55 protein-coding genes and 4 pseudogenes (2 of these 59 only partly in view) are annotated in these 56047 nt (G+C 69.9%); 43 read left to right on the top strand and 16 right to left on the bottom strand.

The window, feature by feature from the left end; all coding sequences use genetic code 11:
• Window positions 1–272, top strand: partial view of a hypothetical protein gene (locus tag ACEXOX_RS28265; protein ID WP_406523974.1) — the end only. 328 nt of this gene lie to the left of the window's left edge; the window shows 272 of its 600 coding nt (coding positions 329–600); its start codon lies off the left edge, out of view; the stop codon is at window positions 270–272.
• Window positions 273–1007: 735 nt separating this feature from the next.
• Here the strand turns inward: ACEXOX_RS28265 and ACEXOX_RS28260 are convergent.
• From ACEXOX_RS28260 to ACEXOX_RS28215, 10 genes are all read right to left on the bottom strand, one after another.
• Window positions 1008–1469 carry an alpha/beta fold hydrolase gene (locus tag ACEXOX_RS28260; protein WP_406523973.1) on the bottom strand — a complete coding sequence of 154 codons (462 nt, stop codon included), beginning with the start codon at window positions 1467–1469 and terminating at the stop codon, window positions 1008–1010.
• Complete coding sequence (locus ACEXOX_RS28255) at window positions 1454–2101, bottom strand: alpha/beta fold hydrolase (RefSeq protein ID WP_406523972.1); 648 nt, start codon at window positions 2099–2101, stop codon at window positions 1454–1456. Before ACEXOX_RS28255 ends, ACEXOX_RS28260 begins: the two co-directional genes overlap by 16 nt.
• A gap of 53 nt (window positions 2102–2154) precedes the next feature.
• The gene (locus ACEXOX_RS28250) at window positions 2155–2322 is read right to left on the bottom strand and encodes a WS/DGAT domain-containing protein (RefSeq protein WP_406523971.1); all 168 of its coding nucleotides are present in this window, start codon (window positions 2320–2322) and stop codon (window positions 2155–2157) included.
• A 553-nt stretch (window positions 2323–2875) separates the two neighbouring features.
• Window positions 2876–3328: a wax ester/triacylglycerol synthase domain-containing protein gene (locus tag ACEXOX_RS28245; RefSeq protein WP_406523970.1), complete on the bottom strand. Its 453-nt coding sequence runs from the start codon at window positions 3326–3328 to the stop codon at window positions 2876–2878.
• A 289-nt stretch (window positions 3329–3617) separates the two neighbouring features.
• Window positions 3618–5156, bottom strand: a complete 1539-nt coding sequence (locus ACEXOX_RS28240; RefSeq protein ID WP_406523969.1) for an ABC1 kinase family protein — start codon at window positions 5154–5156, stop codon at window positions 3618–3620.
• A gap of 35 nt (window positions 5157–5191) precedes the next feature.
• On the bottom strand, window positions 5192–5449 hold the full coding sequence (locus ACEXOX_RS28235; RefSeq protein WP_125045537.1) for a hypothetical protein: 258 nt from the start codon (window positions 5447–5449) through the stop codon (window positions 5192–5194).
• A 51-nt stretch (window positions 5450–5500) separates the two neighbouring features.
• Complete coding sequence (locus ACEXOX_RS28230) at window positions 5501–6379, bottom strand: SDR family NAD(P)-dependent oxidoreductase (protein WP_406523968.1); 879 nt, start codon at window positions 6377–6379, stop codon at window positions 5501–5503.
• Between the two features lie 57 nt (window positions 6380–6436).
• A complete protein-coding gene (locus tag ACEXOX_RS28225) occupies window positions 6437–6646 on the bottom strand; it encodes a DUF5988 family protein (RefSeq protein ID WP_244955176.1) in 210 nt (69 codons plus the stop codon).
• Window positions 6647–6651: 5 nt separating this feature from the next.
• On the bottom strand, window positions 6652–12078 hold the full coding sequence (locus ACEXOX_RS28220; protein ID WP_406523967.1) for an SDR family NAD(P)-dependent oxidoreductase: 5427 nt from the start codon (window positions 12076–12078) through the stop codon (window positions 6652–6654).
• The gene (locus tag ACEXOX_RS28215; protein ID WP_406523966.1) at window positions 11997–13007 is read right to left on the bottom strand and encodes a polyketide synthase; all 1011 of its coding nucleotides are present in this window, start codon (window positions 13005–13007) and stop codon (window positions 11997–11999) included. The genes ACEXOX_RS28220 and ACEXOX_RS28215 overlap by 82 nt, the downstream gene beginning before the upstream one ends.
• Window positions 13008–13370: 363 nt before the next feature.
• Between ACEXOX_RS28215 and ACEXOX_RS28210 the strand changes: the two genes are divergently transcribed.
• From ACEXOX_RS28210 to ACEXOX_RS28185, 6 genes are all read left to right on the top strand, one after another.
• Window positions 13371–14747 (top strand): hypothetical protein, encoded by a 1377-nt coding sequence (locus ACEXOX_RS28210; protein ID WP_406523965.1) that lies wholly within the window; start codon window positions 13371–13373, stop codon window positions 14745–14747.
• 28 nt (window positions 14748–14775) lie between these two features.
• Window positions 14776–14964 carry a hypothetical protein gene (locus tag ACEXOX_RS28205; protein WP_406523964.1) on the top strand — a complete coding sequence of 63 codons (189 nt, stop codon included), beginning with the start codon at window positions 14776–14778 and terminating at the stop codon, window positions 14962–14964.
• 686 nt (window positions 14965–15650) lie between these two features.
• On the top strand, window positions 15651–16448 hold the full coding sequence (locus ACEXOX_RS28200) for an ATP-binding cassette domain-containing protein (protein WP_406523963.1): 798 nt from the start codon (window positions 15651–15653) through the stop codon (window positions 16446–16448).
• Window positions 16449–17546: 1098 nt separating this feature from the next.
• Complete coding sequence (locus tag ACEXOX_RS28195; protein ID WP_406523962.1) at window positions 17547–17957, top strand: ATP-binding protein; 411 nt, start codon at window positions 17547–17549, stop codon at window positions 17955–17957.
• A gap of 395 nt (window positions 17958–18352) precedes the next feature.
• The gene (locus ACEXOX_RS28190) at window positions 18353–18814 is read left to right on the top strand and encodes a hypothetical protein (RefSeq protein ID WP_406523961.1); all 462 of its coding nucleotides are present in this window, start codon (window positions 18353–18355) and stop codon (window positions 18812–18814) included.
• On the top strand, window positions 18811–19068 hold the full coding sequence (locus tag ACEXOX_RS28185) for an ANTAR domain-containing protein (RefSeq protein ID WP_406523960.1): 258 nt from the start codon (window positions 18811–18813) through the stop codon (window positions 19066–19068). Before ACEXOX_RS28190 ends, ACEXOX_RS28185 begins: the two co-directional genes overlap by 4 nt.
• A 185-nt stretch (window positions 19069–19253) precedes the next feature.
• Here the strand turns inward: ACEXOX_RS28185 and ACEXOX_RS28180 are convergent, their stop codons facing one another.
• Complete coding sequence (locus tag ACEXOX_RS28180) at window positions 19254–19700, bottom strand: ANTAR domain-containing protein (RefSeq protein WP_406523959.1); 447 nt, start codon at window positions 19698–19700, stop codon at window positions 19254–19256.
• Between ACEXOX_RS28180 and ACEXOX_RS28175 the strand changes: the two genes are divergently transcribed.
• Complete coding sequence (locus tag ACEXOX_RS28175) at window positions 19605–20150, top strand: ANTAR domain-containing protein (protein WP_406526494.1); 546 nt, start codon at window positions 19605–19607, stop codon at window positions 20148–20150. The genes ACEXOX_RS28180 and ACEXOX_RS28175 overlap by 96 nt on opposite strands.
• Before the next feature lie 31 nt (window positions 20151–20181).
• Here the strand turns inward: ACEXOX_RS28175 and ACEXOX_RS28170 are convergent, their stop codons facing one another.
• Together ACEXOX_RS28170 and ACEXOX_RS28165 are read right to left on the bottom strand one after the other, a co-directional pair.
• Window positions 20182–20361 carry a hypothetical protein gene (locus ACEXOX_RS28170; RefSeq protein ID WP_406523958.1) on the bottom strand — a complete coding sequence of 60 codons (180 nt, stop codon included), beginning with the start codon at window positions 20359–20361 and terminating at the stop codon, window positions 20182–20184.
• A 557-nt stretch (window positions 20362–20918) separates the two neighbouring features.
• Window positions 20919–21714 (bottom strand): annotated as a pseudogene (locus ACEXOX_RS28165) (SigB/SigF/SigG family RNA polymerase sigma factor); the annotation flags it as partial.
• A 1256-nt stretch (window positions 21715–22970) separates the two neighbouring features.
• Here ACEXOX_RS28165 and ACEXOX_RS28160 point away from each other — a divergent pair.
• The 23 genes and pseudogenes from ACEXOX_RS28160 to ACEXOX_RS28050 all read left to right on the top strand — a co-directional run bounded on the left by ACEXOX_RS28160 (window position 22971) and on the right by ACEXOX_RS28050 (window position 42354).
• Entirely contained in the window at window positions 22971–23513 is a 543-nt protein-coding gene (locus ACEXOX_RS28160) for a hypothetical protein (protein ID WP_406523957.1), read from the top strand.
• Window positions 23483–23692 (top strand): annotated as a pseudogene (locus ACEXOX_RS28155) (calcium-binding protein); the annotation flags it as partial. The gene ACEXOX_RS28160 and the pseudogene ACEXOX_RS28155, both read left to right, overlap by 31 nt.
• A gap of 480 nt (window positions 23693–24172) precedes the next feature.
• Window positions 24173–24613: a hypothetical protein gene (locus ACEXOX_RS28150; protein ID WP_406523956.1), complete on the top strand. Its 441-nt coding sequence runs from the start codon at window positions 24173–24175 to the stop codon at window positions 24611–24613.
• Window positions 24613–24891 (top strand): hypothetical protein, encoded by a 279-nt coding sequence (locus tag ACEXOX_RS28145; RefSeq protein WP_406523955.1) that lies wholly within the window; start codon window positions 24613–24615, stop codon window positions 24889–24891. The genes ACEXOX_RS28150 and ACEXOX_RS28145 overlap by 1 nt, the downstream gene beginning before the upstream one ends.
• Before the next feature lie 10 nt (window positions 24892–24901).
• A complete protein-coding gene (locus tag ACEXOX_RS28140; protein ID WP_398173933.1) occupies window positions 24902–25270 on the top strand; it encodes a hypothetical protein in 369 nt (122 codons plus the stop codon).
• A complete protein-coding gene (locus tag ACEXOX_RS28135; RefSeq protein ID WP_406523954.1) occupies window positions 25263–25679 on the top strand; it encodes a DUF6093 family protein in 417 nt (138 codons plus the stop codon). Before ACEXOX_RS28140 ends, ACEXOX_RS28135 begins: the two co-directional genes overlap by 8 nt.
• The gene (locus tag ACEXOX_RS28130) at window positions 25676–26077 is read left to right on the top strand and encodes an HK97 gp10 family phage protein (protein WP_406523953.1); all 402 of its coding nucleotides are present in this window, start codon (window positions 25676–25678) and stop codon (window positions 26075–26077) included. The genes ACEXOX_RS28135 and ACEXOX_RS28130 overlap by 4 nt, the downstream gene beginning before the upstream one ends.
• Complete coding sequence (locus ACEXOX_RS28125) at window positions 26074–26310, top strand: hypothetical protein (protein WP_406523952.1); 237 nt, start codon at window positions 26074–26076, stop codon at window positions 26308–26310. The genes ACEXOX_RS28130 and ACEXOX_RS28125 overlap by 4 nt, the downstream gene beginning before the upstream one ends.
• Window positions 26307–26735 (top strand): hypothetical protein, encoded by a 429-nt coding sequence (locus tag ACEXOX_RS28120; protein WP_406523951.1) that lies wholly within the window; start codon window positions 26307–26309, stop codon window positions 26733–26735. Before ACEXOX_RS28125 ends, ACEXOX_RS28120 begins: the two co-directional genes overlap by 4 nt.
• Window positions 26736–27765: 1030 nt before the next feature.
• Window positions 27766–28272: a hypothetical protein gene (locus tag ACEXOX_RS28115; RefSeq protein ID WP_406523950.1), complete on the top strand. Its 507-nt coding sequence runs from the start codon at window positions 27766–27768 to the stop codon at window positions 28270–28272.
• Window positions 28273–28298: 26 nt separating this feature from the next.
• Complete coding sequence (locus ACEXOX_RS28110) at window positions 28299–28961, top strand: hypothetical protein (protein ID WP_406523949.1); 663 nt, start codon at window positions 28299–28301, stop codon at window positions 28959–28961.
• The gene (locus ACEXOX_RS28105; RefSeq protein WP_406523948.1) at window positions 28907–29305 is read left to right on the top strand and encodes a hypothetical protein; all 399 of its coding nucleotides are present in this window, start codon (window positions 28907–28909) and stop codon (window positions 29303–29305) included. The genes ACEXOX_RS28110 and ACEXOX_RS28105 overlap by 55 nt, the downstream gene beginning before the upstream one ends.
• 72 nt (window positions 29306–29377) lie before the next feature.
• Window positions 29378–30757 (top strand): phage tail tape measure protein, encoded by a 1380-nt coding sequence (locus ACEXOX_RS28100; RefSeq protein ID WP_406523947.1) that lies wholly within the window; start codon window positions 29378–29380, stop codon window positions 30755–30757.
• Window positions 30758–32828: 2071 nt separating this feature from the next.
• Window positions 32829–34325 carry a hypothetical protein gene (locus ACEXOX_RS28095; protein ID WP_406523946.1) on the top strand — a complete coding sequence of 499 codons (1497 nt, stop codon included), beginning with the start codon at window positions 32829–32831 and terminating at the stop codon, window positions 34323–34325.
• A complete protein-coding gene (locus ACEXOX_RS28090; protein WP_406523945.1) occupies window positions 34322–35212 on the top strand; it encodes a hypothetical protein in 891 nt (296 codons plus the stop codon). Before ACEXOX_RS28095 ends, ACEXOX_RS28090 begins: the two co-directional genes overlap by 4 nt.
• Window positions 35213–35231: 19 nt before the next feature.
• Window positions 35232–36170 (top strand): hypothetical protein, encoded by a 939-nt coding sequence (locus ACEXOX_RS28085; protein ID WP_406523944.1) that lies wholly within the window; start codon window positions 35232–35234, stop codon window positions 36168–36170.
• A complete protein-coding gene (locus tag ACEXOX_RS28080; RefSeq protein ID WP_406523943.1) occupies window positions 36170–37261 on the top strand; it encodes a hypothetical protein in 1092 nt (363 codons plus the stop codon). Before ACEXOX_RS28085 ends, ACEXOX_RS28080 begins: the two co-directional genes overlap by 1 nt.
• Window positions 37262–37287: 26 nt before the next feature.
• On the top strand, window positions 37288–38769 hold the full coding sequence (locus tag ACEXOX_RS28075) for a hypothetical protein (RefSeq protein WP_406523942.1): 1482 nt from the start codon (window positions 37288–37290) through the stop codon (window positions 38767–38769).
• 559 nt (window positions 38770–39328) lie between these two features.
• Complete coding sequence (locus ACEXOX_RS28070) at window positions 39329–39688, top strand: hypothetical protein (RefSeq protein ID WP_150249664.1); 360 nt, start codon at window positions 39329–39331, stop codon at window positions 39686–39688.
• 48 nt (window positions 39689–39736) lie between these two features.
• Window positions 39737–40414 (top strand): annotated as a pseudogene (locus ACEXOX_RS28065) (N-acetylmuramoyl-L-alanine amidase); the annotation flags it as partial.
• A 60-nt stretch (window positions 40415–40474) separates the two neighbouring features.
• A complete protein-coding gene (locus ACEXOX_RS28060; RefSeq protein WP_406526493.1) occupies window positions 40475–40798 on the top strand; it encodes a peptidoglycan-binding protein in 324 nt (107 codons plus the stop codon).
• A gap of 4 nt (window positions 40799–40802) precedes the next feature.
• Window positions 40803–41021, top strand: coding sequence for a hypothetical protein (locus ACEXOX_RS28055; protein WP_406523941.1), 219 nt, complete (start codon window positions 40803–40805; stop codon window positions 41019–41021).
• Between the two features lie 70 nt (window positions 41022–41091).
• Complete coding sequence (locus ACEXOX_RS28050) at window positions 41092–42354, top strand: IS30 family transposase (RefSeq protein ID WP_406522270.1); 1263 nt, start codon at window positions 41092–41094, stop codon at window positions 42352–42354.
• Window positions 42355–42986: 632 nt separating this feature from the next.
• On the opposite strand, the gene ACEXOX_RS28045 is transcribed toward ACEXOX_RS28050, so the two are convergent.
• Window positions 42987–43811, bottom strand: a complete 825-nt coding sequence (locus ACEXOX_RS28045) for a GNAT family N-acetyltransferase (protein ID WP_406526492.1) — start codon at window positions 43809–43811, stop codon at window positions 42987–42989.
• A gap of 344 nt (window positions 43812–44155) precedes the next feature.
• Here ACEXOX_RS28045 and ACEXOX_RS28040 point away from each other — a divergent pair, with 344 nt between their 5' ends.
• Entirely contained in the window at window positions 44156–45220 is a 1065-nt protein-coding gene (locus ACEXOX_RS28040) for an NAD-dependent epimerase/dehydratase family protein (RefSeq protein ID WP_406523940.1), read from the top strand.
• Here ACEXOX_RS28040 and ACEXOX_RS28035 read toward each other — a convergent pair.
• On the bottom strand, window positions 45194–46534 hold the full coding sequence (locus ACEXOX_RS28035) for a hypothetical protein (RefSeq protein WP_406523939.1): 1341 nt from the start codon (window positions 46532–46534) through the stop codon (window positions 45194–45196). The two genes, ACEXOX_RS28040 and ACEXOX_RS28035, sit on opposite strands and share 27 nt — an antisense overlap.
• A gap of 697 nt (window positions 46535–47231) precedes the next feature.
• Between ACEXOX_RS28035 and ACEXOX_RS28030 the strand changes: the two genes are divergently transcribed.
• From ACEXOX_RS28030 to ACEXOX_RS27995, 8 genes are all read left to right on the top strand, one after another.
• A complete protein-coding gene (locus ACEXOX_RS28030; protein WP_406523938.1) occupies window positions 47232–47660 on the top strand; it encodes a hypothetical protein in 429 nt (142 codons plus the stop codon).
• A 378-nt stretch (window positions 47661–48038) separates the two neighbouring features.
• Complete coding sequence (locus tag ACEXOX_RS28025; RefSeq protein ID WP_406523937.1) at window positions 48039–48902, top strand: hypothetical protein; 864 nt, start codon at window positions 48039–48041, stop codon at window positions 48900–48902.
• Between the two features lie 52 nt (window positions 48903–48954).
• The gene (locus ACEXOX_RS28020) at window positions 48955–49692 is read left to right on the top strand and encodes a hypothetical protein (RefSeq protein WP_406523936.1); all 738 of its coding nucleotides are present in this window, start codon (window positions 48955–48957) and stop codon (window positions 49690–49692) included.
• Entirely contained in the window at window positions 49689–50180 is a 492-nt protein-coding gene (locus tag ACEXOX_RS28015; RefSeq protein WP_406523935.1) for a LuxR C-terminal-related transcriptional regulator, read from the top strand. The genes ACEXOX_RS28020 and ACEXOX_RS28015 overlap by 4 nt, the downstream gene beginning before the upstream one ends.
• 86 nt (window positions 50181–50266) lie before the next feature.
• The gene (locus tag ACEXOX_RS28010; protein WP_406523934.1) at window positions 50267–50401 is read left to right on the top strand and encodes a hypothetical protein; all 135 of its coding nucleotides are present in this window, start codon (window positions 50267–50269) and stop codon (window positions 50399–50401) included.
• 31 nt (window positions 50402–50432) lie between these two features.
• Complete coding sequence (locus tag ACEXOX_RS28005) at window positions 50433–50639, top strand: DUF5999 family protein (RefSeq protein WP_398171834.1); 207 nt, start codon at window positions 50433–50435, stop codon at window positions 50637–50639.
• Between the two features lie 92 nt (window positions 50640–50731).
• Window positions 50732–51463, top strand: a complete 732-nt coding sequence (locus ACEXOX_RS28000; RefSeq protein ID WP_406523933.1) for a hypothetical protein — start codon at window positions 50732–50734, stop codon at window positions 51461–51463.
• Window positions 51464–52120: 657 nt separating this feature from the next.
• Window positions 52121–52510 carry a hypothetical protein gene (locus ACEXOX_RS27995; protein WP_125045572.1) on the top strand — a complete coding sequence of 130 codons (390 nt, stop codon included), beginning with the start codon at window positions 52121–52123 and terminating at the stop codon, window positions 52508–52510.
• A 107-nt stretch (window positions 52511–52617) separates the two neighbouring features.
• Here ACEXOX_RS27995 and ACEXOX_RS27990 read toward each other — a convergent pair.
• Window positions 52618–54299 (bottom strand): annotated as a pseudogene (locus ACEXOX_RS27990) (DUF2079 domain-containing protein).
• Window positions 54300–54592: 293 nt separating this feature from the next.
• Between ACEXOX_RS27990 and ACEXOX_RS27985 the strand changes: the two are divergent.
• The 3 genes from ACEXOX_RS27985 to ACEXOX_RS27975 form a co-directional block, all read left to right on the top strand.
• Complete coding sequence (locus ACEXOX_RS27985; RefSeq protein WP_406523932.1) at window positions 54593–55168, top strand: hypothetical protein; 576 nt, start codon at window positions 54593–54595, stop codon at window positions 55166–55168.
• A 160-nt stretch (window positions 55169–55328) separates the two neighbouring features.
• On the top strand, window positions 55329–55667 hold the full coding sequence (locus ACEXOX_RS27980; RefSeq protein WP_399626305.1) for a hypothetical protein: 339 nt from the start codon (window positions 55329–55331) through the stop codon (window positions 55665–55667).
• Window positions 55668–55711: 44 nt separating this feature from the next.
• On the top strand, window positions 55712–56047 hold the beginning of the coding sequence (locus ACEXOX_RS27975; RefSeq protein WP_406523931.1) for an AAA family ATPase. 777 nt of this gene lie beyond the right edge of the window; 336 of the gene's 1113 nt are visible here — the first part of the coding sequence; it begins with the start codon at window positions 55712–55714; its stop codon lies off the right edge, out of view.

The raw sequence follows: 56047 nt of genomic DNA, 5'->3' as shown, positions 1-56047 counted from the left end.
CGTACGCGGACATCGTGGAGGTGCTCGCCGATGCGGTGCATCCGCTGCGGGCCCATCAACTGTGTTCCGTACTGGGGCTGTCGACGGACAAGTCCAAGGTGGAGGGGTTCCGGTCGAAGCTGAAGCGGCTGCGTGAACGAGGCTGGGTCATGGAAGTGTCGCCGGGGCTGTTCGCGTCGCGGGACGCGGCAGGGCGAGAGCGTGTGCCGGAGCCGGGCAAAGACTCCGCCATGTCGCGTCGCACCGGCGAGGAGGAGGGCTCCCGGTCCTAGCGTCGAGGGTGACGAAACCATCCGACCGCCCCGGATCGAGAGCCCGATGAAAGCCTACGCATCAGTGGCGACACGGTCTACAAGACCTGCCGACGGCTCGGGCTGCCGCCCAGCGTCCTGCGCATCGACCGGATCTACGACGAAGCACGCCACAGCGCCGACCCCGTCCGGCTGATGCAACTCTTCGGCCTGTCCAATCTCTCCGCCACCCGCTACGTCCTGGCCGCACACCCGGACAAGAAGAATGGCCCCATCGCCCCCTAGGGCCGTGCATCTCGGATGCGGGTGGGGTGGCCCCGGCCGTACTCTGTCCCGTCACGGGGACCGGGGCCTATCCCGCACGCTCCGTGCTGGTGCGGGCCGGGGCGGAGCTTAGCGCGTCTCGACATGGGGTGTCGTGGTGGCTTGCGGGCCCGCCCCGGCGCGAGGCGCCGTGGCAGCGGGAACCACAGCTGCCACCTGCCGCTGCTTCTTGCTTGCCGCACGCCGTTGCCAGGCGGGGATGCTGCGCTTGGTGTCGGGTAAGAAGGCCGGGGCCCGGTGTGCGGCCGGTGCTGGCTTGCGGTCTGGTCTCTTCCTGCAGTTCGCGGGCGGCCGTGTGCTTCGCTGGCCGGCAGCGAGTCACCAGTCCGAAGTGCCACGTTTGAGCATGGCGTCGCCGTGCGCGCCTTGGTGTGCGCTACAACCGGAATATGAATGATCCATTTGTGGTAGCTGAGGTGAATGCACTTTTGCCTAAGCTGGAGGACAAGCAGCTGCCGGCGTCTTTCGGGGCAGGCGATCGCGGTACGGGGGCAGCGGTCGGGGCCGTGGTGGGGCCGAGGTTCCTCGGAGCAGCCACTGACCTGATCGGGGCATGCGGTACCTGTTCCCCTGATCGGTGAGCACCGGGGCACGGTGCATCGTTCGACAGCGGATGCGGTGGCCGTGTAACTGCACGGTGCTGGGCACGGCAGCGTCAGAGGGTTCATTGTGCTGCTGTGTGCAGCCCGTCGAGCAAGTGCGGCCACGCCTCGGGGGAAAGTGATGGCCCATGCCGGGGATGACCCGCAATCGTGCTCCGGGGATGGCGCGTGCTGTCGCCCGGGCGCAGGCGACGGGCACGAGGGGGTCGTGGGTGCCGTGCAGGACCGTGGCCGGCAGGCGCAGCTTCTTCAGTGCTTTGGTCCGGTCGGCCGCGGTCAGGACGGCTGCCATCTGGCGGTGGGTGCCGTCGGGGTCGATGCCTCGGGCGTGGCTGCGGCGCAGGAGGGTCCGCGTGCCGTTTTCGTCGAAGGGCAGGTGGGGGAGGACAGCTTGCGCAGCATGGCCATGCTGGTGCGGATGTAGCCGTCCAGGTCGGTGGGGTGGCGGCGCAGGAGGTAGGGCAGGAGGGTGGGGTCGGTGCGGCGGCCGATGGTCAGTGCGTGGGGTGTGGACATCATCGACGTCAGGGACAGTGCTCGGTGGGGGTGCCGGAGGGCGAGTTCTTGGGCGATCATGCCGCCCATGGACGCTCCGACGATGTGAGCTGCGGGGATGTGGAGGTGGTCGAGGAGCCCGAGGGCGTCTTCGGCCATGTCGGTGAGGGTGTAGGCGGGCCGGGTCAGGCGCAGCGCGGTGCGCAGGAGGTGTGGTGGGGTGGTCAGGTGCTGTGAGCGGCCGCTGTCGCGGTTGTCGAAGCGGGTGACGAAGAAGCCTTCGGATGCCAGTTGGCGGCACAGGGCGTCGTCCCACCAAATCAGTTGTCCGTACATGCCGAAGATCAGGAGAAGGGGGCGGTTCCCCGGGCTTCCGATCGTCTCGTAGCAGAGGCTGATCCCGTTGCCGGTGGCGAAATGTTCAGTCATACAGACTCCCGGGGCCTTTGGGGAATCGCCGCTGTCCGGGGGACGGGGAGCGGTCAGGTGCGGCCGGGGTGGTGTTCTGCGCTGGTGGCGAGGTCGCCGAGGCTGTCGTGGATGTGCTGGGCGAGCAGGTCGGGGTCGGCGATGACGTCGGGGTCGATGTTGACGGTGACGTGGCAGTGGTCGCGGTAGGACAGCAGGGTGACGGCCACGGCGAATCCCATGACCGGTGCGATGGCGTAGATCTCCTGGGCGCGGACGCCGCCGACGGACAGGGGGTGCGGGGCCCGGGCATGTTGCTGATGCCGAAGTCATGGGAGGCGCACAGGCGCAGGAAGCCGGTCTCGAACCAGCGCCGCGGCAGCAGGGGGCTGATGCGGGCGACGGCGCCCATCCAGTCGGCGGCGTCGCGGTGGTAGGCCCCCTGGACGGCGGTGCGTACTTCGCTGATGCGCCGGCGGGCGTCGGGCTGGTCGGCGCGCAGGGTGAAGCGGACGATGAACCAGTGGTTGCCCATCGGGGCGAAGGGGCGCCGGCCGGTGAGCGGTGGCCGGGCGTACGGGGAGAAGACGCGCAGGCGGGGGCGCTGGATGTCGCGGGCCTGGTGGTATCGGTGGCAGCCGTGGGCGACCGCGGCGACGAGCGCGTCGTGCACGGTGCCGCCGCCGGCGACGGCGACGCCCTTGAACGCGTCGGTGGGCACCTTGGTGGTGTAGTAGCGGCGGGCGAAGCGGGTCTTCTTCGGCGGCACGGGGTAGGGCCGGTCGCGGATGTCGGTCAGGGCTTGGGCGGCGAACTGGGCGGCCTTGCGCAGACGGCGTGCCATACCGACCGGTCGGGCGATACGGCGTTCGGAGGCGGTGGCCGGGCCGGTGGCGGCTGGCGGAGCGGGGGTGCAGCCGGCTGCTGGGCGGCGGCTTGGCGCAGGAACATCTCGCGCAGGCGGACGCCGTCGGCGATGCTGTGCGAGATCTTGAGCATGTAGGCGGAGCGTCCGTCGTCCAGGCCGTCGATCAGGTAGCCGTTCCAGGGGGACCTGTTTTGGCAGAAGGGGGTTTCGGCCAGCGTCGCGGCGGTGTCGAGGACGTCGCGGCGGGTGCCTTTACCGCCCACGGTGATGTGGTGCAGGTGGTGTTCGAGGCGGAAGTCGGGGTCCGGGGCCCAGCGGGGGCGGCGGAAGGCGGTGGGGGTTCGTGGACGCGGGCTTGCATGCGGGGCATGCCCGCGCACAGGTGCCCGTGCCAGGCAACGAACTGCTCCCAAGGCAGCCGGTCTTCCAGGAACATTACGGCCACGATGATCGGTTTTGCGCGGGTGCCGCTCTCCACGCGCCAGGTCAGGTGGTCTTTGCTGCTCATGATGTCCGTGCCGGACGCGGTGGCGCGGAGTCGGTGCGCGGTGGTCGTGGTCATGATGTCTCCTCGTGTCTCGGTGTGCGGTGAGGCGGCGGCGCGCAGGGAAGGCCCTGTGCCGGACGCTGTCTGCTCTTGCCGGTGCAGGCGGGGCGCGGCTACGGGGTTCAGGTTCTTCGGCGGATGCGGTTGCGGGTCAGGGCGGCGGCCGCTGCGGCCGTCAAGCCGGTGGTGAGCACCGAGCGGGGTGTGGGGTGCGGCAGCGGCTGTTTCCCTTTGGGGACACCGAGGTTGGTGCGGGACTGCACGGTGAATTGCCGTGCGGCCAGGTCACCGAGCAGTGCCTGCATCTGGGTGGGTGTCTTCGCGACGGCGGTGAGTCCCTCGATGACCGCCCGTGCGACCTGCTCGGTGCTGAGCACTTCGCTCAGCAGATCCCGCAGAATGTCGCGCAGTGCCTCATGCAGGGCCTGGGACAGCTTGATGTCGGGGCAGATGCAGCGCACCGAGCCTTCGATGTTGGCCACGGATTTGCCGACGACGGAGACGAGCGGGGTGACCTGGATACCCCGGCTGGTGGAGTAGCGCAGGACCGCGGTGAGGGCGACGCCGAAGTTGAGTTCGTCGAGGGAGGCGTCGGCCCAGTGCGGCACAGCAGCGGACACATCGCTGATGAAGCCTGCGACGTCGCTCCAGGCAGTCGCCGATCCGAGGTTGATCCACTGCCGGGCCATGCCCGCCCCGTCGTTGTGTGCGAGGGCGAGGAAGGCCCCCAGGAAGGCGGTGCTGGTGTTGCGGTCGATTTTGCCGACCATGCCCCAGTCGATCAGGTGGGCGGTGCCGGCCTCGCTGACGAGGATGTTGCCCGGGTGGGGGTCGGCGTGGAAGGTGCGCTGGACGAAGTAGGACCGCAGCATGAAGGTGATCAGGTCGTGCGCCAGTGCGGTGCGCTGTTTGCGAGTCAGGGTGTGGGGTTTGATCTTGTTGATGGGGACGCCGTCGGCGAAGGTCTGCACCAGGACGCGGGGCGTGGCTTCGAGGACTTTGGGCACCGATAGCCGTTTGAAGCGTTTGGCGGCTTTGCGGGCGGCTTTCATGTTCGTGGCTTCGCGGGTGAAGTCCAGCTCGGGCTGCATGACGGTGAACAGGGCTTCCAGCACGGCCTGGGGGTTGACGACTTCCTTGAGGCGGGGAGCGGCCGTGCCCAGGAGGCGGGCGGCCCGGCGCAGGACCTTCATGTCGGCTTCCACGGCGGCCCGGGCGCCGGGGCGCTGGATCTTGATGACGCACGGGGTGCCGTCGGTGGTGGTGGCCTTGTAGACCTGGGCGAGCGAGGCCGCGCCCAGGGGATGGCCGGTGCGGAGGCAGGGGTACCGGCGGCGCCAGTCGGGACCGAGCTCCTCGTCCAGGATCGGTTCGAAGGCGGCGAAGGGCTCTGCGGTGGCCTCGTCGTTGAGCTGGGCGAGCTCCTCGCGGACATGCTCCGGCACCAGGTCGGGCCGGGTGGCGAGGATCTGGCCCACCTTGACGTACAGCGGGCCCAGTTCCTCCAGGGTGGCCCGGATGGTGTGCGCCCGCTGTTGCTGTTGGGCGTGCGCCGGGATCCGGGAGCTGCTGCCGGAACGCGCCCGTACGGCCCGGACGGCTTCCCCGTACAGGGACCGGGTGAGGATTCGGGCCGTACGGCGCGTGCGTCCCGGCGGCATGCGGTCCTCCTTCACTTCGCTGCGGGGCGCTCGGGTCAGGTGCCGTCCGGTCGGCTGTCCGGCGCGGCGGCCCCGGGCTTCGGGCCCGTGCCAGGAGCCGAGATGTGCTGTGCCAGGTGGCGGATTTCCGCGGTCAGGGCGCTGAGGTCCTGGTGTTGCTGCTTGTCGGTCTTCTGGTTCGTCTGCCGCTTGCGGCTGCCGGTGACGGCGTCGAGGGCCGCTTTGGCGGCGTCCTTGCCGTAGTCGAGCACCTGGTCGACGACCATGCCTGCGGTGACTTTCTTCTTGGCCATCTGAATTCTCCTCAGTGACGGGTCTGCCATGGAGGGATGCGGCTGTGCTGGTCAGTGCGCGGCAGCCGGTGTGCGGGTCTCATCGGCCGGGCCGCGCTCGCGGGATGCGGGGATGTCCGGAGCGGTGAATCCGCTGCCGGGGACCGACATGCCGCCGTCGACCGCGAGGGCCTGTCCGGTGATGAAGCCGGCCGCCGGGCAGGTCAGGAACAGCACGGCCTGGGCGACGTCGTGCACGCTGGCCCACCGGCCCAGCGGGGTGCGGCTGAGCAGCCAGTGGGACAGTTCCTCGTCGCCTTCGAGCGTTTCGAAGGCGCCGGTGTCCACGATGCCGGGGCATACGGCGTTGACGCGGATGTGTTGTGGCCCCCAGGCCACGGCCAGGCTGCGCACGAGCGAGACTTGCGCGGCCTTGGTCATGGCGTACGCCTCGCCGGCCGGTGCGCCCATCAGGCCCACGGCGGAGGACATCAGCAGCACGGAAGGCTGTGGGGATCGGATCAGGTGGGGGTGGGCGCTTCGGCACAGCTGCAGGGCCGCGGTGAAGTTGACGGCCAGGGCTGCCGACCAGTCCTCGTCTCGGCTGTGCAGCAGGGGGGCCATCCGGAATTGACCGGCGGCGTCGGCCGTGTAGGCCCCGGCGATGTGGATCAGGGCGTCGAGCCCTCCGAGGCTCGTGGTGGCGGCCTCGACCAGCCGCGCAGGTGCGCCGGGATCGCGGAGGTCGCCCGGGAGCAGGTGGGCACCGTGGCCTTCGGCGGCGACCTGTGCGGCCACGTCCTGGAGTCCTTCGGCGTGGCGGCCGTTGAGGGCGAGGTCGGCTCCGGCTTTGGCGAGGGCCTGGGCGGTGGCCTGGCCGATGCCGCAGGAGGCGCCGGTGAGCAGGATCCTGGCGCCGGCCAGTGCCGGGGGCGGGGAGGACGAAGTCATGATGCTCCTGGTGACGAGGCCGGGCGGCGCCTGCCGGGCCGCCCGGCGCGGTGGCGGTTACTCGGCGATGAAGGTGTGGTGGGTCCAGCGGAAGACCGGCACGGTGGCGCCGTCGGTGTCCTGGCGGGTGCCGGCGAAGGCGTAGTGCTCGTAGCGGTTGAGGTGGGGGATCTTCAGGTCGGTGCCGTGGTCGTCCTGGGGCACCGCGCGGCGTCCGGCGAGGTGGTCCGGTCCGCCTTCCAGCAGGGCTTCGGTGGTGTGGGGCATGTGCTTCATCCCTTCTGCGGCAGCGCGAGACGGTCGAGCAGGTCCTCGGCCAGGGCGGTCAGGGTGGGTTTGGTCCACAGGGCCGTGCGCGGGATGTCGCAGCGCAGCGTGCGCTGGAGCCGGTTGCGCAGTTCGATGGTCAGCAGCGAGTCCAGGCCCAGGGAGACCAAGGAGGCGCCCGGGTCGATGCGTTCGGCGTCGCGGCTGAGCACGTCGGCGAGCTCGCCGATGATGTGGTCCTGCAGGCGTTCCAGGCGCTGGGTCTGTTCGGCGCGGGTGAGGTCTTCCAGCAGGTCGCCTGGTGACTCGGTGTCGTTGTGGGGCGTGATCAGCGGCTGGAAGAAGGGCGAGGAGGCGGTGGCCGGGTAGGCGGCCAGCCAGTCGTGCGGGTGCAAGGCGATGTAGGCCGTGCGCTGGCGGTCGTGGCGCAGCAGGTGCTCCAGGGCCGCGATGCCCTCCTCAGGGGTGATCATGTCGAAGCCGCGGGCCCGGGTCTGCGCGCCGCGCCCGACCTCGGCCCAGGGGCCCCAGTTGATCGCGGTGGCGGGCAGGTTCTGGGCCCGGCGCCAGGAGGCGAATTCGTCCAGCCAGGCGTTGGCGGCGGCGTAGGCGCCCTGGCCGGGCGAGCCGACGGTGGAGGTGAAGGAGGAGAAGAGCACCCACCAGTCCAGTTCGCGGGCACCGGTGGCCTCGTGCAGCCGCCATGCTCCGTAGGCCTTGGGGCGCCAGACCTGCTCCAGCAGCTGTGCGTCGATACCCGTCGCGGTGGCGTCCTTGAGGTCCATGGCGGCGTGCACCACTCCGCGCAGCGGCATCCCGCCGGCCTCGGCCGCGTGCACCAGGTTCTCGGCGGTGCCAGCAGCGGCGATGTCGCCGCGCACCACCTCGATGCGGGTGCCCGCGCAGCGCAGCTCGTCCAGGACCTCGGCGGTCTCGGCGGACGGGGCCGAGCGGCTGTTGACGACGACGGTGCCCGCGCCGTGCCCGGCCAGCCAGCGGCACACCAGCATCCCCAGGCCGCCCAGCCCGCCGGTGATCACATAGCTGGCGTCGGCGCGGACGACCGGCACCTCGGGCGGCGGGGTGACGGCGGTGACCGGTCCGGCGCCGGGCCAGGCCAGCGCCAGGGAGCCGGTGTGCCGGCCCTCGGGGGCGGCGCGCAGCGCCGTCGCGGCGTCGGTGACCGGGTAGACGGTGCACGGCCAGGCCGGCAGGTCGCCGCGGGCCAAAGCCGGTCCGACCTCGGCCAGAACGCCGGCGACGGTTTCGGGGGCGCCGGTCAGCAGCTGGCGGGAATCGAACGTGCTCACGGTGATGCCCTTGCCGAATGCCGTCCACGCCAGCCGCATCGCCTCCGCCCCGGCAGGGGTGACGGCGGCCACGAGGCGGCCGGCAGCGGCGAGCGCATCCAGACAGGCCCGCAGCGCCTGCGCGGTAAGGGCAGAGCCGGTGAAGATGACCTGGAACCCGGCCGTTCCCGCGGCGTGCCGGGCTGCGTCGGCGAAGCCGTGCGCACCCGGGGACGGAAGGCAGGAGACGCCGATGCCGTTCAGGTAGCGGCGCTGGGCCGCGGTGGCGGCGGTGGCCCAGACGTTGGCCTTGCGGGCACGGGCGATGTGCACGGCGGCCAGCCCGGCGCCGTGCCCGGCGTCATGGATCAGGACGTGTTCGTGGGGTTCGAGCCGGGCCAGGTGCCGCAGGCCGTACCAGGCGGTCAGGCAGGGCAGCGGCAGGCAGGCGGCCTCGGCGGGCCGCATCCCGTCGGGCAGGGGCAGCACCCAGTCGGCGCGGGCGAGCGCGTAGTTGCTCATCTCCGCGGGTTCCAGGACGGCGATCACCTGCTGTCCGGTGCGCACCGTGTGCACGTCGGGGCCCACGGCGCTGACCGTGCCCGCGCACTCCACAGCGTCCGGTCCGGGCTGTTCGCCCGCGGGTGCAGGGATCGCGGTGCCGGTGGCCTGTACGCGGATCTGCACCTGCCCGGGGCCGGGGCTGCGCCGGGCCCCGCGCACCAGCTCCGCGGTGCCCACGTCGTGGGCCTGGCGGCAGCGCACCGTCAAGGTGTGCGTCTCGAAGCGGCAGGCGGTGCGCCGCCGCTCGTGCGCCTCCAACGGAGCGTGGGTCAGGCGCGCGAGGTAGCGGGTGGCGCCGCGCCAGGCGACTTCGTCGGCGCGCTCTTCGGGCCCGGCCAGCACCTCGTCCGCCAGATGCGCCGCGGTGGTGGCACCGTCGGCGTCGATGAGGGTGGGCAGCAGTTCCGGGTGTTCGTAGGTCAGGACGCGCAGCAGGCCGCGCACGCCGGCCTGGTCCAGGTGCGGACGGTCGTCGGGCCGGACCCACTGGGCGGCACGCGTGATCACCGTCAGGCGGGGCCGGGCGTCTTCTGCGTGCTCGGCCAGTGCCTTCAGGCTCTGCACGACGTGCGCGACGTGCTGCAGGGCGTGCTCGGCGCCCAGCGCGTCGGGCACCGGCCGCGGCGACGGCAGCCACACGATGATGCCGTCGAGGCCGCCGTCCGCCTGGCTCAGGAACGTGCCGAAAAGGCGGTGCGACGCGGGCGCCGGCGGTGGGGCCGCCAGACGATGGACGGTGGCGCCGCGGGTTTCGAGGGCGTGGGCGAAGGCGGCGGCCGGCGGATCCTCGGCGTCGCTGCTGACCAGCAGCCAGCTGCCACCGGCTTTCGTGTCGGCGGCCAGCGGGACCGGCTCCCACCGCTGCTGCAGCAGCGGCGCGTTGAAACGCTCCTGCGCCGGCGGCGGGGCGCCGTGCGCGAACCGTACGTCCTCGGCTTCGGCGAGGACGGCCCCGCTCTCGTCCAGCAGCTGGAAGCTGCCGGTGGCCTCGCGTGGCCGGGCGGCATCGAGCCGGACGTGGCACCAGCGGGCCCGCGTGGTGTCTGCGTAGGTGCGCAGCCGGCCGATACCGCGGGGGAAGGTGTGTCCGTCGTCCACGTCGGTGGCGTGGTGCCACAGGGCGAGCATCGCCTGCAGGCCGGCGTCCAGCAGCACCGGATGCCATCGGTAGGAGGCCGCGCCGGGCCGGGCCGCATCGGGCACCGTCACTTCGGCCAGGGCGCCGGCCGTGCCCTGCTGCGGGAGGTTGAGGGCCGTCAGGCTCTGGCAGCCGGGGCCGTACTGCAGACCGTGAGCGGTGTGCCAGCGGTCCCTGAGCGGGGCGAGGTCCGCCGGCCGCCGGTACCGGGCGCGCAGCCCGGCCAGGTCCGCCGGCTCCGGGGGCGGCGTTGTGTCGCAGGTGAGGCGGGCGGTGCTGTGGCGCTGCCAGGGCTCGTCGGCCGGGCGAGAGCGCATCTGCCAGTCGGCGCGGTGTTCGTCGGCGGGCTCGCAGATCACGGTGACGGGAGTGTCGTGCTCCTCGACGGGCAGCATGAGCTGGAAGTCGATGTCGCAGACCTCGGCCCGTCCCGGCGAGCCGGGAAAGACGGTGCCGGCGGCGGCCAGGGCCATCTCGCAGTAGCAGGCGGCGGGCAGCACCGCGAGGCCCTCCAGCCGGTGGTCGGCCAGCCAGGGCATGCGGCCAATACCCACGGCGCCCTGCCACAGATGGCGCCCGTCGTCCTGCGGGTCTGCGACATGCTCTCCCAGCAGCGGGTGGGGCCGCTCGGGAGAGCCCTGCGTCAGCGTGGACGGCTCGACCCGATGGGGCCGGCGTTCGAAGGCGGTGGGTGGGACATCGGCCAGCTGCCCGGCTTCGAGCAGGCGCTGCCATGGCACCGGGAATCCGGCGCAGTGCGCGGCCGCGAGGCGGGTGGCGAAGGTCAGGCACTCGTCCTCGTCGCGCTGCAGGGCCGGCACAGTCCTGGCGTGGGTGTTGCCGGCGCCGGCCAGCGTCGCCTCGACCGCGCGGGTCAGCAGCGGGTGCGCGTTGACCTCCAGGAACAGGCCGTGGCCGTCGCCTGCGGCTGTGGTGATGGCGGAGGAGAACAGCACCGGGCGGCGCTGGTTGGCGCACCAGTAGGCGGCGTCGAACGCGGCGTCGGCGCGCGGGTCGTCGAGCACCGTGCTGTAGAAGTGCAGCTTGGGCGTACGGGGCGTCACCTCCCGCAGAGCCGTCCGCAGATCGTCGAGGACGGGGTCCATTTGCGCCGAGTGCGAGGCGACATCGACGCGCACGCGCGCAACGCCGACGCCGCGCTCCTCCCACATCCGCAGCAGATCGCCGACCTGTCCGGCGTCACCGGAGACGACCGTGTTGTGCGGGGCGGCCACCACCGCCACCGAAACCGCATCCGCCCCGGCACGCCGCAGCTCTGCTTCCACCTCGGCCGCGCCGAGCTGGACGGACGCCATGGCACCGCGCCCGGCGGTGCGCTTGAGCAGCCGGGCCCGGCGGCAGATCACGCGCACGCCGTCGGCCAGGCTCAGGCCCCCGGCGACGACCACGGCGGCCACCTCGCCCATGGAATGCCCGATCACCGCGGCCGGCTGCACCCCGTGGGCCTGCCACAGCGCGGTCAGCGCGATCTGATACGCGAAGATCACCGGCTGGACGCGGTCCACCCCGCTCACCACCTCCGGCGCGGCCAGCACCTTGCGCAGGGAGAAGCCGCCCTCCGCCTGCAGCAGCGGCTCCAGTTCGTCGATCGCCGCGGCGAAGGGCGCACTGTGCGCCAGCAGGCGCTGCCCCATACCCGCCCACTGGGAGCCGTGGCCGGAGTAGACGAACACCGCACCGGCGCCCACCTTCCCCACCTTGCCGTCCACCAGACCCGGCGCCGGCTGACCGGTGGCGTGCGCGCGCAGCCGCTCCACCAGAGCGTTGCGGCCACCGGCCACCACGCCGAGCCGCTGCTGGGCGTGCGAGCGGCGCACCGCCAGCGTGTGCGCGACATCACGCAGCGGCACCCGGGCCCCCTCGTCCTCCAGCCACTCCGCCAGCCGGCCGGACGCGGCCCGCAGCGCCGCCCCGGAGCCGCCACTGAGCAAAAACGTAGGCTGCGCCACCGCCGCGGACCCTTCTCCGTGCGCCCGCGCTGCCGCCTTCCGTGACAAGGCGGCCGGTCCCGTGACCGGTGAGGAAGCGAGGGCCGGGGCCTGCTCGACGATGACGTGCGCGTTGGTGCCGCCCACGCCGTAGGAGGTCACCGCCGCCAGCCGGGGCCCGGCCTCGACCGGCCAGGACTGGCACCGGGTGGGGACGAACAACCGGGAACCGTCGGCGTCGATCTGCGGGTTCCACCGCTGAAAGTGCAGCGTGGCCGGGACGCGGCCGTGCTGCAGGCACACGATGGTCTTCAGCAGACCGGCGATGCCCGATGCCGGCTCGGTGTGCCCGATATTGGACTTCAGCGACCCCAGCGCACACCGCCCCGGACCAGGGCCGTAGACCGCATTCAGGGCCGCGAACTCGATGGGATCACCCACCGCAGTGCCCGCGCCGTGGGCCTCCACCATGCCCACCTGCCCCGGATCCACCCCAGACCGGGCCAGCGCAGCTTCCCCACCCGCTGTTGCGCCTGCTGCGAGGGGGCCGTGAGCCTCACCGAGCGGCCGTCCTGGTTGACCGCCGAGCCACGCACGACCGCCAGGATGCGGTCGCCGTCGCGCACCGCGTCCTGGAGGCGTTTGAGCAGCACCACGCCGCAGCCCTCGGCACGCACGTAGCCGTCCGCCGCAGCATCGAAGGAGTGACAGTGGCCGGTGGGCGAGAACATGTCCCACCGGGCCTCGGAGATCATCGCTTCCGGACTGAGGACCACCGACGCCCCGGCGGCCAGCGCCGCATCACACTCCCGCGCCCGCAGACTCTGACACGCCAGATGCAGCGCCACCAGCGAGGACGAACAGGCCGTGTCCACCGCCAGGCTGGGACCGTGCAGATCCATCAAGAACGACAGCCGGCCCGCCCCGACCCCGTGCATCGCACCGGTCATCCAGTACGGGCCGGTCTCCTGCGGCGTGCGGTGCGAACGCACCAGGTGATCCGGCACGTACATACCGGTGAACACCCCGGTGGTCGTGCCCCGCAGCGCCTCCACGGGAATGCCGGCGTGCTCGCATGCCTCCCAGGCGACCTCCAGCAACAACCGGTGCTGCGGATCCAGCCAGCGTGCCTCCGGCCCGCTGATCCCGAAGAAGTCCGGGTCGAACGCGGTGATGTCCTCCGTCAGGAAACCGCCACGGCGGATACGCTCTACCGTGTTCGGCGGCAGCTCGGCGTGCAGTCGGCGGGTGTCCCAGCGGCCCGGCGGCACCTCGATGACGGCTTCCCGCTCCGCCTCCAGCAGCCGCCACAGACCGGCCAGACTCGCCACCCCGCCGGGCAGTCGGCAGCCCGCCCCGACCACCGCCACCGGCTCCGCCGGACCGGCCGCCTCATCGTGCCTGGGTATCACTGCGCTCACTGCCTCTCCTCGCTAGCCGTCGATGCCTTCGTTGCACCCGCCGCTGCCGCGCACCTGAGCTCCGGTCCGCAGAGCCGCAGACCTGCACCCGTACGGCTTCTGGCGCCACCACGTGCGTTCGACAAGGTCGTAAGCCCCCGCGCACGGCGGCACCCCACGGGGCCCGGCCCGTAGCCCGGCGCCCACGGTGTGCTGCACTGCCCCGCGGAAGGCTTCCGTTCCGGCCGCGCATCGGGACAGACGGCCGACGGCGGCGGGTATGGGCTTACGACTCACCCACCGCCGAAAGACCTAACGTGCGGACCCGCGTCACACGGACAACGCTTGTGGCCTTGTGAACAGCCCGGTCGGCAGGGAGGCGACGTGACGACTACCGGATCCAACCCCCGCCTGACCGCGCTGCTAACCGAAGCCGGCTGGTCCGACGCCGCCCTGGCCCGAGCCGTCAACGCCCTGGCCGCTGCACAAGGTCTGCAACTGAACTACTCCCGCGCGTCCGTCGCTCACTGGCGCCGCGGATCCCGGCCTCCTGCCCCCGTACCAGCCCTGGCAGCACAAGCCTTCACCCGACGCATCGGCCGCCCCGTCAGCTCCCACGACACCGGCCTCGCCCAGCTCACCGCCCACGAAGCCGCTCAGTCACCACCCCAGGCAGACCACCGCTCACCCGTGCAGCAGCTGCTCGCACTCGCTCGCAGTGACATCGACCCCGTGCACCGCACCGACTTGCAGCGCGCCGCCTATACCCTGAACCCCACAGCACACACCGCTCCCACCGCATTCGCGCGCCCGCTACCCCAGCACACCAAGCCCAGCAGCGCCGACGACACCGCCGCTCCACAGGCGCTCTTGCAAACGTTCACCGACCTGACCCAGCGCCACGGCGGACGCTGCGCCCGCACCGCCCTGGCCGCCTACCTCGCCGACGACATCTGCACCCTGCTCACCCAGCGCGCCGACCGCCCTGAGCAAACCCGGCTCCTCACCTGCACCGCCCAACTCACCCACCACCTCGCGGTCATGACCGACGACGCCGGCCACCACCACCTGGCTCACCGCTACTTCACCCTGACACTGAACCTCGCCCACCACGCGGGGTGCCGAAAGACCTACGCCATCACCCTGCGCACCATGAGCGCCCAGGCGCTCCGGCTCGGCCACCTCCACCACGCCCGGGTCCTGGCCGAGAACTCTGCCCGCACCGCCGAATCCACCAGCCCCACCGCGCTGACCTCATTCATCCTCATTCAACAAGCCTTGATAGCCGCACACGACCGACAACCCCCGCGCGCACGCGAACTCATGCAGGCGGCGGAAAACCAGCACGAACAGCCTGCTGCGTCAACCGGTTCCTTCAACACCTATCCTCTCGCCGCTCTGCATTACCAACGAGCTGCCGTCCTCCGAACACTGGGACAGCACGCCCAGGCCCTCGCAGCCCTGCAGTCCTCGACGCGTCATCGAGATCCCGGCGATCACCGATCCCTCGCCCTCTCCCATGCGCACACCGCCGATATTCATTTACGCCTAAAAAATTTAGACGCCGCCTGCACGCACTGGCACAGATTCCTCGCCTTCTACGCTTGTTTGCATTCCTGGCGCGCCGACCAGGCTCTGACCCGCCTGCGCCAGAGCCTGCTGCCTCACAGGAACTATCCGCCCGCAAAAGACGTATTGGACCGTGGCCAGCACACGTCCCGAAACGCCTCCTTCAGGAATTTCTCGGGCGGATGCCGCTGAAGTCCCGCCGGAACTGGTTCGGCACACAGTGCCGAGCACGTCACTCGCCGGCGCTGGCTCCGGGCGAGCCCGCGGCGAAGACCACACCCGCAGCGGCGGCTTCGACGCCGCACTCATCCTGCACCCCGCCAGCACCAGCCACCGCACCCGCGTCCACGTCCTCACCCTGCCCGGCCGCTTCCTCAACCACGGCACCCGGCCCGCGTTCGAGGACTGACCACCTACGCCTCCGGAACCGGCGCATCTCATGCCCGGGAGAGCCTATGTCCGAAGATTCACCAACTGGCACGGCCGCCTCCTGGATATCACCGTCCACGTCGGCGACGACCAGAAGGTCTTGCTGCAGGCAACACGCTAGACAACACAACGCTTGACCGAACAGCCCGCGCCGGCTGAGCGCCTGGTCCGCGATGGTGGCACCCCGGACCACTGCATCCGCCTCGGTTCCCCGAGGCCGGAGGCACACGGCTCTGGGCCACACCGATGCCAAGAGCACCTGCCGCCGGGCCGATGACACGGCGGCCCTTCGGGCAGAGAGAACTTGACCGGGCCAAAGCCGTACAGGTCTCGCTCACCCCCTCCCCAGGCCCCCTGTGCTCGCGGCGGGCTGCAATCGAACCCGAGGGCAACGCTGACCCCTGCGAGACAGCACCCCTCGGGTTCGTGAGTCACTGGCTTCGAGATTCCTGGAACCCGTCGGATTCCGGTGGGCGGCACCGCCATCATTGCGATTCGCACCGCCACCAGCTCCCTGACCAGCCTCGTCCGACAGATCAACTACCTCAACGAAGAGAGCCTGTTCGTCGGGGACCTGGAGCACATTCAGGACGAGGCCGACCGACGCGCCATCCCCACCACGGGCCGCCCGTACCCGAGCACGTCGACGGGGTCCGCTTCGAGAAGATGTCCTTCACCTATCCGGGCAAGGACAACAAACCCGCGCTCGACGGCGTGGACCTGCATATCCCGGCCGGTGCGACGGTGGCTTTGGTCGGGGAGAACGGTTCCGGCAAGTCCACCGCCGCCAAGCTCCTCGCCGGCCTCTACCTTCCCGATGAGGGCCAGGTCCTGGTCGGCGGCGTACCCACGAGCGAGATCGAGCGGCAAGCCTGGTTCTCCCGCATCGCCAACGTCTCCCAGGACTTCTACCACTGGCCGCTGACCGCCCGCATGAACGTCGCGATCGGCCGCACCGACGCGGACCCGGCCGAAGAACGGCTCACGGCCGGGGTGCGGCACGCGGACGCCGAGGACCTGATCGAGGACCTGCCACGCGGCTGGGACACCCTGCTGGCCCGCGGCTACCAGGACGGCCATAGCTTGTCAGGCGGGCAGTGGCAGAAGCTCGGGATCGCTCGCGCCCACTTCCGAGCCGGGCAGATCCTCGTGGTGGACGAGCCGACCGCCGCGCTCGACGCCAAAGCCGAGCAGCAGGCGTTCACCAGAATCCGGGCCCTGGCCGCCGGCGGGCAGACCGTCGTGCTCATCACCCACCGCCTGCACTCCGTACGCTCCGCCGACCTCATCTACCTCATGGAAGACGGCCGGGTAGCCGAGTCCGGCACGTTCGCTGAGCTGATGGACCCGGCTACGGTCCCGGACGGCAGGTTTCGGGACATGTACGAGATTCAGCGTGCCCAGTTCGCCTCAGACGATGATGAGCGCGCCGTGCCGCTCCAGAAGGGCCCAACGGTCACATGAGAAAATGGCCAATGCCCCTGGGCGCCCGGCTCCCAATACGCCGGAAAGTTCCTACCTCGCACGCCGTCCCAGTGTCGGAAGGCCGCCCGATACGGCGCGCACACTCCGTGAGGGAAAACGCTCCTCGTACCCATCTGACGACCGAGGCGTCGCGCAGGTCTCGCTGAGCCTACGGCGTCGCTTCAGGCTGGTCCGGGTCAGCGCGCGCTCGTATGCCGCCTCCCACCGCCGGTGCCAGCCCGGGTCCGCTGGGACTCGAACCGACACGAGGCGTCCCTGCTCTGCGTGGAAGGCCACTCGCCCTTCGGACACATAAAGCTGGATGGCCTGCCCTGCCTGAAGGACACGCGGGATCCGCCGTAGCTGCACGAAGTCCCTCGGGAAGACGAGTCTCTTCCGACTACCGCTTCCGCGCTCAAACGAGACGGTCGGGTTGGCGCCCGACCAGGTTAACCAGCACGGCACCATGGGCGGCCTCTCAGCCCTTTGGCTCATATTTCGACCCATGCGGGCAGTCTGCCCCGTCTGTACGTCACGGGCCAGGGCCAAGTTGATCACACGGCCACGTTGAACAGCTCCGCCCCGGAGTCGGGGCGGAGCTGGGTCCGAGAGCAGCCAGCAGCTCGGATGGATGGATACCGCTCACGCTACGGCAGCCAAGGAGGCGCCGATGCGCCGGACAGACTCGGGCTGATGGGCGTCCGCGTCGCGGACAGCGTCGCCGCCTGCCCCACCGGCCATGCCCACAAGGCGCTTCGGACGCACAGCGTCTAGCTGAACTTCAGCTTCAGTCGGCAAGGCGGCCTCACCCAGTTCAGCCGTGCCGACGACAGCCCAGTGTCCGCCGTCTTCACAGGCCGGGCCCCGGCCCGCTCCAAGGAAGACGTCATCAGGAGCACAGTGGTCGCCCTGCGCCGCTGACCGGGCCACGCGATCGGACTGCCCGTCAGCACCCGTCCCGGCCTCCGCACGCCGGTGCATACGCCCCGGCGTGCGGGTGGCCTTCGCCTTCGGCGCCGTTGGCGGGTGCGGGGTGGGCGGGTGTTCGTGGCGGGGTGGGGCACTCGTACGGCAGGACCACGACACCGGGAGCCGGTCATGCAGATGCTTTCCCCTCTTCAGCGCGTCCTGCGGGCCGAGTACCTGCTGCCGCCCGCTGCGCGCTCCGCGTCCTGGGCCCGGCGCCTGACCGGCTTATACCTGGACCGGCCCGGGTCCGCCTGCCGCCTGGTCGATACGGACGCCGCCCAGCTGGTGGTCACCGAGCTGGTCTCCAACGCCACCCGCCATGCTCGCAGCGACTGCCGTCTGCGCCTGTGCGGCGGGGGCGGGTTTCTGAGCATCGAAGTCCACGACGACGACCCGGCGCACCCCCGGGCCCGTCCGGCCACCGCGGACGAGGAGGGCGGCCGCGGCCTGTTTCTCGTCGACGCGCTGTCGACGGACCTGGCCGTCCTCGACGACCCCGGCGGCGGCAAGACCGTCCGCGCCACCCTCGGCGCAGCCTAGCCCGCAGCCTCGTGCGTGCACCGCCGCGCTGGCGGAAGCGCCGTCGAGGCGTGCCGGGGAAGGCAAGGGGCGCGAGAGCGGGCGGGGGTTCCGGTCTCGCGCCCGGTCACTGCCGGTCTTCGGCGGCGACCTTCGGCTCCTCCGCGGGGAGCTTTAAGGGCAGCTTGCCACGGCCTGTCAGCAAGGTCCGGCCCGATCCCAGCCAACTCGCCCGACACCCTGCGTCCCGGCGGCGCCCCGGCCTGCCGGGCACGGGCACCGCCAGAGGCCGAGGCCGGCACCGGCGGCCTCCAGGAGGTGCCCGGCGAGTGCCGGTTCGGCCCGGAGCACGCCCTGTCGTGCGCGCGCGGCACATGACTTACCCCGGTGTTCGCCGAGACAAGGACAACCAGCACATGAAGCCCGGCTTTGATGCGGTGCGCCTGGTGCACGCCGCCGCCCGCCCGCACGACCACGCGCAACTGCCCCGGCGGCTGTGCACGGCGCTGCGCCAAGGTCTGCCGGTGGACGAGGTGGCCCTGTGCCTGTTCACCAGCCGGGAGTGCCGCCAGCTGCTGGGCGCCTGCGGCCCGGCGGCGCTGCGCCTGGAAGAGGTTCAGTTCGAGACCGGCGAAGGCCCCGGGACCGAGGCGGCAGCCACCGGCCGGCCGGTTCTCTACCCGGACCTGCGCGCCCGGCCGATGCCCTACCCCTTCTTCGCGCCGCGCCTGCACGAGGAAGCCGCACACGTCGCCGCCGTCTACGCCTTCCCCTCACCCTCGGCTCCCACATCCTCGGCACCGCACAGTGCCTGCGCTACCGGCCGCACCGCCTGGACGCGACGGTCCTGGCCCACACCGCCGCAGCCCTGGAGGTGACCGCGGGCGCCATCGCCGACTTCTGCCTGCCCCGCCTCGCGGCCGGCGAGGCCCTGCCGTGGGAGCCTGCCGAAACCCTGGACGCGCACTGGGAGACCACCTACCGGGCCAGCGGTCTGCTGGCCGACCTTCTGGATACCTCGGTCACCGACGCCTTCGCCCGCCTGCGCGCCATCGCCTTCACCACCGGACGCCCGCTGCCCGTCCTCGCGCAGGACATCCTCAGCAGCCGGGACGCGCCCCGGCGAGAGTGAACCCGGGCAGTGGTTATGCAGGTGAACAGCAGAGGCGTCTGTCGCTGGGTGTGCTGCTCCCGTTGAGGGTCTGGATGCGCATATCGGTGCACAAGGTCAAGCTGTATGTGGCGATCCGTCGTGGCCGCCGTGCCCGGCCGGGCAGCCGGACTCGTGTGGCTCGGGCCCATGTTGGGGCTCAGGTTTCAGGGGGTGGGGGTCTTGTCGGTGTCCGGGGGCGGCAGGGTGGTGGTGCTGTTGACGATGTCGCGGGCGAGGTCGACCAGGCGCAGGTGGTGGTGGCGGGCGTGGGCGCGCAGGTGGTGGAAGGCGGTGTCGGGGTCGGTTTCGTGGCGGGCGGTCAGGAAGCCTTTGGCCTGTTCGATGATGGTGCGGGTGTCCAGGGCTTTTTCGAGCTGGGCGCGGACGGTGCGGTGTTCATCGAGGGCGCTTTGCAGCAGCAGGGAGATGGCGGTGGCGTCGGCCAGGGCCCGGGCGGTGTCCCGGTCCTCCGCCGGCAGCGGGCCGGGGGTGCGGCGGAAGAGGTTGAGCACGCCCTGGACAACCGCACCGTCATCGAACAGGCCAAAGGGTTCCTCACTGCCCGCCACCCCACCGACCCCGACACCGCCTTCCGCCGCATACGCGCCCACGCCCGCCACCATCACCTGCGCCTGACCGACCTCTGCCGCGACATCGTCGACGGCACCGTCACCCTCCCCCGCCCGCGGGCACCGCAACCGCGTGACGGCGTACGCGCCGCGACGCCCCGGGCCGTCATCCGGCAGAGCCCGCTGCCAGGAGCCGACACCGAGGCGGATACCAGCCGAATATGCGTGCCGACACCCGGCGCCAAGTGGGCGGCCTCGAAGGCGCGTAGCGTCGGGGGCAGCCGGGTGCCGAACCCCCGCAGTCGGTCAGGCTGCCCGGCATCCCAGACCCTGACTCCGGGTGGCCGCCCCCGTGCCAGGAACGGCCCGCATCCAGCGCCACGCCGGCCCCCAGAGTCCGCTTCCACACCGTCTGCCTCTGCTCACGTGTCTCGGCACGTCGTCGTGGGTGCCTCGCAACCGCCGGGCCCCTTGCACGCTCGGGCAGGATGAAGGGCCGGTGCCGGTGCCCGGGGCAGCCTCATCAGGAAGACGCGTCGCTGTTCTTCCGCCGGCCGGCGCGGGCCGCCGCGAGGGTGCGCTGGTTGTTGCCGCTCATGCGCTGTGCGTCCAGGCGGGAGACGGCCGCGGCGGCACTCAACGCCGAAGCCCGGACACCGGCTTCCCGGGCCGCCTGGTACATCCGTTCGGCCCTGCGCCGCATGAGAGCCTGCCTGACCAGCCTCGTATCCACATGCCTCACCATCCTTGACCTCTCCAGTGTGACCTGCGCCCAGCGGAACCCACAGGGGCAACCTGATGTGGCGGCCTGTACCCTGGTACTGGCGAGGCGGTAGGAGTCGGTGCCGGTCTCGACGACGTTGCCGCCGAAGGTGAACCTTAGATGAAGGTGCTGGCGCGGCCCCTACAGCTGCACACGGCAGGGTGAACAGCTGAACTCACCTCACATCACTGTCATCCCCCAGGTGCTTCACCGGATGGCGCTTCGGGTCCGGGCGAAGCCGCCCGGGCCCGAAGTCCGGCGTTAGCGGGAGAGCCGCAGGCAGCCGAGCCGAAGCGGGCTGCCTGTATCGCTGCCGCACGAGGTCTGAACGGTGGCGACCGCCCACCGGGGCCTGCCAGCCGGCCCCGGCGCACATGCCCCGACCGGGCCGCCGGGCATCTACCGATCAAGGTACAGAACGGGTAGCCGCACCCTCCGCGCCCAAACCGAAGAACCCAACCGATCACGCCGCGGCCCTGTCCCCACGCCCCGCGTCCTGCCCGGTTCTCGACCTCGGTCCGCACCCGGGCCAGGGCCCGGGTGAGCAGCCGCGAGACGTGCATCTGGGACACGCCCAGCTCGGCGGCGATGGCGCTCTGCGTCATGTCCTCGAAGAACCGCCAGTACAGGATGCGGCGTTCACGCTCCGGCAGCCGGGCCAGGGCGGGCTTGACCGCTTCCCGGTCCTCGATCAGGCCGAAGCGGCCGTCGGCCGAGCCAAGGGTGTCCAGGAGGGTGTAGTCGTCGTTGTCGCCGCCGCGGTCCAGGGCCACGTCCAGCGACAGCGACCGGTAGCTCTCCAGCGCCTCCAGCCCTCGCACCACGTCCTCCTCCGCAAGCCGGGCATGCCCGGCGATCTGCGCGACGGTGGGCGACCGGCCGTCCAGGGACGTGCTCAGCTCCCGTACGGCCTTGCGGACCTTGTTACGCAACTCCTGAGTACGCCGGGGCACATGCACATCCCACGTATAGTCACGGAAGTGTCGCTTGAGCTCGCCGGTGATGGTGGGGATGGCGAACTGCTCGAAGGCGTCGGCCCGCTCGGGGTCGAAGCGGTCCACCGCCTTGACCAGGCCGAGGGCCGCGACCTGCTGAAGATCGTCGAGCTGCTCCCCGCTCGCGCAGCCGAGCGGCTTGGCGGTGCGCCAGCGGCAGCCACGCGGTGATCACATGCTGGCGCAGCCGCTCCTTCCCGGGCCCGTCCGGCAGCGTGACCAGCGCCTGGAACTCTCCGGTGGTTTCCGGGTCGGAGTATGGGCGCTGCTGAGTGCACGCGGTCTTGGTGGTGGCCATCGCCGGCTCTCCTTAGACGCTGGTAGGCGGCTCGCAGGCAGGTAAGTGGCCACTGGCCGGAAACCGGCAGGCTGGCCCTTATGACGGGTGCCTGCGGTTCCGAAGCACTACAGGTCTCCTGACCCGAACGCCGCCCTCCACACGTGCAATCCGGGAATACTTGTGGCGGTGCAGTGCGCATCGGACAGCGAATCGGCTCGCTGCCCGGACCGCCACGCGCTGGGCACCATCAGGCTCTCGGCGAAAGCAGCACCGGGCACCGTTCTCGTCCCGACTGCAGCCGCCGGCCAGCACACCTCACCCGGACAGTGCGTAGAGGATGAACGTGCAGCGGGGCGGCGGCTGGGCACGCCGCCCCGCGGGCTGAACTCCCGGCACCGTACACTTCCCGAGCATGATGGCCATCGCCGACCGGTGCCCTTGACGGGGTCCCGCAGACCCCTCGGCCCGGCTGGGCCATCCGGTGCTTGTTCAGTCCCACTCGCCTCTGCCCGGCCCGGCCATGTTCTTCCACCAAGACGGCGTACCGCGGCGGTGCGGACGGTCGAGGCGCCAGGGCATCAGATGGGACCATGGGCGTATGCCCGAGATATCCACTTGTGTGACTGAGCGATTGGCTATAGCGGTTAGTTGGGGAGTCGTTTCGCGATGAGTGCGGGTGTCGCGTTCTGACCGGCATTGCGGTGTCGGCTTGCTTTGATGTCAGCCGGACTCTTGCGGAGGGACGGCGGGGTGTGCTTCTACGGCTGTGGGCGCAGGTCGAGCGGTGCACGTCGACCTCAAGTCCCACGTGTGCTGACCGACACCTGGAGGGATCCGCCTGCATCTGTCCATGGACCGGTCCGCTCGCGGGCCCCGGGCAAGGTCGGTACGGCGAGTGGCTGGGCCACGAGGGTACGGCGTCGTCGGCAGGGGCGTCGGCAGGCCGGACGTATGCGGGCACCGTGCGGTGCGGCGGTGGGCTGAGCCGCAGAAAGGGCCGTGTTTTGCCGCAGCTCCCGGGCGGCGCTTTGGGCAGACGGGTGTGGAAGGATCCGGAACGCACGCACCCGCTCGTGACGAAGACGTCCGCTCCGGCCCCGGCCAGACCTGTGTGGTCTCGGACCTGCCGTTGCTCTTGTGGGGCGGCAGGTGCGCCGGCGCCTGGGCTTGGCTCCCGGGTCACCTGGACCCTGTGCCGGTCGGCAAGCCGCCGCACTCTTCGCTTCAGACTGTCCCGGACATGCCGGGGCGTCCGTTTCCCACAGGAGTCTCCTGTGTCCGTCACCACCGTTCGACCGAATCGATTACGTTCCCCGCGCAGCCGCGCCTTGCGGCGCGTCCTGGCGCTGTTCGGCGGGCTGCTGCTGGCCCTGTCCGGGACGCTGGCCATCGCCCCGGGGGCCGCGGCCCGCCCTTCCGCGGTGAATCTCACGCTGTCCGGGCCCACCGACTCGGCCGACCCGGTGCAGGCCGGAATGAGCTACACGTACAACTACACGCTGTCCGCGGACAATGACGTCTTCGGCGTGGAGACGTCCCTGACCCTGTCCGGAGCTTCGGCGACCATCACCGCCGCCACATCCGACATGGGCCCGTGCACCTTCACCGCGACAACCGCCTCCTGCACTGGCGAGATCTTCCTCCCGGACAGCAGGTCCGTCGCGGTGACGGTCACGCCCAACGCCGCGGGCACCGTGACCGCTGATGTGTTCGCCACCGGCTCCGACGCGAACGACGTCGACGGCTCGCAGTCGACCACGATCGAGAGCAGTGGTCCCCCTGCACCATCACCGGCACCAGCGGGGATGACACCCTGACTGGCACCAACGGCGACGACGTCATCTGCGGCCTGGGCGGCAACGACACCATCACCGCCGGCAACGGCAACGACACCGTCCTGCCGGGCCCGGGCAACGACACCGCCAGCGGCGGCAACGGCACCGACACCCTCACCGACCACAACGGCACCGACACCCTCAGCGGCAACAACGGTGACGACAGCATCGACGTGGCGGACACCATCGCCGGCGACACCGCCGACGGCGGCAACGGCGTCGACACCTGCACCACCGACCCCGGCGACACCAGCATCAGCTGCTGAACCCAGACCCGCGCCCGAAACGCCACAGCATCGGCGCCCCGCCCCCGGACTACCAGAGGGTGCGGGGCGCCCGCATGCCCGGCGGAGCTGTCACCTCTTACCGAACCGCCGAGCCTGGCCCCTGGCGCTCTGCCTTCATGACGCTCGCGGAGGCAGTCGCGCACAGTGCGGCGAGTCACCGGACCGACTAAAGCGGCATCAAAAGTCATCGCGATTGATCATGCCAAGACGCGCTCAACGACTCCCCAACACACCGCGAAACGGCATCCGCTCAGACCTCCACAGCCAGAGCGATGGCCGCTGGCTCCGTCCGCTGCGACCGACTGGCTCCATGAGCTGTGCGGGGACGGCGTGACCGGATTCATGCCGCCGGCGATGCCCGACGCCGCCTGGGTTCTCGACGCCATGTACGAGCACGAACATGGCCCGGCGGACATGTCGCACCACGAGTACCACCAGGCTCGGCTGGCTGACGGAAGCATCGAGCCGCACGTCGTGGCGGGCATCAACCTCGACGCCGAGTCGGTCGCCACCGGTGGAGGGCTGGGCCGCGCCGAGCACCCGGGCCCCGGCTGGCGGCGTCTGCGCTGGGCGGCCCTCGCGCGCCGCACCGGTGACCCGATCGTCCCCGAGGGGCTGCTGTCCTGCTACCGCTGCTTCCCTTCGGCCACGAAGGATGGCAGCTGGCCACTGAGCATCGCCCCGCCGACCGAAGGCAGCATGGACCGCGAGACCTGGGACCAGTTGATCGCCCCCTTATCGAGCACAGCCCGGACGGCGCGGACACTGCCTGCTTTGCCTACTACAACCCGCTGATGGCGGGCTGCGACTTCGAGAACCTGCACGTGCGCGCCGGCCGCCTCGACGACGCCGTGATGCTGTACGACAACCCCGGGATCGATTTCAGCCCGTCCAACCTGTGGGCCGCCGACCGCTCCTGGTTGCTGTGCACCGACTACGACCTGTGGGCCATCAAGGTCTCCGGGCCGCGCGCCCTCATCGACGCGCTGCTGCACGACAGTGAGCTCGAAGCCATACGGCTGGCCAACGACTCCACCGAACCAGCAGGCCAGGCGTTGCCTTCGCGCACCTAGGCTCCGAATCATGAGCACGTCTGATCAGCACCACCGCGTCCGTATATCCGCCGCACCCGAGCGGCCCGCCGTCATCGAGGTGGACGGCCACGATGTCGCGTCGTCGGTGGAGGCGTACCGGATCACGCAGACCGTGGACGAGGGGCCCCAGGTGACGCTGTACGTGGCCAAGGGCTGGAACGGGGTGCGGTTCGAGGGCCTGGCCGACGTGGTGGTCGAGCCAGCGGATGTGCGGCACGTCGTGGCCGGGTTCCTGGATGCGGTGGACTGGCGCAAGCTCGATGAAGCCGTACTCGGCCGCGATGATCTCGACGGTGGGCCGGGGGAGCTGACACGCGGGATGCTGGCGCAGCTGCGGGAGTGGGCGCTGAGTGCTTGATCTGCACGGTGTCGCCCGGTTCGCCGAGCGGCGCCTGATGCCGGACACCGTGCTTGTCACCCGCGAGGTCGGCGAGGACGTTCTCGATCCCGCCACAGGCGCCCTCATGCCTGCTCCTCCGCTGGTGGTGCACTCGGGCAAGGCCGGGTTGTACGGGCACCAGGAGCGGATCCGCAGCCAGGCCAGCCACGAAGGTGCGTGGGTCGAAGAGGTGCGGGCCGGGTACCGGCTGCTGCTGCCGCTCGATGCGCCCGAACTGCGGGAGGGCGACATGGTGGAGATGGTCGAGGCTCGTGACGAGCAGGCCGCCGGTCGTACGTACCGGGTCGCCGCGCTCGGCGAGGTGTCCTCGGTTCCGGTGCTGCGCACCGTGTGGCTGGAGGAGCACAACCGCAAGGCCGACGCATGAGCGGCGGCGCGTTCACCGACCCCACGGCGCTGGCCGCCGCCCTGGAACGAGGAGCCGCCCAGACGGTGGCCGCGATGCACGCCGTAATGCGGCACCGCGCCCAGGCGCTGGTCGAGCAAGTGCAGCACAACGCCTCCGGACGGCCAGGCCCACGCGTGATCACCGGCAAGTATCGGGCCTCCTGGCGCGCCAACGTCCAGGCCGCCGGCCCAGTGGTCGTCGCCGAGGTGGGCACCAGCGCGCCGCAGGCGCGTCGGCTGGAGTTCGGGTTCGTCGGCGCCGACAGCCTCGGCCGGCACTACGCGCAGCCGCCCTTCCCGCACCTGGGACCGGCCGTCGACCAGGCCGGGCCTGTCCTCGTGCGGGAGTTGAACGATGCGGTGAAGAGGTCGCTGTGAACGAACTGGCCGAAGAGATCGAAGCGGCCTTGGCGGAGGTCTTCGGCGACTGGGAGCTCGGGCTGCTCGCCCGCGCCGTCGTCATCGCCGAACTCCTGGACGAAGGCGGCGAACGCACCCTGTCCGTGTTCACGACGCCGGGCGTGCCGGACTGGGACACCGTCGGGCTGTGCCGGTACGGGGCCCTGTCCGTCGAAGCCACCGGCCGAGGCTCCTCGGGAGACGACGAATGATCGACCGCGCCGCCGTATCCGAAGCCCTCCGCCGCACACTGGCCGAAGCGACCGGCAGGCCCTGCGGTCTCGGGAAGCTACCGCTTGCCGAAGGACGACCGGCCGAGGTGCCGTACCTGGTGCTGTACCCGCAAGGCGGCCCCGTCGGCGGGGCTCCCTTGGCCGATGCGTCAGAGGATGCGGAACTCCTGTACCAGGTGACAGCCGTCGCCGCCCGTACCGACCAAGCCGAGTGGCTGGCCGACCGAGTAAGGCGCGCGGTTCTCGAACGCACCGCGACTGGCGAATGGCGCTGGACGATTGACGTGCCTGGCGTCGAGGTGTGGGCGCGGGAACTCAAGGCCGACCCCGGCACGGACGACGCGAGCTCCGCCGCGGGTATCGTCAGCTACCCACAACGGTTCGGTCTTGCTGCCAGCGGGTGAGCCTGGGCTTACCGATCTCCACATGCTGCGAATCGCTGCCGCCTCCGGTCAAAGCTTCCGCTTCAGCAGATGACTGGATTCACCGGTCCATTGACCTTCGTGCGTCATTCGAGCCGTATGTCATGGCGACGCGGTTCAGCGCAGCATCCGTCCTGGGCGGCAGCCACCGGTTCATGTCGTGCGCCCACGCGGCGAGCTCCTCATCGCTCGGCGATCGGCGGCGATAAAGAGGGTCGCCGACACCTTCACAGTCCATCCAGCCACTCCCGTGTCGGTCCATATGCCCATGCCCGACGTGGTGGTCAGGCAGCACACACGGCTCACTACTCCCATCCCGCCCAGGCACACCGCACCTGCCGCCGCAGCTCTCGATCGTGGCGCCCAGCTCTCCCCACGCAGCGGGTGGGAAGTCAAAGTCCTTCGCCGGGAAGTCGTGCAGGTATGAGCAGCCTGGCCACTCGCGTACCGAAACCCAGTCCGGGCGGCCATCATCTCGATACCGGAACTGAATGTGTGCAGCGGTGTGATCTGTGATTACGACTTCTAGCCCCCGATGCAGCCCCTTTGAATGCACCTTCGGAAAGGTTCCAGCCGACATGTTCGCGTCCTTCCGATCCAGTTTCACGGAGCCTGGCAGACGCCGGATAGCGGGCCTCTCCTTGCGCCGTGAAGGAGCAAAATCGACCACCTATGTTGGTTAGAGCTACGTCGGGCGCCAACGTGTGCGCCGATCTTGAACGTTTGGTTCGGTGACCCGGTTGGAATAGGTCACCATCTCACCTGCAAGGTGTCTCCTATTCCCACGAACCGCGCTCCGTAGACCAGGAGTCCTTCCGTTCGGCGCAGTATCGTGATCAGTGTGCGATTCGGCGTTCGGCTGCGCTGAGCTGGTCGTGCCCTCACCGCGGAGGCCCTGCGCGGACGCCCACCTGGTTCTTCGGGATGGGCCGGTTCCCCGACACGACGTCGAGGGGCGGGGCCATCCCACCACCGCTTGTTTGGCTGCCGTCCCGGAATCGGACAGCAAGCCTTGCAGGTCAAGAAGTACAGCCGCCGGGGTGTCACCCGTGTTCTGTGGCTGGAGAAGGTCGCCGACGAGGGCAACGTGCCCACCCGCCCGGAGCTGACGGCCGGCACGGATCTGACGAATGCCATCGCGTCCATCGACGGGTGGACGCTCGCCAACCAGCCCATCGAAACCCCGGACCTCGGCAGCACGTTCGAGAGCAGCATCCCCGGCAGCGACAAGGCCGACGACTCCTCGCTGGGGTTCTACGAGGACAAGGTCAGCGACGCGATCGAGCAGTTGCTCACCAAGGACGCGACGGGCTGGGTGGTGTTCCTGCGCAAGGGCGATCTGCCCGGCAACCGGTCCATGGACGTCTTCCCCGTCCGGATCGGCTCCCGGTCCCCGAACTACTCAACCGACAACGAAGCCGCGAAGTTCACCGTGTCGTTCTCGATCACGGAGAAGCCGACACAGGACGCCGAAGTCCCGGCCGCCGGCACCCCGCCGCCGCCGAAGTTCGACAAGTAACCCGGCCCCTCCCCACTCCCGGCCGGGTGAACGCGCAGCGGCGTCCCACCACCACCTCGGCGCCAGCCCGCGGCCCGGCCGGGCCCCGTTCTCCTGGAGTCCTCCATGCCCGGCACCTCCCCTCCCCCACTGCCCCGCCCGCTGAAGCGGTTGCCCGCGACGCGCACTGGGCGCGCAAGCTCGCCCGGCTCCGCGCCCGGCAGCTTCCCGAGTACACGCTGCGGCTGTGTGACGACATCACCGCGAAGAAACGTCTCGACCAGGCGAAGCTGGAGGCCGCACGGCTGCGCATGGCTGAGGTCGAGACCGGCGCCGACCCGGACGAGGTCGAGCGCGCCGAAGTGGAGCTGAAGGAGGCGAAGGCCGCGTACGAGGCGGCGTCGCTGTCGCTGACGTTTCGGGCGCTGCCGCGTCCGGTGCTGGACGGGCTGATCCGGCGGTGCCCGCCGACGGAGCAGCAGGCCGAGGACGGCGACGCCTGGAACCCCGAGACGTTCCCCGCCGCCCTGGTCGCCGCCGCCCACATCGAGCGGGACGAGTCCGGGACTGCGGTCGAGGGTTTGTCCGAGGAAGATGCCCAGGATCTGCTGGACGCGTGGCCGGCGGGTGAGGCGAACGCGCTGTTCGCGGCGGCGTGGCAGGCCCAGCAGATCAGCCGGGCCAATACGGAGGAGCTGGGAAAAGACTGATCGCGGACGCGCAGCTTCGGGCGGAGCTGGAGCTGTGCGACCGCTACCGGATTCCGCATTCCTTCTTCCTCGGCGCCGGGGACGGCCGCTGGTCCCAGACGGACCGGACCAAGGCGCTGGCGTTCGAGGCGTACCGGCGCAGCGTGTGTGAGCAGTGCGGCACCCGGGCCGCGGAGTGGGACGAGGAGCAGGGCGGTGACCGGTACGCGTACGTGAGCACCACGGTGCGGTGCGTGGGCTGTGAGCTGATCGCCACGGAGCAGGACCAGGTGCCGGACGGCCCCGACGGCTACGGGGTGCGCATCGGCCTGGTGTCGCGCGAACAGCACCACCACCAGCAGTAGCAGGATTCCTTGGCGGCGTTGGGGCGCCTCCAGGGGTGAAGGGCAGGGCGCGGGGAGTTAGGGCGCCGCCCGGTGTCGAACTACACGCTCAGCGTGCAGATGCGCGCTGATGCGGCGCATCTGCTCTCGCAGGTGCGCCAGGCGTCCCGCGCGATGCGGGACCTGCGGCGCGATACCGACGCCCTGCGCAGCGGCTTGGGCCGCATCGACGGCGGCAGCCGGGCCGCTGCCGTCGGCCTGCGGTCGGTGGGCCGCTCCTCCCACGAGGCCGGGGCCGGGCTGCGGCGGGTCGGCGCGGACGGGCACGCGTCGATGAGCCGCCTGCGGCACGGCGTGCTCTCGGCCCGCCAGGAGCTGCACCACCTTCGCGGCCTCGTCGTCGGCGGCGGCATCGTCGCCGGGTTGGCGGAGATCGCCAAGGAGGGCAACGAGTACCAGCGGTCCATCAACAAGTGGGGCGCGGTCACTGGCGCCTCCGGGACCGAGATGGTCCAGGCCGCGGCCAAGGCCCGCGAGCTCGGTGCGGACCTGACGCTGCCGGGCACGTCGGCGGCCAAGGCCGCGGAGGCGATGCTGGAGCTGGCCAAGGCCGGTCAGACCTCCACCTCGTCGATGGCCAACGCCCGGGCCGCGATGCAGCTCGCCGCCGCGGACAACCTGTCCGCGGCCGATGCCGCCCGCTACCTGGGTGACGTGATGGACCAGTTCGGTCTGTCATCGAACAACGCCGGACGGGCCGCCGACGTTCTCGCCGCGTCGGCGAACGCCGCCTCGGGCGGGCTGCAGGACATCTACTACGCGATGTCCTACACCGGCCCCGTCGCCGCGCAGCTGGGCATTTCGATCGAGGACTGCTCGGCGGCGGTGGCGATGCTGGCCCGCTCGGGCATCCTCGGCTCCAAAGCAGGAACGTCCCTGCGCGGGATGCTCACCAACCTCGCCAAGCCCACCGCGGCCGCAAAGCGGGGCCTGGCCGAGCTGAACATCGAAGCGTGGGACTCGCAGGGCAACTTCAAGGGCCTGCGCACGGTGATTGAGGGCTTGGAGAAGGCCCAGCACCGCATGTCCCAGAAGGATTTTCTCGCCGCGGCCTCCGCGGTGGTGGGCAAGCCGGCACTGGCCGGTGCGGCAGCTCTGGCCCACCAGGGCGCCGCGTCCTACGACCAGATGCACACGGCCATCGCTCGTACGGGCGCGGCCGGTGAGATCGCCGCCTCCCAGACCAAGGGCCTGTCGGGTGCGGTCAGCCAGCTCAAGACGCAGTGGTCCAACGCCGGGCAGGTCCTCTACACGGCGGCGGCGCCGGGGCTGGAGAAGGTCACCCGGTTGCTGACGGCCGGGCTCGGCGCTGCCACCCCCACATCGCGTCGGGCCTGGACTACCTGCACGACCTGTACACCCTGGCCCGGCCCGGGCTGGCCAAGGCCGCCTCCGACGAGGTCGACGAGCTGACGGAGTCGTTCTCCGGGCTCGGCAAGCCGATCAAGGACCTTGCCCTCGACACCGTCGCCGCCGGCCTGAACATCCTGGTCAATGTCGGCCGTGCGGGCCTGCGGGTGCTGCGCAACATCGGCGAGGCCGCCTCTCCCGTCGCCGAGGCCATCAGCGACGTGGCGAGCGAGGCGGGCGGCGGAGCGTCGGCGCTGGACATGGTGGTTACGGCCGCGAACCTGGCCAGCCGCGGCTTCGGGGTGCTGTCCGGCGTGCTGGTGCCCATCGGGCATGTCATTGCCGCGCTGGTGCACGGCTTCGCGGCGCTGCCGGGCCCGGTGCAGACTGCGATCGCCGCGATGCTGCTGGCGCGCCGGGTCACGCCGATGATGCAGAACCTGGCCCGGACCGTGACCGGTCCGGTGGTCGGGGCGTTCCGGTCGGCCGGGGCGCAGATGCGGGAGCAGCAGCAGCTCGCCGCCGCGAATGGCCGGGAGATCGGCCGCATGGGTGCGGCGTTCGCCGTGCTGGAGAACCGGGTGCCGGTCGTGGGCCGGATGGCATCGGCGTTCCGCTCCGCCAATGGCCCGGCCTCCGGTCTGGCCCGCTCGCTCGGGGCCGGGCTCGGCGGTGCGGCGCGTGGCCTGATGGGGGCGCTGGGCGGGCCGTTCGGTGTGGCGATCGCCGGGGCCGGGGTGGGGCTGTCGATGCTGGCCGACCGGCAGCAGCAGGCCGCGCAGGAGGCGGCCGAGCACCAGCAGCGCATCAGCACGCTGACGCAGGCGTTGCGGGAGTCGAACGGGGCGATCACCGACAGCGTGCGGGCGACGGCCGCGCAGTCGGTCATGGACACCAAGGTGTTCGACGGCAAGAGCCGCCTGGTCGATGTGATGCGCGGCGCCGGGGTGAGCGTACGGCAGCTGACCGACGCCTACCTGGGGCAGAACGGCGGGCTGGAGGCGCTGGAGCGCAGTCTGCGGCTGACCGCGAGCGCCAACAGTGACATGCAGTACACGGCGGCGGGCGCGTTTCGCACGTACTCGGAGAAGGGGCAGGCCGCCTACGACGCGGCCAAGGCGCTCGGTTCGGTCAAGGGCGAGATGAGCCAGGCCGCCAAGGACGCCCGGGACCTGGCCGATGCGACCGGGCGCAGCGGTTCGGGGGCGAGTGCGGCGCTGGGCCCGTTCGGGAAGTTCTCCGACGCGATGCGGCGTCTGTCCGACACCACCTCGGACGCCGACAGCCGGGCCCGCGCCCTGCACGACGCCCTCAACGTTCTGGCCGGCGGGTCGGTGAACCTGTCGGCCGCCCAGGCCAGGCTGAACAAGGCGGTCTCGGACGCGAAGGACTCGCTCAAGGGCGGCGTGAATGAGGCGGACGGGTACCGCGATGCGCTGCTGAACGTGGACGGTTCGCTGTCCACGGTCACCCGCAACGGCCAGAAGCTCTACGACACCCTCCAGGGCCTGTCCACCAACTCCGCCGACGCGGCTCAGGCCGCGTACGAGTTCGCGCAGTCGCAGGGCAAGAGCGTGCCGGAGTCGCTGAAGGCTGCGCAGGCGGAGATGGCCAAGGCCCGCGCTTCGGCGATCGCCACCGCCGAGGGCTACGGGCTGAGCGCCGAGCAGGCCGCGAAGCTCGCGGACGCGGCGGGCCTGGTGCCCGCGAACGTGTCCATCCTGCTGCAGACCGCTGGCATGGAGCCGGTGATGGCGCAGCTCATGGCCGTCCAGCAGACGCTGAAGGCCACCCCGGACCGGAAGACGATCACCGTCTCCAGCCTGGACAACGAGGCCCGGGAGAAGCTGACCAGCCTCGGCTTCCAGATCAAGGACCTCAAGGACCGCACGGTCCAGGTGACCGCGCCGACCGATGCCGCGCGCACCAGCCTGGACGCGCTGATCAGCAAGCTCGCCGCGACCCCCGGCGCGAAGCACGTTGCCATCTCCTCGTCGACGCAGGCAACGATCACGAGCCTGGACGCGGTCCGGCTGGCCGTCGAGGGGTTCCGGGCGGCAAGACGGTCACGGTCGCGGCCCCGACCGGAGAGGCACGTACACAGCTCGAAGCCCTCGGCTTCAAGGTCACCGACGTGCCGGGCAGCAAGACCGTCACGATCACGGTGCCCACCGGCCCGGCCACCTCCAGCGTGTCCGCGATCCAGCAGGCGATCAACAACCTCAGCGGGCGCACCATCACCAACTACGTCCAGACCCGCTACATCGGCCCGCAGGTCAACGGCGTGCCGCTGATGAAGCAGGCCAACGGCGGCATCGTCACCTACGCCGACGGCGGTACGCGCGAGAACCACGTCGCGCAGATCGCCAAGGGCGGCGAATGGCGCGTATGGGCGGAGGACGAAACTTTTGGTGAGGCATACATCCCTTTTGCGTCCTCCAAGCGGGCCCGGTCAAAGACGATCTTGGAGCAGGTGGCCAACCGCTTCGGCGGCACCGTCACCTACCACGCAGCCGGCGGGCTGTCGGACTGGTCGTACCAGCCGGTGGGCAGCACCGGCCTGACCGTCTCCGATGTCGTGTCGAAGTCGCAGCGCAAGGACAAGCACGGCGACGAGCACTTCGACCTCGGCCTGTTCGAGCGCAACCTGCACTCCTCCGTACGCACCGCCCAGGCATGGCGCAGTGACCTGGCGACGGTGGCGCGGCGCGCGGGGTCGGAGGTCGCCAAGGCCCTGGAGGAGATGGGCGAAGACGGCATCGCCCTGACACGGAAGATGGCCCGCGGCTCCGGCCGCTACATCAACGACATGGCGGCGCAGCTCCGTCAGCTCGCCGGGGCGGCGCGGTCGTCGCTGGCCGACTACACCGGCCAGCTCGCAGGCGCGGTCAAGGACGCCACCGCCTTCCAGAACAACCTGGCCCGCCTGGCGAACAGCGGCTACGGCGACCTGGCCACCCGCCTGGCACAGCAGGGCGACGCCAACGCCGAAGCCCTCGCCGCGCAGGCCGTCAAGGACAACACCAAGGCCCGGCAGGCCAACCAGACCGCCAAGGACGCGACGAAGGTGCTCGACAGTGACCAGCTCACCGACCTGGTGAAGATCATCAGCTCGCTGGCGAAGGGCCGCGGGCTGCACGCGGTCGCCGAGCTGGCAGGGCTGGAAGAGGACCGGCTCATCGAGGTCGCCAACCTCTCCACGAACCAGATCCGCGGCACCGGCAAGGCGGACCGCTTCCTCTCTGATCTGGTGAAGGCGAACGCCGGACGGGCCTATGCGGACGGCGGCATGTGGACGCCGGGCATCTACTCCTCGCCGTCGCCGAACGGCCTGATCAAGTTCGCGGAACGGTCCACCGGCGGCGAGTCCTACATCCCGCACGCAGCAGCCAAACGCGGCCGGGCCACGGCTGTGCTGGCCCGTACTGCGGACCGGTTCGGCTACGACTTGGCGCCGCGCCGCCTGGTCGATGCCGCCGCCGGCCGCACCCAGGTCGTGATTGTGCACCAGGCCCCGGCGATCGGCAGCCAGACCATCCACGTGCGCCAGACCTCAGCGTCGGCGAACGACATCGCCGACGTAGTCGCGTACCAGATGCGCCGGGCCAAGCGCGGAGGTGCCCTGCGATGAGCACCCCGGAGCTCAAGGACTGGCAGCTGGAGTTCGGCGGCGTCGTGCTCGGCCACGGCACGCGCGTGCCCGTCGCGGAGGTCGAAGGGCTCGGCCGACCCGCAGTGCGCGGTGAACCGGTCCCCCGGCCCGGCGCCGACGGGGCCTGGCCGTCCCCGGACTTCTACGAACCGCGCACCGTCCGCATCGACTGCGCGGTCAAGACGCCCGGCGCCCCGGCCGCAGCACGCCAACTCGTCGCCGACCTCCAGCGGGCGGCCGACGAGCCGCGGCTACGCCTCAGCGGTGGGACGGTGATGCCGCTGCGCCTCAAGTGGCCCGGCTCCCCGGTGCGCGTCCTGTTCGGACGGCTGACCAAGGTCGACCCGACGTGGGCGGACGCGGCACACGGCTGGATTCCGCTGGACGTGGAGTTCCTGGCTACCGACCCGCGCTACTACGCCGATATCGAACAGCAGGCCACGCTGCGGCTGGGCTGGCTGTCCGGTGGCGGCTTCACCGCCCCCGTGCAGGCTCCCATCAAGGTCACCAACGGCACGGCCACCGGGCAGCACCGGCCCGGCTGGGTAACCAACAACGGCGACCGCGATGCGCCCCCGGTGCTGACCGTGTACGGGCCGTGCGCCAACCCCGCCATCACCCATGTCGAGAGCGGGCGGACGCTCCGGTTGCCGGTGGTGCTCGCCGCCGGCCAGTGGGTGCGGGTGGACACCCGCCCCGGCCAAGCCATGGCTGTGCGCGACAACGGCGGCATCGTCGCGGTCCCTGACCGGCTGGACACCTTCACCCTGCCGCCCGGCCGCTCCGAAATCCGCTGGACCGCCGCCGACCCGACCGCCACCGCCCGCCTGACCGTCGCCTGGCGCGACGCCTTCACAGCACTCTGAACAAGGACACGTACCACCGATGACGCTCGCCCAGGCCCCGCTGCTCGTCGACGGCGCCACCCACTCCGCCCAGACGTTCCGCATGATGATCCGCGACCTGTCCAGAGGCGGAGAGGGCATCACCGAAGGCGCCGACCTGAAGGTCAGGCCGCTGCCCACGCCCGGCCCTGGCGTGGAGGTCGGCAACGGCTCCGGGGTCATCCGCGGACGTGCCAACGCCTGGCAGGGCTCCTACACCGCCTACAACATCGGGACCGCCACCGTCCCGGTCGCTCCGACCGGCGCCACTCCGCGCTCGGACCTGCTCGTGTTGCGGGTGACCGACCCCGAGTACGAGGGCGGCCTCGACCCGGCCAAGGACACGATCAACACCTTCGAGATGATCCCCAACGTGTCGCCCGCCGCCACAACGGTGCCGGACGGCGTCACCGGCATCGCTCTGGCCCGTCTCGACCTGCCCGCCAGCACGGCCACAGTCACCGCCGCCATGATCACCGATCTGCGCAGCGTCGCCAATCCACGCAGTGAAGCGCACATCTTCACCGCGTCCCCGACCAGCGACGACAACTACAAGGGCACCGGCTACAAGTGGGCCGTATGGCCGCGCATCGCCCGGTGGCAGGTGGCGGTGCCGCACTGGGCGGTGCGCGCCCGCATCAAGATGACCCTGGCCGGCATCCAGTTGATCGGTGGCACCCTCTACGGCGGCACGGCCTTCCAGCTCGGGCCGGTGGTCGGGCAGTCCGTGGTGATCGACTCGGCGTGGCCGGGCGGCGACTACTCCGAGCGGCTGCACCTGATCAGCGCCGACACCCTTGCGATACCGGAGTCGCTGCGCGGAACGACCCAGTGGCTGGAGCACCGGGTGGCCCGCGCCGATGGCGTCAACGGCTACCTGCAGGCCGACGTCGCCACGACCGCCATCGGCGAGGTCGCCTTCGAAGAAGGCCCCATGTGATGGGCTACCGCTACCTGACCCAGCACGCCCTGACCGGGCAGTGGCTCAGCCAGCACCTGCCTCTGACCGGGGTCGAGTTCGGCGAGGAACTGAACGGCCCTGGGCATCTGCGCGCCTCCCTGAAACCGCATCTGGCAGGGCTCGTTCCCCAGCTCGCCACCCCCGGCACGGTCATGCTCTACGTCGAGAGCGACGGGTATCTGCGCTGGGGCGGGCTCGTGTGGCAGGTCGTACCCGAGGGCGACGAGCTGAAGATCGAAGCCGCCGGGTGGACGTCGTACTTCCAGCGCCGCCACGACCTCGACGGCGAACTCGGCGGCCGAGGCCCGTACGTGCATGGCGACCCGTGCCGGATCATCCGCGACATCATCACCTACGCCCAGTCCGTCCCGGACGGGGATCTCGGTATCACCGTCGATCCCACCGAGTCGAAGGGGACCGTGGGGACGCCCGGGGAGCCGTGGCATTCGCGCTGGTGGGAAACCCCCGTCCTCGGCGACCAGATCGATGACCTGGTGAAAGCGGCCGACTCGCCGGACTACGCGTGCACCACCTGGTGGGGTGCCGATGGCCGGCCGGTACGGCGGGTCCGGCTCGGCTATCCCCGGCTCGGCACCCGGCGCCGCGACCTGATGTTTGCCAGCGGCCTGAACATCACCGACCGGCCGCCGGTCACCTACAGCGCCGACGAGTACGCCCAAGTCGTCATCGCCACCGGCAGCGGGGAAGGCCGCGCCCAGCAGCGCGCCATCGACGCCGTCCGCAACGGCCGCCTGCGCCTCGAACACGTCCTGGAACTGCCGGACGTGCGCGGCAAGGATGTCCTCGCTCAGCGCGCGAAGGCCGAACGCGTCTGGCGCCAGCAGATGGGCGAAGTCGAGCAGATCACCGTCCGCAACCACCCCGCCGCTCCCTTCGGCAGCTTCCAGGTCGGGGACGACGTGCAGGTCACCGTCCGCGACGAGTGGGGCGACTGGTCCGGGTGGTGCCGCATCACCGGCTGGACCTTGCACCCCGACACCGAAACCGGCGAGACGGCGACCCTCGACCTGCGCCGCGCCGACACCTTCCACTACGCCACCGCCGCCTGACCCACCCCATCCAAGGAGACCCTGCTGTGCCTGCCGACCTCGGCACCCGCATCACCCAGATAGAACGGATGCTGCGCTCCGTCATCCGCTCCCCGCGCCTGACCAACGCCTCGATCGAAGGTGGCGCCGTTCAGGTCTACGACGAACACGGCTCGCTGCGCGCGCTGGTCGGCCAGCAGCCCGACGGCACCAGCGGCGTCACCGTCGTCAACGGCCCCCCGCCTCCGCCCCCGGCGCCACCGACCGTTGCTCCGGCGCTGGCCGCGCTGACCGTCACGTGGGACGGCGCGTTCGCCAACCAGGCGGCGGCCCCGCTGGACTTCGCCCGCGTCGAGGTGCACGTCGGGCCGGACGCCGGCTTCGAGCCGTCGCAGGGCACGCTGCGCGACACCATCGAAACCGCCCAGGGCGGCAGCGTCACCGTGCCCCTCCCCTACACCACGTGGTGGGTCAAGCTGCGAGCGCGCACCCTGGCCGGAGTCGCCGGGCCCGCCACCACGGCCGTCGAGGGCACACCCCGGCAGGCAGCGGCCGCCGACATCCAGGCCGGGGCGGTCACCGCGGAAAGTCTGGCGGCCGACGCCATCACCGGCAAGCACATCGTCGGCGGTCGCATCGACGGCGCGATCGTCACCGGCAGCACCGTCCGTACCGGCGCCACCGGCAGCCGGATCGTCGTCACTCCCACCCCGCCCGCGCCGCTGGAACAGATCCCCTCGGTACTGCTGCACTCCGCCTCCGACCTGGAGAAAGCCCCCGGCGCGCTGCGGGCCAGCACCAAGTCGGACGGCACAAGCTACCCGACCGTGGAACTGACCGCCCCCGCCGTGCAGATCGACCGTTGGAACCTACCCGACACCTCTGCCCTGCACCTGCACTCACCCCAGCTCCACGAGCACGGCGGTGCTTTCGACCTGACCGCCTCGACCAGCCTGAACAGAGAAACGGGCAACGTCTCCGTCTACGGCACGAGCGGTAGAGGCCCAACCGACACCGCCTTGTTCCGCATCAGCGTGAGTGACGGCCCAGAAGCCCCCGGCAACGAACGCGGGCTCCCCGCCCGTACCTTCGCCGAGGCCAGCGGGGCCGCGTTCACGGTCCGCACCGCCTCCGTCGAAGGCGACACCACCGTCACCATGAGCCCAGGTGCACTCGCCGTCGACGGCTGGGTCACCCGCCCGGCTACCGACTGGAAGCTGCTCGTCCTCGCGCCCAGCGTCATCGCGGGTTCTCAGGAGCCACAAGTACGGATCACGGCAACGGGCACGCTCGAACTGTGCGGGTACGCCAACCTCACTGACACCGAGATCCGCAGCGGACGCCAGATCGCCACCCTTCCCGATGGTTACTGGCCTACCGGAGTCCGCCGTGTGCTGGTCCCCTTGTCCGCCGGCGGGACCGTCATCCGCTTGGACATCAACACGGATGGCTCACTAAGGCTGTACCCCATGGTCGGCAGCCGGGCTTCCTGGATCGGCTTCGACGGCGTCACCTGCCGCGCCAACTGAGCACCGATTTTCTGATTCTCTGCTCAGCTAGCGGCTGTTCACCGTAGTCTCGCCACCGTGTGACAGCACGCGCTGCCTCCGTTCACTCACGTACCCGGGCATCGGGTCCGGGACGAACCTTGGAGGTAGGTATGCGTCGCCGCTTAGGGAACCTGGTCAACCGGCTGGGTCGACGTGATCTGGCGCTAATCGTCATCGGAGCACTCGTCTCCGCTGTGGCGGCCAAGCTCGTCGACACCATGCTGTAGCTGGCGAACCTGGTGCGTCTAAGGCACCAGGTTCGCCAGCCGCACAGTGGGCCGACCCGCGTTCCAACTCGGGAGGGCGCTCCGGCGCCCTCCCGAGCTCGCGGATCACCGTGTGGATGTCAAGTCCGACTCCGCTCAATTAAACACCACTGTTAAGTTACCGGCGATGTGAGCCTCTCACATAGCTATTGCGTACGCACCAGCTAAATGGAAACCGGCACCTCTGCCCCGGCCCGTTCGGCGCACGGTTCCTCACCTCGTTGACCACCGTACGATCGTGATCAGGCGTGGGGTTGCCGGGAGTGATTGCGGTGTCTGTGCCGCCGGGTGCCGAGCCCACGCTGTGGGAGCTGCACCGTGCCGTCTCGCAGCTGCGTGAGGACCTGCGCGGTGACCTTGCCCAGCTCGCCGCCCGCCTCGATCACGTAGTCACTGAAGACGTGTACCGGGCGGATCAACGGGTGGTCGAGCAGCGCATCGGCCAAGTCGAAGCCGGCCTGACTGCCCTACGGAGCGAACACGAGCAGGTGGTCGAGCGCGGTGCGCAGCAGCGCCGGGAAGATCAGGCGCAGGCCGCTGCGACTCGTCGCTTGGTGATCAGTTCGTTCGTCTCTCCGCTGCTGGTGATGACGTTGCAGCTCTGGCTGGCGTCGCACGGGTCGGCGTCGTAGCCGATCGAGGGGTGAGTTTTCGGGCGCGGGGAGATAGTGAGCGCCGAGTTGGCGACACCGATGAGCCCTGACCGTCTGGTGACTGCCCTGCGGGCCGAGGGTGTGAAGGTGGTGGAGCGTCCGGGCTGGCGGACGCACAACCGCAACGGGAAGGGCCCGTGGGGCCCGGTGAACGGAGTGGTGATCCACCACACCGTCACGTCCGGTACCAGCAACACGGTCAGCATCTGCGAGAACGGATACGCAGGCCTGCCGGGGCCGCTGTGCCATGGGGTGATCGCGAAGGACGGCACGGTGTACTTGATCGGCAACGGCCGCGCCAACCACGCTGGCCGCGGGGACGGCGACGTGCTGCGCGCGGTGATCGCTGAACGGCCGCTGCCCGCGGCCGACCAGGCCGATACCGACGGCAACACCCACTTCTACGGATTCGAGTGCGAAAACCTCGGCGACGGCACTGATCCGTGGCCGGACGTTCAGCTGGAGGCGATCGAGCGGACGGCGACCGCGGTGTGCCGGGTGCACGGCTGGGGCGCCGCGTCGGTGATCGGCCACCGGGAGTGGCAGCCCGGCAAGGTCGACCCGAAGGGCTTCGGCATGGGCGGCCTGCGCTCGCGGATCTCGGCCCGCCTGAAAGGGCGGCCGACCGGTGGCGGCTCCAGCACCGGCGGGGCGACGGCTTCGACGTACACGGTGCGGCCGGGCGAGACCTTGTCGGGCATCGGCGGCAAGCTGAAGATCAACTGGAAGGCCATCGCGCAGGCGAACGGCATCCCTGCCCCGTACGTGATCAAGCCCGGCCAGCACCTGAAGCTCCCCGGCACCGGCGCGCCCTCCGGTGGCGGCGGCTCGTACAGCCCGCCGCCGTTCCCCGCCGGCCTCGCACCGAACCACAGCTCGCCGTCCGCACGCGGCCTTCAGCAGGTGCTGAAGGACGCCGGCTGGCTCGACCCCTCAGTGCCGCTCTCGGACAACTACGGGCCGCAGACACAGAAGGCCGTCACCGGCTTCAACCGCAAGCACAACCTGTTCACCACCGGTCACCCCACCGACCCGGCCATCGGCCGCCGCGGCTGGGACCTGCTCCACCGACTCGCCTACGGAAACTGAACCTTTGCTCACCTTCCTCCACACCCACAGCACCCGCCTGTACGCCATCGCCGCAGCAGCCCTCACCCTGGTCGCCTACTACGTTCCCGGCCTACCGACCGAACTGATCCTCACCCTGACCGCCGCCGTCCTCGGTACAGGAGAAGCAGTCCAGCGCATCGAAAACGCCAAGACCACCAAGGCACTCACGAGCGCCGCCCCACAGGCCACCGACGCCGAGTAAACCCAAGAGCAAGGCCCCCTTCGCCCTTGAGTTCTAGTGGTCGTCGCAACACCCCAGCTCAGGGGACGCGATGGACTTCGAGATCCGGAAGAACCGGGGGCCCGGGGGCGGGCGCCAACTGGCCCGCGAGCGGGCCGCATACTTCCTGCTCATGGAGCAGGGGTACAGCACTCGGGAAGCCGCCCGGGTAGTCGGCATCAACCTGCGCACTGGCAAGCGGTGGCGCAACGGGTGGCACTCGCCGCCAGGCGGCCGGAAGGCAGTTCCTCCGATCTACCCGGTGCCGGGACAGGCCCCGGCGACGGGATCGGAGGAACTGCCTCCCGCGCCGTCGCGGTATCTCCAGGAGCACGACCGCATCCACATCGCCGACCGTCTCCGCGAGGGGGCCTCGATCCGGCAGATAGCCGTCGAGCTGGGCCGCAGCCCGTCCACCGTCAGTCGCGAAATACGCCGCAACCGGCACACTCTGCACAACGGCGGCTGGTACTACCGACCGAGCATCGCCCACAACAAGGCCAAGGCCCGCCGGTCCCGTCCGAAACCCGGAAAGATCGGCCAGAATTCCGAGCTGCGGGACTTCATCCAGGATCACCTCACGATGCGCTGGAGCCCCGAGCAGATCTGCCAAGTCCTGCGGGCACGTTTTCCCGACCGGCCGGAGATGCACGTGACCCACGAGACCGTTTACCAGGCCCTCTACGTCCAGGGCCGCGGAGAACTCCGCCGGGAACTGACCCGAGCGCTTCGCACCGGCCGGGCCCGCCGGCGCCCACACCGCCAGGCCCACAAGCGTGCCTCCCGCGCCATCAAGGACATGGTCCTGATCAGCGAACGCCCCGCCGAAGCCGCTGACCGGGCCGTCCCCGGACACTGGGAGGGCGATCTCATCATCGGCAAGGACGGCCGTTCCGCCATCGGCACCCTCGTCGAGCGGTCCACCCGCTACCTGATGCTCGTGCACCTGCCGGTCGGCCACAGCGCCATCGCCACCCGCAACGCGCTCGCCACGACCGTCCAGACCCTTCCACGGCACCTCTGGCGATCCCTGACCTGGGACCAGGGCTCGGAGATGGCCGCCCACCGGGCGTTCACCGTTGCCACCGACATCCCGGTCTACTTCTGCGACCCGGCCAGCCCCTGGCAACGCGGCTCCAACGAGAACACCAACGGCCTGCTGCGGCAGTACTTCCCCAAGGGCACCGACCTGGCCGTTCACACCCCCGGGGACCTGGCGGGCGTCGCCGCCGAGCTGAACAGCCGGCCACGCAAAACGCTCGGCTGGCAAACCCCAGCCGAGCGTCTCGCTAAGCTCCTGGCGACAGCCAGTTGACCTCTGTGTTGCAACGACCCCTGGAATTCGCCGCCGTAGGGGGCCTTGCTCTCCTGGTGTCCGGTGAAGCCGTCCGGCCCAAACCGAACACGAAGCTGCCGCATCGCGATCGATAAGGCCGATACGCCGCGCCGGGCCAGCGTGCGCCCGTCGGAGGTTCAGTCTTCGATGTAGGAGATGCAAACTGTGGTCGCGTCGAGGACTACCTGGTTCTGTGTGAAGCAGTCGGCTTGAAGAGTTGCTACTTCGGCTCCACAGCCTGAACAGACGAGGTTCGGCCCGTCGGTCCCGGAAGGGCCCTGGCAGCATCCGAAAGATCGCATACCGTCGGGGTGCTGTTCAGCACCGATGGCGTCTTCGGGATGGACGATGAAGCCGCAGAGGTCGATATCGAATTCGCTCAGCCGAAAGTTCGGGGCGTAGGTACCCCGGGGCGTCCGCGCCGGACGGGTCCGTACACCTGGAGTCTGTGATGGGGGAATCAGCCGTGGAGTGCGGACCTTGGTGACCGGCTCGGTGAGAGGACGTCGGCAATGGTCACACACGAAACGTGGCATCTGAGGATTATGCGGGCTTGGACGGGCACTGACCAGCGGTTTTGTCGCGGAGCGATCAGCCGATGTCGGCGAGGATCAGGGCCTGGGCTTCCAGCCGAACTTGCTGCTGATGCGACCGGCGGCGATGTGTTGTAGGGCGGCCGCGTGGTAGGGCACGGTCCTGTCCGGGATGTCGCTGAAGGGGAACCAGGAGATGCCGCCGCATTTGTCGGGTTCGGCGTTGTACGGTTCGCCTTCCCAGGAGTGAGCCCGGTAGAAGATGCCGAAGCGGGGGTCTTCTCCGGGGGCGCGGTGGTCCATGACGTGAGCGAGTTCGAGGTGGTCCGGGTCGACACGTACGCCGATCTCTTCCCATCCTTCTCGGACGGTGCCGTGGTCGGTAGGTTCGTCTGCTTCGAGGTGGCCGGAGGGGACCTGCCATTGCCCGGAGGCGTATCCGCCTTGGCGCAGGCTGAGCAGGACCCGGTTGTCGCGGATCAGCAGGAGGTGGACGTCAATGATCCGGCGGTGGCGCTGGACGGTGAGAGGTGCGGTCACGGTGAGGACGTCTCTCGTGAGCCCGATGGCACAGGCAGCCTGCGACACGTTTCTACCGGGACCGTTTCGAGCTGCCCATTCGTCCTTGAGGATTCCGTACGTGATGGAGTCGCGCCACGCTTCCCGGACGAACACGTGCCCGCGGATGCGCCCTTCTTCGACCATGCCGGCGGCGAGCAGTGTCTTGGCGGATGCCTCGTTGCGCGGGGCCCGGGCCGCCCACACGCGGTGCAGGCCGAGATTGGTAAAGGCCAGGTCGAGGGCCAGCCGTACGGTCTCCCGGCCGTACCCGACACCCCAGGCATCGGGCCGCAGGGCGAAGCCCATGGTGGCAGCCTTCTGCTGGTGCGGGTCAGTGGCCAGACGGGTGATGCCGATGAGATCACCGTCGCCCCCTGCATGACGACAGCGAGAACGTACTCCTGCCGCCGGGTAACGGTGGCTGCGGCGATGCCCCGGGCGACGATGCCGCCGACCTCATCGCGCGTGCGCGGGGTGAAGCTGAGGTTTTCGGTGACCGCCGGGTCGCCGTAGATGGCGTGCACTGCATCCACGTCTTCGGTGGTCAGCTCGCGCAGTCTGAGGCGTGAGCTGCGGCGAGTCACCGGGTACATGCCGCGGATGCTACCTGCCGAGGGCCAGACGGAGCAGGGTGCAGAGTGCGCCGAAGATGGCGGGGTCCGGCTCTTGGAGGGCACGATCTGTCCATGCGGATTCTCATTATGGGCGGGACGTGGTTTCTGGGTCGGACTGTTGCCGAGGAGGCGCTGCGGCGTGGGTGGGAGGTGATCACCTTCAACCGCGGACGCTCGGGCCCAGACGTGCCGGGGGTGCGAGCGGTGCGCGGTGACCGGACGGATCCGGAGGACCTGTCGGCCCTGGCGGCGTACGGGCCGTGGGATGTGGTGGTGGATACGTCGTCTTCGGCGCTGCCGCCGCGCGACGTCCTGGCCGGCGCCCGCACCCTTCAGGCAGTGGCCGAGCGGTACGTGTACGTCTCGACGGTCAACGCCTACCGGGGGTGGCCCAGTGATCCGCTGACTGAGCAGTCGGAGCTGCTGGACGGGCCGCCGGATGCGGATGCCGAGTACGGGCGGCTTCCCGAGGGATGGGACGGTCCGGACTGGTACTACGGGCGGCAGAAGGCTGGGGCCGAGCGGGCGGTGCTGGAGGCGTTCGGGGAGGAGCGGTCGGTGTTGCTGCGGCCGGGCGTCATTTTGGGGCCGGGCGAATACGTGGGGCGCTTGCCATGGTGGCTGGGCCGTGCGGAGCGGGGCGGGCGCATCCTGGCGCCGGGGAATCCGGGTAAGAGCATTCAGCCGGTGGATGTGCGCGATGTCGCGGCCTTCGCCCTGGAGCAGGGTGCGGCGTCGGTGGGCGGGGCGTACAACGTGGTGGCGCCGGTCGGTCGCGAGACGATGGGCGGCTTCCTGAAGGCGTGCCTTGAGGTGACCGGGCGTCGCGGCGAGCTGTCCTGGGTGCCGGATGCCTTCCTGCTCGAAGCGGGCGTGGAGCAGTGGACGGAGCTTCCGTTGTGGCGAACCCACGCGGGGGTGTGGAATATCGCCTCGCAGCAGGCGCAGGCGGCCGGGTTGGTGTGCCGGCCGCTGGCGGAGACGGTTGAGGCGACGTGGCAGTGGCTGTGTGACGGGGGTGTGCCGGTGGCGCACTCGCGGGCTGCAGAGCACGGCCTCGACGCAGCCCGGGAGCGGCAGCTCCTGGCGGCTTTCGATGGTTGGTCCGCGTCAGGTGTCGAGGGCGAGGTGCGCTGATCCACCCAGGTTGCGTGAGACGGACACCGCCGAGAACTCCTCGATGCGCTCACCGAGGTCGGAGGCTTGGGCTGCGGTGCGAAAGTCCGGGTGGGTGAGCTGGGCGCGAGCGGCGGCGAGGCGTTCGAGGACACCGGCACCGCGCCAGTCGCGGGGCACGTCGAAGACCGGCTCCAGGGCCTCGCATGCCCCATCGAGTTCGCGGCGCAGGAGGCGGGCGCGGGCAAGGTCGGTGGAGGCTTGTGAGGAGATGAGCATCGGCCGTGCGCCGTCGGGGCGCTCATCGAGCAGGCGCAGAGCGTGGGTGGCGGCTTCTTCGGCCCCGGTGGCGTCGCCGACGAGCAGGAAGGTGGTGGCGTTGCTCATGGCCAGGCGCTCGGGTGTGAAGCCGAATTCCCCACCGATGTCGTCGTGGAGCTCATCGCGATCGCTGTGGTGGATGTCGAGGGAGTCGCGCACGGCCCGGACGGCTTGCTCGCGGTCGCCAAGGTGGGCGTGGGCGCGGGCTTCGATGACAGCGAGGCGGGAGCGGGCGGTGGCGCCCAGCCCTCCGAAGCCCTGTGCGGTACGCACGAGGTTGAGGGCGTCGGAGGGGCGTCCGCTCCAGTAGGCGAGGAAGGCGAGGGCACCGTGGGCGTATGCCTGCAGCGGGCCGTGCTCGATGATCTGGCCGTAGAGGATCGCCGTGCGCGAGTGCTGGACGGCCGGCTGCAGGGCACCGAGGTCGAAGCAGACGGCGGAGAGCATGGCCGCGGCCTGCCCGGCGGTGAGGTAGAGCTGCTCTCGCTGGCGCAGCACCTGGGTACGTTCGAGCTTGTCCTGCGCGTCGAGGAGCAGTTCCTTGGCCTTGCGGTGCACTTCGGGTGGGGAGGTGCTGTTGTAGGTGCGGGCGATGTCGAGGATCGCGTCGTGCAGCCGGTCGAGCGATATGTCCGGCACCGTGAGGGAGGCGGCGTCCTCCGCGTGAGCGGCAGCGTCGCGAGCGGTCATGTCGAGTTCGCTTTCTTCGATCGTGGAGACGGCGAGGGCCCGCAAGGAGGCTTCGGGGGCCGGTTGGAATAGGGACCGCGCCGGGTGCCCGTACATGTGCTCCAGGATCAAGGGAGCGGGGTGTTGGGGGAGGGTCTGCACCTTTCCCGATGTCCAGCGGCGAAAGGTGATTTCGGAGACGGTTGCTGTGGCGATGCGTCGATCCTGTCGTTGCGCTGCGACTTCCCTCGCGGCCTCCTGGTAGTCCTGCGCGAAGACCTCGTAGGTCTGGTGGGCGTCGTCCACCAGACGCTTGAGCAAGGTGGGAGCAGCTTGCGGGGCCACGTGCACTCCTTTCGGCTCGACGGGACTCGGAGCCTGACCGTCGTCCACGTCACTTTTCCCTAATGCCCCGCAGGCGCAACTGCTTGGCGCCAGGTGATACCCAGGCGACACCACCGTGCGCGGGCAGCACCTCAGTGAGCGGTGAAGTGATACCCGCGTGAGATGGCGGTGTTGGGCGCCTGAGCGGGATTCTGTCTACCCGCTTGGCCCGGCATCACCGCTGGTGATGACCGTGCGGCCGCTGTCCTTGTACTCGCGACGGTGAACGTCTACCGGGTCGAGCGGGCTCCGGGCAACGCATCAAACCTGCGTCGCTCCCACAACTGGCGCGTACCGCGTTGGCATCGAAAGCTCTTCGCGAGGCTTCCGTACACCGCGGTGCAGTGTTCGAAAGGCGTTCACGATGCCCCCGAGTCCCGTGTGCCGCTCACCCGCCTGCGCTCCGCCGAACTCGCCGCAGCGTATGCCACTACAGCCGCTTCCTTACCTTGGAGCGCACATGCTTTCCCCCGCAAGAGCCACGGCCCCCGCCTTCGAAGGCACGCGCCCGCCGTTGATGAGGAAAACGGCGCACAGCACGTCGCCACAGCAAAACCCTTGGGGCATCGATGAGTTAGAGCGGGCGTTGGTCTGCCTTAAGGCTGGGCGTGACAGCGACATCATCCGCGCGGCTGCCCATGCGGCCGACGCGGTGTTGATGACGGACTCGCCACTGTTGGCGGACGCCGAGGTGCACCGCCGCATCGCCGGGCTGAAGAAGCACCTCCGGGAGGTAACGGTCCTTCTGAGGGACCAGGCCGCTGACGAGGCGCCGCAGGTGCTGCGGCTGCTGCTCGCGCGGGCCCGGCATGTGCAGCAGGAGACGCCGCCCGGTCCGATGGGTCCGACGCTGCACATGGTGCATCTGGCGGAAGTGCTCCAGCAGCAGGTGCGCTACCTGCGGGCGGGCCCCGACGCTTTGAACCGCTGCCCGGCCCCGCCCGCCGTCACCGCGCGCCTGCCCCGGCGCCGCACCGGGCCGGTCGCCCCCAGCCCCCGGCACCGCCTCGGGCCCACCGTCGGCGCGCGGGCTGTGCGCGCCGCGCCGCTGGGCTGCTGCGGCGGCACCCGGGCGCGGCCGTGCTGACGGCCGTGGTGTGTCTGCCGTCTCTGTACGGCCTGGGCGAGCTGGTCACCGTCCTGCGTGCTTGACGCCGGCCGGATCTCCGGCCTCTAGTGCAGCCCCTTCGCCGGGCCCCGTGGTCCATGCCTGCCCCGGCGAAGGGGCCCACCCCATCCATTCCCTCGCCTTGAAAGAAGACATGACTTCCCACCTGCTTACGGCTAGGCGCCTAGCCACCCCCGTCCTGTTGTGGTCGGCGTGCCGCCCGGTGCCAGCCCGGCAGTACCTCGGGCGGGTGCGTATAGAGCGCACCCCCGCCGGGACGATATCCGTGCCGCTCTACGCCAGCGCACCCCTGCCCTCCACCGCCCCGGGGCCCCTTCGCACTCCGGGGGACGCGTCGTGAGCGGCATCGAAGTGAACGTCCGCGATGAAACCGGCTGGTCCGGCAGGCTGGCCCGGCTGGTGCGGCAGGTGCTGGCTGAGGCGGCGCCGCGGCTGGAGGAGATCACCGGCCTGGCGACGCCCACGGTCACCTTCCGGCTGGTGACGCCCCGCGTGTGGCGGAAGGAGGTGGTGGCCTACGTCGATCGTGGCGTGCGGCAGGCGTTCGCCGGTTCCGAGGTCTACGAGCGGGAGCGGGCAGAAGCCGCGCAGAAAGTGGCGTCCTGGCGCAGGAAGGCGGAGTGGACCTGGCCGCTGCAGGAAGGCATGACGCTGACCGATCCGGGCGGGCGCCCGCAGACGCTCATCGCGCCGCGGGCTTTGCACCACACCGGGCTACGGCCTGATCGCCTGGCCCTGCACCGGTTTCTGGTGCACGAGTGTGTTCATCACGGGCAGATCCTCACCAGTCAGGGCGCGGTCGTACCGCCCCGCCTGTCGGTGCGCCGCTACGCCTGCGACGACCGGGCGGTGCCCGCCTTGTTCGAGGGACACGCCGAATGGGCCGAACGCCGCTACACCAGCGAGACGTTCGGCGGGCCGCCGGCCGCGAACGTCTTACGTCGCTCGTGGCGCTACCGGCTGCACCTGCGGATCATCCGCGAGCAGGACCGCCGAGCACAGCAACACACCACGACCGCGGCGGAACCGCCTGGGGCTGCCCTGGACCCCCGGGACGACGGGGCGCGGTTCGTCGCCGCGGCCATGGCCGGTGTAGGTGACGTCGCGCGGTTCAACAAGGTCTGGCACGACCTGAGCCTGGTGCCGACCGCCGAAGAGATCACCCAGCCCGAGGCGTGGCTGCGGCGCGTCGGCCTGTGAACCCGCACGTCTTGAGCCCCGTACTCCTTCAAGGACAGAGAACGAGCCGCCCATGACCATCCCGGCAATCGCACCAGCAGCACCAGGCACCGGCGTTCCCTGGCCGCCGGGCCTCGTCCCGTACGTCACCCGCTGGAGCGCCGAGCACGAACTCCCCTCCGCCGTCGTCCCCGCCCGTGGCGGGGACGGGATCGCCTTCGCGGATGAGCAGCTGTACGACCGGGACCGGCACGGTGTGCTGTGGGTCCGGCGCCAGGTGCACCAGGGCGGGGGAAGGCCGCTGTTCTCCAAGGTGCACTCGGTGCGGCAGCGGTACGCGATGCGGCGCCTGCGCTGCCAGACGTGCCGCCAGCCGGCCGACCGTAATGAGCAGGGCGTCTTGTGGCTGCTGGAAGACGGCCGCGCCGACCGGCCGGACTGGCCGGAAGGGGAGCTGACCGTCCACCCGCCCGTCTGCCGTGGCGGCTGCGTGGAGAAGGTCACCGAGCAGTGCCCGCACCTGCGGGACAACTGGGTCACCGTGCGCGTACGCGAACCGCTCCTCGACGGCATCTTCGGACGGCTCTACCTCCCCGGTCGGCCCCTGCCCGTCCCGGCTACAGGGGTGACCCGGCTCTACGACGCCCCGGACGTGCGCTGGGTGCTGGCGTCCCAGCTCGTGGCCACCCTGGCTGGCTGCACCATCGAGTCGGCCTGGGCCCCACGCCCCTCCCCCACCACCGGCGCGCGTCCCGGGCCCGCGCCGTCACGCACCGGTGTCCGACACGCTCGAAGGAGAAGGAGCCGATGACTCCGCCCCCGGTCGATCCCGCGCACGTCACTGCCCGGGAGAAGCAGATGCTCACCCTCGTTGCGCAAGGCAAGTCCAACAAGCAAATCGCCGACGTGCTCTGTGTGGCCCCGACGAGCGTGCGCACCTATCTGGTCATGCTGCGCCACAAGCTCGGCGTCCGGGGGCACCGGGCGACGCTGGCCCGCGTCGCCTTCCGCCTCCGGTACGTGCATCCCGGCACGGCCGAAGGCGAGGCACCCGCGCTGACCTGCGACGAACAGGGTCTGTTGCGGGACGTGGCCGACGGCCTGACGTTGAACGAGATCGCTGCCAAGAACGGCGAGAGCTACGACCAGGCCAAGGTCGGCGTAGCCCGGTTGCTCAGCAAGCTGGGGGCCGACGACCGCATAGAGGCGATGCGCATCTGTGAGCAGCACGGCCTCCTCAACGAGGACGCCGACGGCTGCGGTCCGCCCCGCACCGCCCGGCCCGAGAAGGCCGCCTGAGACAGCCGCTCGGTGCGCCGGAGCGATCCTCCCTGGCCCACTGGGCGGCACCCACTTCCCCGTACACCACTACACCGAGGAACACGATGCCCGAGCAGAACACCAGCGACCAGGACAACCAGAACGAGGACCAGGACCTCCCGTCGAAGGGGCTGGGCTGCATCGGCTGCGGCACCACCGAAGGCCACTGCACGGCCCCCAACCGGCACGGCCTGATGTAGCGGCCGTCAACGTGTCGTGAGAGGACTGCTCATGTGTCAGCACCAGCCGCCCTGCCCGTCGGCCGAGGCAGCCGACCGGGACGCCGCCCACTTGGTCGCATCCCACCCGGAACAGGGCTGGAGCCTGTTGTGCAACGGTGTCGTGCACTTCGAGGACACCGGAGACCTGTTGCCCGACGGCCAAGTCATCCGCCCGTGCCGCCCGGGCCGCCGTGAAGTGGCAGGCAGTGTGACGTGACCTACCTCCTCAACCCCCGTTCGCGGCTTGTGGACGGAACAGTCTGGGAACCGTGCGAAGCACCCGCGGCTGCCCTAAGGGCCCCGCACACCATGGACGTGTCTCCGGCGATCACGGGTGCTTTCTCGGGTATTCACCGCATCGATACCTGGTTCGGTGCCTGTCTTCTGCGGGCACTGACCATGCACCTGATCGTCGCCGGCACCTGGAGGCATTCGGCCGAGCGCGGGCTGTACTGCGTGCGTGACCGCAGCGCGAAGCATGGGCTGTGCCACCAGATGGTGGTGGGGGCGACCGGGCTGCGCGCGTTCGAGTACCGCACCGGTCACAGGGCGGCGCGGTGCGGCCTTGCGGTGAACCCGCCGCCGGAAGGGGCGCGGTCATGGCTTCCTCTGGCGCGCGGGGAATTGCCGCCCGCTGACAGCATCGTTCCGTGGCGCTACCTGTTGTCGTTCAGTTCGTCGCTGCCAGTGCGGATGAACGAAGACATGGTGGGCACCTACGTCCGGCTCGTCGGCGGCGGGAACTCCTCTATGTCGATCGCCGATGCCTACGTGGCCACGGCGCATCGCGCGGCCGCTGTCGCTCGGCTAGCTCCTGACCAGGCGGGGCGCTACGAGGTCAGCGACGGTGACGGTCTCTTGTGGCAAGTGCTGGTCGACCGTCGCATTCACGAGAAGCCTCTCGTCAGGGGCGTCCGGCTTTCGGTGGGGCGGTTCAGGAAGCCCGTTCGGCGTATGCGCACTCCGGGTGTTCCCTTCCGAGTGGGGATCGCTGGTCGCCCGCCGCTTGCGGAAGGTCTCGAAGCGCAGCGGACGTGTTGATGGAGCCGGCGCTCGGCGCGAAACGCGAAGGCCCCGGTCCGTGGACTCGGGGCCTTCGCTACACCTCTTGGAAAGGGTGCTGCCAGACTAACAGTGCGCAATGACAGTCAGCCCAACCGCTCAGCGCCCCGCAGGCGGCGACCGATGCTTCGTCTGAGACTGGTTGAACGCCCAGGTCACGAGCTTGGTCCCGGCGCCTGCGCTATCTGGTAGGCCCGTGATGCCGTGCATGATTCTCCTGCTTCGGCGGTAGCCGTGGGGCCTTCACTGCAGCACATAGGAAGTGCGGCTCCGCTTCAGTAGTCACTTCCCGAAGTGATCGCCCTCATAATCGGCGGGCGGGCCGTGTATGGGCGAGATCAGGACTTCTCATAACCACCGTGACCACTGCGGCGCTTGGGCTATTAGCAGCCAAAGTGGCTCAGTCGGCATGAGAGGCCAGAGCGGTTGAGGCGGAAGCTGTTATTCGAGTGAAACATGAGGCTCGTGTGGCTTCCAGGTCGCCTGGTTTCCCTGAGCGGGCGAGCTCAAACCTTTACTTCAGGGACGTCTAGAACGTCGAGCATGGAGCCGTTAATCGCACGGACGCTCGACTCCGGGTTGGTAGCTTCCTCCTCGTCGTCCCAAGGGGGGCGACATGATGAGAAGGGGGAACAAATGACCATTGTTCGCCGTATCGCTGGCGTTGGGCTTTCGACCGTTGCCATGGTGGGGGCCATGGCGGCCTTCGGGCCGTCGGCGCAGGCCGCACCTGCCATCACCGCTGGCACCTCCTGCGTCAACACCGGCAGTGGCAGCCTGTGTCTGTCCGCCGATCCGAAGGGTTACAACATCAGCTACCACAAGACGCGTGGCGGCAAGGCACACGCGGACTTCAACCTGGTGTGTGACAACGGCCGTTGGTTCGGTGACGAGGGGTCGTTCTACATTTCCGCGGGGCAGGTGCGGACCTACGTCTTCTCCGTGGGCAGCCAGGGCGCCTGCCGTGGCAAGCTGATCGACAAGAACAGCGGCGGCACCTGGATGACCGGCAAGATCAGCCGGTAACCAAGGCCAACGCCTGGGCGCGTGAGCGCCCCAGCACCAACGCGGGGCCGGAGCGGGCTTTCCCTCTCCGGCCCCGCCGCTGTTACCCCCCGCCGGCCGGGCGTCCTCTACCGCTGGAACAGGTTGCGCCCCACGTCTGAAGGCACCTGTTCACGGACTGGCGAGCTGCCGGGGCCTGGGCGGCTCATGCCAGGAACGGGTACGGGGCGGACGCGGTGCAGCAGCACCGCCCCGTCCCGGCGCCACACATCCTGATATCCATGGGCCAGCAGCAGACTGATCCGGTCGCGCTGCTCGGCCACTGCGGCAAAAGGAAAGGCGCGTTCCTTCTCCCGCATCAGCACCCAGTCGGCTCCACGCGGGATCCCATCAACAATGACCACGTCGGCGCGGGACGTCAGTCGAGGAGCGATGACGTTGTCCGCCTCGACCGTCACACCGTCGGGAATTCGCTCAGCAGCCTCAGCTAGGGCGCGCTTGTCCGCTGAGGGCCGCCACGAGTCTGGGTAGGCAAGGAGACCTAAGCCGAGGAAGACCGCGGCCGCCGAGCTCAAGGTCACTGCGACGACTGCCCATCGCATCGAGAGCCTGCCTCCCCTGGCACCGCGACGTGCTGGTCGGCTTCGATGCAACCGCACCAGGGTTTCCAGGGAGGCGGTGATCAGGATGGGCCACAGAAACGCGTCGTAGTGGTTGATCACCGGCCAGTGGTTGGGATTGTCGGACAGGATCCGTTCCGCCAGTAACGGCGCTGCCAGGAGCATCGTCAACGAACCGAGCGGCAGCAATGCCAGCGTGCCCAGTAGCCACGCCAGCATGGCCAGCTTGATGGCTGGGGTGAAGGCAACCTGAAGAACCACCCATGGCTCGGTGAGAATGTGACGCAAGGCGTCGCCCGGGCCTGCTCCTAAGCGGTCGTAGGACCAGTAGTAGCCGGCGGGGCTGCCCATCGCTGGCAGGAACCATGTGATCACTACAGCAGAGATCAGTGGTCCGGCCGCCATCACCGCAATACCTACTGTCCGGCCGGTGCGATGGTCTGAGCGGTGTGCACGTATCGCCAGTACCAGGCCGAATAATCCGGCCACCAGTCCCATGTCCTCTTTAACCATGCACAGCAGGGCCGCCCACAGTGCCGCGAGGCCGTAGCGGCGGGCCAGTCCCCGCTCAAGCATCAGCAGCGTGAGTGGCACCGCGAAGGCCACCTCGTGGAAGCCGGTATACGAGGCGTTCAGCAGCGGCCAGCCCAACGCGTACACCAGCCCCGCTCCATCAGCCGCTCGCCGCGCGACGGATGGAGTGGCATCTGCGAAGCAGTGCCGGGCGATGCTGCGCACCACGGGCACTCCGAGGGCGAACAGTCCAGCCTGCGCGATGATGAGCATGCGCGGGTCGTCCCACACCCAGTAGAGCGGCGCCAGCAGCGCGAGCACGGGGAGAAATGATCGCCCAGGAGGGAGAATCCGGGCGGGAACTCATGGTGCACGTTCTTAATCGGTGACCTGGGCAGCTCAAAGTGGGCGTAGGACCGAATCGCCTGGTCGAAGATTCCAAGGTCGAACCCCGTCACCCGTAACGCCGTCCAGGACTGGAATCCCAAACCGCAGCACACGAGAAAGCACAGCAGAGCCAGGGCCCAACCCCGTCGCCTGTCACTGAGCTGCGGCCTCCGGGCCGACACGCGCAGTTGCTGCAGCGCCTCGACAGCGCCACCTGTCCCCTCATCGCATCTCTGGCGTGGCAGACACACTGTGTCCTGATTCGCTATTCGGCCCCATCGGCGACTCATGCCGGTGACGCTACTTCCCTCCGGCGCGCCACGTCGCAAAACTTGATCTATTAGCGCCACACAACCCACATCCGCGCCAAGCGCGCCAGTCAAGCGCGAACACGCGCAGCGCCGATTCCTGGCCGCCCCTGCAGGGATGGCGTACCGCCGGGCCGCACGTTGCATCCGCAGCGGCGCTGCGGAGCATCGTCAGCTTGTCCCTCACTTCGCTCGTGGGCATCCTGCGGGCACCCCGAAGGGAGCGTCTCCGTTAGGCGTATTCTGCTACTCCTAGTTCGGGAAGGGAGACCGTTGTGGCGAAGCCGCTGCTGTTTGGCCGTAAAGAGATCGCGCGGGTGTACAACATCGCGCCGACAGCGGTCAGTGACCGCTGGGTGCCGGCGGGGATTTTGACGTACGAGGATGCGGCGATTGTCTCCGGCAAGCCGTTTTGGCCGGGTGGCCTCGTCGTAGATGTTGCGCTGCCGCCCGGAGGCAAGGGCCGCCAGTTGGATGAGGGCCTGCTAGAGAAGGTGGTGGAGGAGCAGCAGGCGACTTCGCACCCTAAGAAGAAGGGGGAGCTTCCTCCTCTGGTGGGGACGCAGGAGTATGGAGAGTTGTTCGGGGTCGGCGAGGTGGCCGCCGCCCAGGCGGCGACTCGGAGCACGGGGATGCTGCCGCCGGCGGACTACGTGCTGTCGGGCTCGCGCTTGTGGCTCCTGGACACGGTGCTCGACGCCGCCGATGTGACGATGCAGAAGTCTCGGAAGTCGACTTGGCAGCTTCGGCAGGATGTGGCGGACGCGTTGCGGACGGGCCGGTACGACGGGCCGGGTTCGTTCATCGCGAAGCGTGGCGTGGCCGCGAAGAAGGCGCTGCGGGAGCGGTAGGCAAAAGCAGGTGGCGGCGTCTGGCCGGGCGCCGCCACTGTTTCCGGAGTTGACCCCCACCCCAGACATAGTAGAATTTATTCAACGAAGGAGGGGCGCGTTTGATCAGGTGCGCCCCATGCCGCAAAATAGGCCGCAGCATTTGAACGGAGGGGGAATCATGGTTCCCGAACAGTTGGAACTGCCCGTTGCGCCCTTGCGGCACCCCAAGGCTCTCGGAAGTGCCAGCATCCAGGACCGCTTCGAGTCGTTCCACCAGCTCAACCCATGGATTTTGGACCAGTTGGAGACACTGACCCTCGACTGCGTCAACCAGGGAATCAAGCGCGTGGGCATCGGGATGCTGTTCGAGGTTCTGCGCTGGCAGTACGGCAGGGCGACTCGCGGCGAGCCATGGAAGCTGAATAACGACTACCGCTCCAGGTACGTGCGCAAGCTCATCGACCTGCACCCCGAGTGGTCAGCCCTGTTCGAGCTTAGGGGCCTTCGCTCGGCCTAGAAATAGGCCGCCGTTTTTTATTCCTCTTGGACTGGAGCTACCGCATGACCACCCCTACCGTCCCGAAGCTGCGCACCCGCAAGCCGACAGGCGCCATCCCTTGGCCGAAGGTCCTGCTCGAAGGTGAAGAGAAAGCGGGCAAGAGCTACCTGGCCGCCTCCTTCACCGGCTGCGACCGGACAGGGCAGGCGTACTGGCTAGAGCTCGGCGAGGACACCGCTGACGAATACGCCGCAGTCCCCGGCGCCGACTACCTGCTGATCGAGCACAACGGCACCTACCGCGACATCCTCGACCAGGTCGAGGCCGTGCACGCCGAAGCCAAGCGTGCCGCCGCCGCAGGCGAACCGCCCGTCGTGCTGGTGATCGACTCGGTGTCC

It is taken from the genome of Streptomyces sp. Ac-502 (assembly GCF_045222935.1).
Lineage (GTDB): Bacteria > Actinomycetota > Actinomycetes > Streptomycetales > Streptomycetaceae > Streptomyces > Streptomyces monomycini.
Note: the sequence above shows the minus strand (reverse complement) of the source record. Positions and strands in the feature narration are given on the sequence as shown.

Excerpts from the sequence above, each read along its gene's own strand:
- ACEXOX_RS28190 (WP_406523961.1), top strand. The coding sequence starts at position 18,353 with ATGAAGCCCGGCTTTGATGCGGTGCGCCTGGTGCACGCCGCCGCCCGC.
- ACEXOX_RS28150 (WP_406523956.1), top strand. The coding sequence starts at position 24,173 with ATGCCCGACGCCGCCTGGGTTCTCGACGCCATGTACGAGCACGAACAT.
- ACEXOX_RS28000 (WP_406523933.1), top strand. The coding sequence starts at position 50,732 with ATGGACGTGTCTCCGGCGATCACGGGTGCTTTCTCGGGTATTCACCGC.
- ACEXOX_RS28010 (WP_406523934.1), top strand. The coding sequence starts at position 50,267 with ATGCCCGAGCAGAACACCAGCGACCAGGACAACCAGAACGAGGACCAG.
- ACEXOX_RS28140 (WP_398173933.1), top strand. The coding sequence starts at position 24,902 with ATGAGCACGTCTGATCAGCACCACCGCGTCCGTATATCCGCCGCACCC.
- ACEXOX_RS28085 (WP_406523944.1), top strand. The coding sequence starts at position 35,232 with ATGACGCTCGCCCAGGCCCCGCTGCTCGTCGACGGCGCCACCCACTCC.
- ACEXOX_RS28225 (WP_244955176.1), bottom strand. The coding sequence starts at position 6,646 with ATGCCCCACACCACCGAAGCCCTGCTGGAAGGCGGACCGGACCACCTC.
- ACEXOX_RS28170 (WP_406523958.1), bottom strand. The coding sequence starts at position 20,361 with ATGCGGCGCAGGGCCGAACGGATGTACCAGGCGGCCCGGGAAGCCGGT.
- ACEXOX_RS28040 (WP_406523940.1), top strand. The coding sequence starts at position 44,156 with ATGCGGATTCTCATTATGGGCGGGACGTGGTTTCTGGGTCGGACTGTT.
- ACEXOX_RS28230 (WP_406523968.1), bottom strand. The coding sequence starts at position 6,379 with ATGACTTCGTCCTCCCCGCCCCCGGCACTGGCCGGCGCCAGGATCCTG.
- ACEXOX_RS28015 (WP_406523935.1), top strand. The coding sequence starts at position 49,689 with ATGACTCCGCCCCCGGTCGATCCCGCGCACGTCACTGCCCGGGAGAAG.
- ACEXOX_RS28090 (WP_406523945.1), top strand. The coding sequence starts at position 34,322 with ATGAGCACCCCGGAGCTCAAGGACTGGCAGCTGGAGTTCGGCGGCGTC.
- ACEXOX_RS28260 (WP_406523973.1), bottom strand. The coding sequence starts at position 1,469 with ATGGCAGCCGTCCTGACCGCGGCCGACCGGACCAAAGCACTGAAGAAG.
- ACEXOX_RS28195 (WP_406523962.1), top strand. The coding sequence starts at position 17,547 with ATGCAGATGCTTTCCCCTCTTCAGCGCGTCCTGCGGGCCGAGTACCTG.
- ACEXOX_RS28130 (WP_406523953.1), top strand. The coding sequence starts at position 25,676 with ATGAGCGGCGGCGCGTTCACCGACCCCACGGCGCTGGCCGCCGCCCTG.
- ACEXOX_RS28145 (WP_406523955.1), top strand. The coding sequence starts at position 24,613 with ATGGCGGGCTGCGACTTCGAGAACCTGCACGTGCGCGCCGGCCGCCTC.
- ACEXOX_RS28235 (WP_125045537.1), bottom strand. The coding sequence starts at position 5,449 with ATGGCCAAGAAGAAAGTCACCGCAGGCATGGTCGTCGACCAGGTGCTC.
- ACEXOX_RS27995 (WP_125045572.1), top strand. The coding sequence starts at position 52,121 with ATGACCATTGTTCGCCGTATCGCTGGCGTTGGGCTTTCGACCGTTGCC.
- ACEXOX_RS27980 (WP_399626305.1), top strand. The coding sequence starts at position 55,329 with ATGGTTCCCGAACAGTTGGAACTGCCCGTTGCGCCCTTGCGGCACCCC.
- ACEXOX_RS28080 (WP_406523943.1), top strand. The coding sequence starts at position 36,170 with ATGGGCTACCGCTACCTGACCCAGCACGCCCTGACCGGGCAGTGGCTC.
- ACEXOX_RS28200 (WP_406523963.1), top strand. The coding sequence starts at position 15,651 with ATGTCCTTCACCTATCCGGGCAAGGACAACAAACCCGCGCTCGACGGC.
- ACEXOX_RS28005 (WP_398171834.1), top strand. The coding sequence starts at position 50,433 with ATGTGTCAGCACCAGCCGCCCTGCCCGTCGGCCGAGGCAGCCGACCGG.
- ACEXOX_RS28255 (WP_406523972.1), bottom strand. The coding sequence starts at position 2,101 with ATGACTGAACATTTCGCCACCGGCAACGGGATCAGCCTCTGCTACGAG.
- ACEXOX_RS28120 (WP_406523951.1), top strand. The coding sequence starts at position 26,307 with ATGATCGACCGCGCCGCCGTATCCGAAGCCCTCCGCCGCACACTGGCC.
- ACEXOX_RS28020 (WP_406523936.1), top strand. The coding sequence starts at position 48,955 with ATGACCATCCCGGCAATCGCACCAGCAGCACCAGGCACCGGCGTTCCC.
- ACEXOX_RS28240 (WP_406523969.1), bottom strand. The coding sequence starts at position 5,156 with ATGCCGCCGGGACGCACGCGCCGTACGGCCCGAATCCTCACCCGGTCC.
- ACEXOX_RS28050 (WP_406522270.1), top strand. The coding sequence starts at position 41,092 with ATGGACTTCGAGATCCGGAAGAACCGGGGGCCCGGGGGCGGGCGCCAA.
- ACEXOX_RS28030 (WP_406523938.1), top strand. The coding sequence starts at position 47,232 with ATGACGGACTCGCCACTGTTGGCGGACGCCGAGGTGCACCGCCGCATC.
- ACEXOX_RS28250 (WP_406523971.1), bottom strand. The coding sequence starts at position 2,322 with ATGGGATTCGCCGTGGCCGTCACCCTGCTGTCCTACCGCGACCACTGC.